The sequence below is a fragment of the Mesorhizobium ciceri biovar biserrulae WSM1271 genome (assembly GCF_000185905.1).
GTDB lineage: Bacteria > Pseudomonadota > Alphaproteobacteria > Rhizobiales > Rhizobiaceae > Mesorhizobium > Mesorhizobium ciceri.
Genome location: NC_014923.1, coordinates 793,612 through 847,140, shown reverse-complemented (window position 1 = coordinate 847,140; position 53,529 = coordinate 793,612). Strand labels below are relative to the sequence as shown.

At 64.5% G+C, this 53,529-nt stretch carries 61 protein-coding genes, 1 tRNA gene and 1 pseudogene (2 of these 63 cut by a window edge); 34 read left to right on the top strand and 29 right to left on the bottom strand.

Going from position 1 to position 53,529, the window contains the following annotated elements; translation table 11 throughout:
- Window positions 1-322: the 3' portion of a hypothetical protein gene (locus tag MESCI_RS04010; RefSeq protein WP_164919847.1), read on the top strand. It extends 77 nt beyond the left edge of the window; 322 of the gene's 399 nt are visible here — the last part of the coding sequence; the start codon falls outside the window, past its left edge; the stop codon is at window positions 320-322.
- Between the two features lie 172 nt (window positions 323-494).
- On the opposite strand, the gene MESCI_RS04005 is transcribed toward MESCI_RS04010, so the two are convergent.
- A complete protein-coding gene (locus MESCI_RS04005; protein ID WP_013528668.1) occupies window positions 495-1,355 on the bottom strand; it encodes an SMP-30/gluconolactonase/LRE family protein in 861 nt (286 codons plus the stop codon).
- Between the two features lie 113 nt (window positions 1,356-1,468).
- Between MESCI_RS04005 and MESCI_RS04000 the strand changes: the two genes are divergently transcribed.
- Window positions 1,469-2,269, top strand: coding sequence for a helix-turn-helix domain-containing protein (locus MESCI_RS04000; RefSeq protein WP_013528667.1), 801 nt, complete (start codon window positions 1,469-1,471; stop codon window positions 2,267-2,269).
- Between the two features lie 21 nt (window positions 2,270-2,290).
- On the opposite strand, the gene MESCI_RS03995 is transcribed toward MESCI_RS04000, so the two are convergent.
- From MESCI_RS03995 to MESCI_RS32210, 4 genes are read right to left on the bottom strand one after another with little or no spacing between them, the layout of a single operon-like run.
- Window positions 2,291-2,731, bottom strand: coding sequence for a hypothetical protein (locus MESCI_RS03995; RefSeq protein ID WP_164919846.1), 441 nt, complete (start codon window positions 2,729-2,731; stop codon window positions 2,291-2,293).
- 22 nt (window positions 2,732-2,753) lie between these two features.
- Window positions 2,754-3,272 (bottom strand): hypothetical protein, encoded by a 519-nt coding sequence (locus MESCI_RS03990; RefSeq protein WP_013528665.1) that lies wholly within the window; start codon window positions 3,270-3,272, stop codon window positions 2,754-2,756.
- On the bottom strand, window positions 3,265-3,609 hold the full coding sequence (locus MESCI_RS03985) for a hypothetical protein (protein ID WP_013528664.1): 345 nt from the start codon (window positions 3,607-3,609) through the stop codon (window positions 3,265-3,267). The genes MESCI_RS03990 and MESCI_RS03985 overlap by 8 nt, the downstream gene beginning before the upstream one ends.
- An 11-nt stretch (window positions 3,610-3,620) precedes the next feature.
- Window positions 3,621-3,764 carry a hypothetical protein gene (locus MESCI_RS32210; RefSeq protein WP_013528663.1) on the bottom strand — a complete coding sequence of 48 codons (144 nt, stop codon included), beginning with the start codon at window positions 3,762-3,764 and terminating at the stop codon, window positions 3,621-3,623.
- A gap of 179 nt (window positions 3,765-3,943) precedes the next feature.
- Between MESCI_RS32210 and MESCI_RS03980 the strand changes: the two genes are divergently transcribed.
- Window positions 3,944-4,915 carry a helix-turn-helix transcriptional regulator gene (locus tag MESCI_RS03980; RefSeq protein ID WP_013528662.1) on the top strand — a complete coding sequence of 324 codons (972 nt, stop codon included), beginning with the start codon at window positions 3,944-3,946 and terminating at the stop codon, window positions 4,913-4,915.
- Between the two features lie 54 nt (window positions 4,916-4,969).
- Here MESCI_RS03980 and MESCI_RS03975 read toward each other — a convergent pair whose 3' ends face one another.
- The 3 genes from MESCI_RS03975 to MESCI_RS03965 form a co-directional block, all read right to left on the bottom strand.
- Window positions 4,970-5,776 carry a C40 family peptidase gene (locus MESCI_RS03975; protein ID WP_013528661.1) on the bottom strand — a complete coding sequence of 269 codons (807 nt, stop codon included), beginning with the start codon at window positions 5,774-5,776 and terminating at the stop codon, window positions 4,970-4,972.
- 91 nt (window positions 5,777-5,867) lie between these two features.
- Entirely contained in the window at window positions 5,868-6,800 is a 933-nt protein-coding gene (locus tag MESCI_RS03970) for a CHAD domain-containing protein (RefSeq protein WP_013528660.1), read from the bottom strand.
- Window positions 6,797-7,270: a CYTH domain-containing protein gene (locus tag MESCI_RS03965; protein ID WP_013528659.1), complete on the bottom strand. Its 474-nt coding sequence runs from the start codon at window positions 7,268-7,270 to the stop codon at window positions 6,797-6,799. Before MESCI_RS03965 ends, MESCI_RS03970 begins: the two co-directional genes overlap by 4 nt.
- A gap of 90 nt (window positions 7,271-7,360) precedes the next feature.
- On the opposite strand from MESCI_RS03965, the gene MESCI_RS03960 reads away from it, so the two are divergent.
- From MESCI_RS03960 to MESCI_RS03945, 4 genes are read left to right on the top strand one after another with little or no spacing between them, the layout of a single operon-like run.
- On the top strand, window positions 7,361-8,059 hold the full coding sequence (locus MESCI_RS03960; protein ID WP_013528658.1) for a CerR family C-terminal domain-containing protein: 699 nt from the start codon (window positions 7,361-7,363) through the stop codon (window positions 8,057-8,059).
- Window positions 8,056-9,009: an HlyD family secretion protein gene (locus MESCI_RS03955; protein WP_013528657.1), complete on the top strand. Its 954-nt coding sequence runs from the start codon at window positions 8,056-8,058 to the stop codon at window positions 9,007-9,009. The genes MESCI_RS03960 and MESCI_RS03955 overlap by 4 nt, the downstream gene beginning before the upstream one ends.
- Complete coding sequence (locus MESCI_RS03950) at window positions 9,006-9,926, top strand: ABC transporter ATP-binding protein (RefSeq protein WP_013528656.1); 921 nt, start codon at window positions 9,006-9,008, stop codon at window positions 9,924-9,926. The genes MESCI_RS03955 and MESCI_RS03950 overlap by 4 nt, the downstream gene beginning before the upstream one ends.
- Window positions 9,923-11,059, top strand: coding sequence for an ABC transporter permease (locus MESCI_RS03945; protein ID WP_013528655.1), 1,137 nt, complete (start codon window positions 9,923-9,925; stop codon window positions 11,057-11,059). The genes MESCI_RS03950 and MESCI_RS03945 overlap by 4 nt, the downstream gene beginning before the upstream one ends.
- A 104-nt stretch (window positions 11,060-11,163) precedes the next feature.
- Here MESCI_RS03945 and MESCI_RS03940 read toward each other — a convergent pair whose 3' ends face one another.
- From MESCI_RS03940 to MESCI_RS03930, 3 genes are all read right to left on the bottom strand, one after another.
- Entirely contained in the window at window positions 11,164-11,763 is a 600-nt protein-coding gene (locus tag MESCI_RS03940) for a DNA-3-methyladenine glycosylase (protein WP_013528654.1), read from the bottom strand.
- A gap of 91 nt (window positions 11,764-11,854) precedes the next feature.
- Complete coding sequence (locus tag MESCI_RS03935) at window positions 11,855-12,838, bottom strand: threonine/serine dehydratase family protein (protein ID WP_013528653.1); 984 nt, start codon at window positions 12,836-12,838, stop codon at window positions 11,855-11,857.
- Window positions 12,839-13,134: 296 nt separating this feature from the next.
- Window positions 13,135-13,458: a hypothetical protein gene (locus tag MESCI_RS03930; protein ID WP_024502197.1), complete on the bottom strand. Its 324-nt coding sequence runs from the start codon at window positions 13,456-13,458 to the stop codon at window positions 13,135-13,137.
- Between the two features lie 175 nt (window positions 13,459-13,633).
- Between MESCI_RS03930 and mbfA the strand changes: the two genes are divergently transcribed.
- On the top strand, window positions 13,634-14,617 hold the full coding sequence (gene mbfA / locus MESCI_RS03925) for an iron exporter MbfA (protein ID WP_013528652.1): 984 nt from the start codon (window positions 13,634-13,636) through the stop codon (window positions 14,615-14,617).
- A 10-nt stretch (window positions 14,618-14,627) separates the two neighbouring features.
- Here mbfA and MESCI_RS03920 read toward each other — a convergent pair whose 3' ends face one another.
- From MESCI_RS03920 to MESCI_RS03910, 3 genes are all read right to left on the bottom strand, one after another.
- The gene (locus tag MESCI_RS03920; protein ID WP_013528651.1) at window positions 14,628-14,972 is read right to left on the bottom strand and encodes an antibiotic biosynthesis monooxygenase family protein; all 345 of its coding nucleotides are present in this window, start codon (window positions 14,970-14,972) and stop codon (window positions 14,628-14,630) included.
- Window positions 14,969-15,301, bottom strand: a complete 333-nt coding sequence (locus MESCI_RS03915; protein WP_013528650.1) for an NIPSNAP family protein — start codon at window positions 15,299-15,301, stop codon at window positions 14,969-14,971. The genes MESCI_RS03920 and MESCI_RS03915 overlap by 4 nt, the downstream gene beginning before the upstream one ends.
- Window positions 15,302-15,365: 64 nt before the next feature.
- Window positions 15,366-15,581, bottom strand: a complete 216-nt coding sequence (locus MESCI_RS03910) for a DUF1127 domain-containing protein (RefSeq protein WP_013528649.1) — start codon at window positions 15,579-15,581, stop codon at window positions 15,366-15,368.
- 68 nt (window positions 15,582-15,649) lie between these two features.
- Between MESCI_RS03910 and MESCI_RS03905 the strand changes: the two genes are divergently transcribed.
- The gene (locus MESCI_RS03905) at window positions 15,650-16,324 is read left to right on the top strand and encodes an ArsR/SmtB family transcription factor (RefSeq protein WP_013528648.1); all 675 of its coding nucleotides are present in this window, start codon (window positions 15,650-15,652) and stop codon (window positions 16,322-16,324) included.
- A gap of 76 nt (window positions 16,325-16,400) precedes the next feature.
- Here MESCI_RS03905 and ligD read toward each other — a convergent pair whose 3' ends face one another.
- Window positions 16,401-18,914 carry a DNA ligase D gene (gene ligD, locus MESCI_RS03900; RefSeq protein WP_013528647.1) on the bottom strand — a complete coding sequence of 838 codons (2,514 nt, stop codon included), beginning with the start codon at window positions 18,912-18,914 and terminating at the stop codon, window positions 16,401-16,403.
- A gap of 13 nt (window positions 18,915-18,927) precedes the next feature.
- Window positions 18,928-19,797, bottom strand: a complete 870-nt coding sequence (gene ku, locus MESCI_RS03895) for a non-homologous end joining protein Ku (RefSeq protein WP_013528646.1) — start codon at window positions 19,795-19,797, stop codon at window positions 18,928-18,930.
- A 377-nt stretch (window positions 19,798-20,174) separates the two neighbouring features.
- On the opposite strand from ku, the gene MESCI_RS32205 reads away from it, so the two are divergent.
- Both MESCI_RS32205 and MESCI_RS03890 read left to right on the top strand, forming a co-directional pair.
- Window positions 20,175-20,315: a hypothetical protein gene (locus tag MESCI_RS32205; RefSeq protein WP_013528645.1), complete on the top strand. Its 141-nt coding sequence runs from the start codon at window positions 20,175-20,177 to the stop codon at window positions 20,313-20,315.
- 179 nt (window positions 20,316-20,494) lie between these two features.
- A complete protein-coding gene (locus MESCI_RS03890) occupies window positions 20,495-20,956 on the top strand; it encodes a thiol-disulfide oxidoreductase DCC family protein (protein ID WP_013528644.1) in 462 nt (153 codons plus the stop codon).
- A 15-nt stretch (window positions 20,957-20,971) separates the two neighbouring features.
- Here MESCI_RS03890 and MESCI_RS03885 read toward each other — a convergent pair whose 3' ends face one another.
- Genes MESCI_RS03885 through MESCI_RS03875 form a run of 3 tightly spaced genes read right to left on the bottom strand, consistent with a single transcriptional unit; the run spans window position 20,972 to window position 24,446 of the window.
- Entirely contained in the window at window positions 20,972-21,355 is a 384-nt protein-coding gene (locus MESCI_RS03885) for a DUF1850 domain-containing protein (protein ID WP_013528643.1), read from the bottom strand.
- Complete coding sequence (locus MESCI_RS03880; protein WP_013528642.1) at window positions 21,352-23,472, bottom strand: TRAP transporter permease; 2,121 nt, start codon at window positions 23,470-23,472, stop codon at window positions 21,352-21,354. Before MESCI_RS03880 ends, MESCI_RS03885 begins: the two co-directional genes overlap by 4 nt.
- Before the next feature lie 14 nt (window positions 23,473-23,486).
- Window positions 23,487-24,446, bottom strand: coding sequence for a TAXI family TRAP transporter solute-binding subunit (locus MESCI_RS03875; protein ID WP_013528641.1), 960 nt, complete (start codon window positions 24,444-24,446; stop codon window positions 23,487-23,489).
- Window positions 24,447-24,703: 257 nt separating this feature from the next.
- On the opposite strand from MESCI_RS03875, the gene MESCI_RS03870 reads away from it, so the two are divergent.
- Window positions 24,704-25,057, top strand: coding sequence for a YciI family protein (locus MESCI_RS03870; protein WP_013528640.1), 354 nt, complete (start codon window positions 24,704-24,706; stop codon window positions 25,055-25,057).
- Window positions 25,057-26,301: an RNA polymerase sigma factor gene (locus MESCI_RS03865; RefSeq protein WP_013528639.1), complete on the top strand. Its 1,245-nt coding sequence runs from the start codon at window positions 25,057-25,059 to the stop codon at window positions 26,299-26,301. Before MESCI_RS03870 ends, MESCI_RS03865 begins: the two co-directional genes overlap by 1 nt.
- Before the next feature lie 3 nt (window positions 26,302-26,304).
- Here the strand turns inward: MESCI_RS03865 and MESCI_RS03860 are convergent, their stop codons facing one another.
- From MESCI_RS03860 to hrcA, 6 genes are all read right to left on the bottom strand, one after another.
- On the bottom strand, window positions 26,305-26,931 hold the full coding sequence (locus MESCI_RS03860) for a glutathione S-transferase family protein (RefSeq protein WP_013528638.1): 627 nt from the start codon (window positions 26,929-26,931) through the stop codon (window positions 26,305-26,307).
- Window positions 26,932-27,060: 129 nt separating this feature from the next.
- Window positions 27,061-28,041, bottom strand: a complete 981-nt coding sequence (cysK, locus tag MESCI_RS03855) for a cysteine synthase A (protein WP_013528637.1) — start codon at window positions 28,039-28,041, stop codon at window positions 27,061-27,063.
- A gap of 196 nt (window positions 28,042-28,237) precedes the next feature.
- Window positions 28,238-28,855: a LysE family translocator gene (locus MESCI_RS03850; RefSeq protein WP_013528636.1), complete on the bottom strand. Its 618-nt coding sequence runs from the start codon at window positions 28,853-28,855 to the stop codon at window positions 28,238-28,240.
- 272 nt (window positions 28,856-29,127) lie between these two features.
- Window positions 29,128-30,480, bottom strand: a complete 1,353-nt coding sequence (locus MESCI_RS03845; protein WP_013528635.1) for a PQQ-dependent sugar dehydrogenase — start codon at window positions 30,478-30,480, stop codon at window positions 29,128-29,130.
- 98 nt (window positions 30,481-30,578) lie between these two features.
- Window positions 30,579-30,776 carry a hypothetical protein gene (locus MESCI_RS03840; protein WP_013528634.1) on the bottom strand — a complete coding sequence of 66 codons (198 nt, stop codon included), beginning with the start codon at window positions 30,774-30,776 and terminating at the stop codon, window positions 30,579-30,581.
- Window positions 30,777-30,800: 24 nt separating this feature from the next.
- A complete protein-coding gene (gene hrcA, locus MESCI_RS03835) occupies window positions 30,801-31,898 on the bottom strand; it encodes a heat-inducible transcriptional repressor HrcA (RefSeq protein ID WP_013528633.1) in 1,098 nt (365 codons plus the stop codon).
- A 157-nt stretch (window positions 31,899-32,055) separates the two neighbouring features.
- On the opposite strand from hrcA, the gene rph reads away from it, so the two are divergent.
- The 6 genes from rph (at window position 32,056) to MESCI_RS03805 (ending at window position 35,963) form a co-directional block, all read left to right on the top strand.
- Entirely contained in the window at window positions 32,056-32,772 is a 717-nt protein-coding gene (rph, locus tag MESCI_RS03830; RefSeq protein WP_013528632.1) for a ribonuclease PH, read from the top strand.
- 183 nt (window positions 32,773-32,955) lie between these two features.
- A complete protein-coding gene (locus tag MESCI_RS03825) occupies window positions 32,956-33,366 on the top strand; it encodes a glyoxalase/bleomycin resistance/extradiol dioxygenase family protein (RefSeq protein WP_013528631.1) in 411 nt (136 codons plus the stop codon).
- The gene (rdgB, locus tag MESCI_RS03820; RefSeq protein WP_013528630.1) at window positions 33,366-34,013 is read left to right on the top strand and encodes an RdgB/HAM1 family non-canonical purine NTP pyrophosphatase; all 648 of its coding nucleotides are present in this window, start codon (window positions 33,366-33,368) and stop codon (window positions 34,011-34,013) included. The genes MESCI_RS03825 and rdgB overlap by 1 nt, the downstream gene beginning before the upstream one ends.
- Window positions 34,010-35,173, top strand: coding sequence for a radical SAM family heme chaperone HemW (gene hemW / locus MESCI_RS03815; RefSeq protein WP_013528629.1), 1,164 nt, complete (start codon window positions 34,010-34,012; stop codon window positions 35,171-35,173). Before rdgB ends, hemW begins: the two co-directional genes overlap by 4 nt.
- A 3-nt stretch (window positions 35,174-35,176) precedes the next feature.
- Window positions 35,177-35,500: a low molecular weight protein tyrosine phosphatase family protein gene (locus tag MESCI_RS03810; RefSeq protein WP_013528628.1), complete on the top strand. Its 324-nt coding sequence runs from the start codon at window positions 35,177-35,179 to the stop codon at window positions 35,498-35,500.
- A 25-nt stretch (window positions 35,501-35,525) separates the two neighbouring features.
- The gene (locus MESCI_RS03805) at window positions 35,526-35,963 is read left to right on the top strand and encodes an EamA family transporter (protein WP_013528627.1); all 438 of its coding nucleotides are present in this window, start codon (window positions 35,526-35,528) and stop codon (window positions 35,961-35,963) included.
- 73 nt (window positions 35,964-36,036) lie between these two features.
- On the opposite strand, the gene MESCI_RS03800 is transcribed toward MESCI_RS03805, so the two are convergent.
- Window positions 36,037-36,225 carry a hypothetical protein gene (locus MESCI_RS03800; RefSeq protein WP_013528626.1) on the bottom strand — a complete coding sequence of 63 codons (189 nt, stop codon included), beginning with the start codon at window positions 36,223-36,225 and terminating at the stop codon, window positions 36,037-36,039.
- 134 nt (window positions 36,226-36,359) lie between these two features.
- Between MESCI_RS03800 and rsmI the strand changes: the two genes are divergently transcribed.
- Both rsmI and MESCI_RS03790 read left to right on the top strand, forming a co-directional pair.
- Window positions 36,360-37,289, top strand: coding sequence for a 16S rRNA (cytidine(1402)-2'-O)-methyltransferase (rsmI, locus tag MESCI_RS03795; RefSeq protein WP_013528625.1), 930 nt, complete (start codon window positions 36,360-36,362; stop codon window positions 37,287-37,289).
- Window positions 37,282-37,659: a YraN family protein gene (locus tag MESCI_RS03790; RefSeq protein ID WP_164755714.1), complete on the top strand. Its 378-nt coding sequence runs from the start codon at window positions 37,282-37,284 to the stop codon at window positions 37,657-37,659. Before rsmI ends, MESCI_RS03790 begins: the two co-directional genes overlap by 8 nt.
- 272 nt (window positions 37,660-37,931) lie before the next feature.
- Here MESCI_RS03790 and MESCI_RS03785 read toward each other — a convergent pair whose 3' ends face one another.
- Window positions 37,932-38,738, bottom strand: a complete 807-nt coding sequence (locus tag MESCI_RS03785; protein ID WP_013528623.1) for an undecaprenyl-diphosphate phosphatase — start codon at window positions 38,736-38,738, stop codon at window positions 37,932-37,934.
- A gap of 160 nt (window positions 38,739-38,898) precedes the next feature.
- Here MESCI_RS03785 and MESCI_RS03780 point away from each other — a divergent pair, with 160 nt between their 5' ends.
- The 12 genes and pseudogenes from MESCI_RS03780 (at window position 38,899) to MESCI_RS03725 (ending at window position 50,582) form a co-directional block, all read left to right on the top strand.
- Window positions 38,899-39,591, top strand: a complete 693-nt coding sequence (locus tag MESCI_RS03780) for a glutathione S-transferase family protein (protein ID WP_013528622.1) — start codon at window positions 38,899-38,901, stop codon at window positions 39,589-39,591.
- Window positions 39,572-40,726, top strand: a complete 1,155-nt coding sequence (queG, locus tag MESCI_RS03775) for a tRNA epoxyqueuosine(34) reductase QueG (RefSeq protein ID WP_013528621.1) — start codon at window positions 39,572-39,574, stop codon at window positions 40,724-40,726. Before MESCI_RS03780 ends, queG begins: the two co-directional genes overlap by 20 nt.
- Window positions 40,723-41,622: an SDR family oxidoreductase gene (locus MESCI_RS03770; protein WP_013528620.1), complete on the top strand. Its 900-nt coding sequence runs from the start codon at window positions 40,723-40,725 to the stop codon at window positions 41,620-41,622. The genes queG and MESCI_RS03770 overlap by 4 nt, the downstream gene beginning before the upstream one ends.
- A 149-nt stretch (window positions 41,623-41,771) precedes the next feature.
- Complete coding sequence (gene mepA, locus MESCI_RS03765; RefSeq protein ID WP_013528619.1) at window positions 41,772-42,860, top strand: penicillin-insensitive murein endopeptidase; 1,089 nt, start codon at window positions 41,772-41,774, stop codon at window positions 42,858-42,860.
- Between the two features lie 174 nt (window positions 42,861-43,034).
- Entirely contained in the window at window positions 43,035-44,081 is a 1,047-nt protein-coding gene (locus tag MESCI_RS03760) for a glucokinase (protein ID WP_013528618.1), read from the top strand.
- Window positions 44,082-44,159: 78 nt separating this feature from the next.
- On the top strand, window positions 44,160-46,031 hold the full coding sequence (locus tag MESCI_RS03755) for an ABC transporter ATP-binding protein (RefSeq protein WP_013528617.1): 1,872 nt from the start codon (window positions 44,160-44,162) through the stop codon (window positions 46,029-46,031).
- Window positions 46,028-46,870: a 4-hydroxy-tetrahydrodipicolinate reductase gene (dapB, locus tag MESCI_RS03750; RefSeq protein WP_013528616.1), complete on the top strand. Its 843-nt coding sequence runs from the start codon at window positions 46,028-46,030 to the stop codon at window positions 46,868-46,870. The genes MESCI_RS03755 and dapB overlap by 4 nt, the downstream gene beginning before the upstream one ends.
- 33 nt (window positions 46,871-46,903) lie before the next feature.
- On the top strand, window positions 46,904-47,524 hold the full coding sequence (locus tag MESCI_RS03745) for a 2,3-bisphosphoglycerate-dependent phosphoglycerate mutase (protein ID WP_013528615.1): 621 nt from the start codon (window positions 46,904-46,906) through the stop codon (window positions 47,522-47,524).
- Window positions 47,525-47,597: 73 nt separating this feature from the next.
- Window positions 47,598-47,682: transfer RNA gene (locus MESCI_RS03740), tRNA-Leu, on the top strand.
- 150 nt (window positions 47,683-47,832) lie between these two features.
- Window positions 47,833-49,517 (top strand): annotated as a pseudogene (locus tag MESCI_RS03735) (FAD-dependent oxidoreductase).
- Window positions 49,514-49,822 carry a UBP-type zinc finger domain-containing protein gene (locus MESCI_RS03730; protein WP_164754754.1) on the top strand — a complete coding sequence of 103 codons (309 nt, stop codon included), beginning with the start codon at window positions 49,514-49,516 and terminating at the stop codon, window positions 49,820-49,822. Before MESCI_RS03735 ends, MESCI_RS03730 begins: the two are co-directional and overlap by 4 nt.
- A 196-nt stretch (window positions 49,823-50,018) precedes the next feature.
- Window positions 50,019-50,582, top strand: a complete 564-nt coding sequence (locus MESCI_RS03725; RefSeq protein WP_013528613.1) for a cytochrome b — start codon at window positions 50,019-50,021, stop codon at window positions 50,580-50,582.
- A gap of 120 nt (window positions 50,583-50,702) precedes the next feature.
- On the opposite strand, the gene MESCI_RS03720 is transcribed toward MESCI_RS03725, so the two are convergent.
- Together MESCI_RS03720 and MESCI_RS03715 are read right to left on the bottom strand one after the other, a co-directional pair.
- Window positions 50,703-50,882, bottom strand: a complete 180-nt coding sequence (locus MESCI_RS03720; RefSeq protein ID WP_023814179.1) for a hypothetical protein — start codon at window positions 50,880-50,882, stop codon at window positions 50,703-50,705.
- 129 nt (window positions 50,883-51,011) lie between these two features.
- On the bottom strand, window positions 51,012-53,000 hold the full coding sequence (locus MESCI_RS03715) for an adenylate cyclase (protein WP_013528611.1): 1,989 nt from the start codon (window positions 52,998-53,000) through the stop codon (window positions 51,012-51,014).
- Window positions 53,001-53,254: 254 nt separating this feature from the next.
- On the opposite strand from MESCI_RS03715, the gene cysK (MESCI_RS03710) reads away from it, so the two are divergent.
- Window positions 53,255-53,529, top strand: the 5' end (the start) of a protein-coding gene (gene cysK / locus MESCI_RS03710) for a cysteine synthase A (protein WP_013528610.1). The gene runs 814 nt beyond the window's last position; only the first 275 of its 1,089 coding nucleotides appear in the window; it begins with the start codon at window positions 53,255-53,257; the stop codon falls past the right edge of the window.

The following is a 53,529-nucleotide window of genomic DNA, read 5'->3' as shown; positions in this document are numbered from 1 at the left end:
GCAATCTTCACACCTGTCCTATATAGCCGCTGCATTGACGATCTTGTCCGGAAAGCTCGGTCAAGAAGAGGTGTTCGCACCCGCCATTTTCGAACTAGCCTCAGTGCACTCGCCTCACACGATCTTCTACGCTGCGGCTACTACATGGTATTTTTCGCGGCTTAGCAACTCGGTCCTGCTAGGGAAAAAGGCGGGTGAATGTGCAATCGTCCTCGACAAGGAGAACGACTGGCATCAGCGAATGGTAGCAGCACGCGACACCCTATCTGACGTGATGCTGAAACATCGGTCGACCCAAACCGGTGGTCACGTCGAGGTTTAGTTTCGGTGAAGAACATCCTTTGGGTCGTCGCATGACAGACGACCGCAACGGGCCAGACGTCGTTAATTAGCCGCACTGCGAGTTCGAGTTGGTGATCATCGCCGACGAACGAGCTTTCCCCTCACGGCTGCGAACGTCTCGCAGCTCTGCCCCGAGGCACCGACCATGGCTCTCAGTCGAGCTTCAGCGCCACAACCTCGCCTTCGTTCATCAACGGCACATAAAGGATCGACTTGCCATCGGTGCCGATGTCGGCGCTGCCCGGCTTGAACTGCGCCACCACCTCCGGCGCGCCGCCCGCATGATAGCGGTAGAGCGTGCCGGTCATGTAGGCGGTGGCGTAGATGGTGCCGCCGATGGCTACGACGCCGTCGAGATCGGCGAATTTCTGGGCACCCGGCAAGGGCGAAACCACCTTGCTGGCGATGTCGACCGACAGCAGGCCGCCAAGCTCCGTCGTGCGGAAGTCGGGCTTGATGCCCTTGCCCCAGGAGGCGACGATCAATCGGCCGCCATCGGCGAAGATGCCGTTGGGCGAAGCCAATGCCCCGTCCTTGACGAACAGCTCCGGCCGGTCGCCATCGATGCGGTAGATGGCGTCGGCCAGCATGTCGGTGACATAGACCTTGCCGGATTGGTCCGATGTCACGTCGTTGAGGAAGACCGCGTTCGGCACCGAGATGCTGGCGACCAGCTTGCCGCTGGCGAGGTCGACGACGCGGACTTTCGTGATGTCGGCGACATAGAGCTTGCCGCCCGAGATCGCCATACCCTTGGGTGCGTCCATGCCGTCGGTCCAGTGCTGGGTGACCGTCTTGCCGTCCAGCGACAGTACGGAGAGATAACCGTTGCCGTCGGCCTCGCCGGGATTGCCTGATATGTTGGAAACGATGATGCGATTGTCAGCGGCGTCGAACAGGGCCGATTCCGGCTGTTCGAGCCCGGTGGCGCGCCAGAGTTCGCCTGCCTCCGCGGCGGGCACTACGGCAATGCCGATGACGGCGATAAAGGTTGAGGTGATGAGGGTGTTCATGACTGCTCTCCTGAGATGACGAGGCAGAGCTATGGCTTTCGATACTTTCCGGAAAGGCCTGACACCGCTAGTATCGAATATCGATACGAAACTAGCGGCAAGAGGTGCATCCGATGAACGGTCTGATCTTCCAGGCGCTGAAGCGGACGTTGAAGGCGAAGGGCGTCACCTATCGCGCGCTTGCCGAACGCATGGGCGTTTCCGAACCGACGGTGAAGCGTATCTTCCATGAGCGCAATTGCAAGCTCGACCGGCTGATGGAGATTTGCGCTGCGGCCGGTGTCGAACTGGAAAACGTGCTCGGCTCGATGAACCGGGGGCCTGGGCCGGTCAACCACATCGCGCCGGAGGTCGAGCGCAAGCTCGCCGGCCGGCCGGCGCTGCTGTTCATCTTCGTCATGCTGTCAGAAAAGTTCACGCCCGAAGGCATCATGCGCTCGCAAGGCCTGAGCGAGGCTTCGATGTTCCTCTATCTGCGCGATCTCGAGGAACTCGGCCTGATCGCGCTCGGACGGGGTCTTTCGGCGAGACTGCTGGTCGAGACGCCGATCCAGTGGAACTTCGAAGGGCCGCTCAGGCCGCTGTTCGAGATGACCAACAAGAATTTCATCGGCTGGGCCATCACCCATATCGACAAGGAAGCGACCTTCGTCAGCTTCTCCAGGCGGATGCGGCCGGAGACGGCTGAAATGGTGCGGCGCGAGGCGGAGGATCTCGCCGACCGCGCCAAACTGCTCGCCCATCACGACCAGCACACGACGCCGGAGGATGGCCTGATCGGCTACAAATGGACGTTTGCCTTTGGCGCGACGCCATTTCCGGCAATCATGCCGATCGGGCCGCACGCGCGAGATGCCGGGGCGAGGCCTGATACGCCCGCCGCCGCGAAAGGACGGCGGCCGCTGCCGGCCTGACCAGGCACCGCGTCAATCGTCTCAGCACGATTGCATCTGGTGGCTGAGCTTGCCGCGCACGACCCTGGCAGTGCCGACCGCCACCATTTTTGCCGCTGTCTTGCCCCCCGGACCCGCCATGCGACCGGCGACGCCGACTGCGCCATTGACGGCGCCGATCGTCTTCATCTGCCCGACCGTCTCGTTCATACGCTCCCGGCAGTCCTGCATTTTCCTGGTCGTCTCGACTGCAGCCAGGGCCTCGCCAAGACCTGCCGGCGAGTCCGGGCCTGCCGCCAACTCCGCCAATTGCGCATGCTGGTCTGGCGTGATCGGCGGGCTGGCGGCCGTCTGGCTGCAGCCGGAGGCCAGCAGGCAGATCAGCATCGCGATCGGGCTGCCTCGCCCGGCACGTGCCGTGGCTGGAAAAATATCGCGATGTTCGGCCTCGAGGCTCCCGCCCGGAGTTGCCTTTCCGGCCACCCGTTTCCTGTTGCCCAACATCCTATTGCCCCACCGCCGGGCCGAGGATGAGGCTGCGGATTTTTGGCGTCAGCGGCCTGACGACGTCGGCGAAGGGATCGCCCTCAGTCCGCAAAATCATCAAGTCTTCGACCTCTTCGTCGATGGCGTCGATGGTCTCTGTCTTCTGTGCCTCGGTCAGCTCCCTCATGCCGGATATGGCATTTCTGAGCTTGGCGAAAATGGCATCGAGTTCTGCGACCGGCATCGTCGCCAGGAACCCGCGCATGGTCTCTCCAAGCGCGACCTTCCAGCTGTCGGCGGTGAAACCGGCGCTGCCGATCAAGCCCTTGTCCGCGGCATCGCGCTCGTACCAGTCGGCGGCGATCTCCTCGTCATAGGCGAACTGACCGAATTCGGGCTGCAGGGCCTCGATCAGGCCGACGACCGCCGACGCATCCCGCGCTGTCAGCGCCAAGGCAGGCGGGCTGTCGAAGATCATGCCGGCAAGTGCGAGCGCGCCGGCCAGCCGGCGCATGGCTGCGAAACGCCGCTCAGCCATAACAATCCTCCGCAATGCCGGCCCGGGCACTGCTCGTTGCCTGGGACTGCAGAACCGAGCCGCCGATCGAGGCGGCCTGGCCGGCAATGACCCCACCATTGCCAGCCAGACCGCCAAGACCCCCCGCCATCGACAGCACACCGCCGAGCAGAGCCGCATTGGTCTGCGCCTTCGCCGCCTTCTTGGCCGCATCGGCGCATGCCGTTTCCGTCGTCGGTTCGTTCCGGGCCTTCTTGCTGCCGGCCGCGCTCGCGATCGATGCCGGCCTGTCGTCGACCTGGCCCGTTTGGCAGCCCGCAAGGGCAATGGTCAGGGCCAGGAAAATGCTCTTTTTCATGGTGCTGCTCATCATCGGGCAGCGCGCGGCGGCAGCTTGGCCTCGCGATGATCGGTCACTGCGTTGCCCAAGGCGATCGACAGCAGATAGATGCGCGGATTGAACCCTGCCGCAGTCAGTGCCGACAGCGTCTTGAACAGTTGCAAATGAAACATCGTGCCCCCCTTTGGATTGCCGCCAATGCGGTTCCGGTTCCGGAATCGCGCCGCAAACTAGGGGCATAAAAGGGGGGCAGCTTGGACAGAACGGCACTGAAAGCGGCCAAAACGGCCCGGGATTGACGTTTTGCAGGCTCCGGCGCATATGACCGCGCTCTTGGGCATGGGGGGTGTCGATGACTGCGACGATGGGGACGTCAGCCTCATTCAGGCTGGCGACGGAGATGTTTCCGGAGCGGGATCGCGTCGAGATCACGCGTGAGGTTTACGGCCGCACGGTTCTGAGGGTGGACCTCGATCCGCTGGCGCCGGCGCAGATCGACATGCGGGTGCGCGCGTTGCCAGGCCTCGGCATCGCCACCGGCAGCTCATCGGAATTCCGGGTGCATCGTACGTCGTCGCTGATCGACAATGACGACTTCGTTCTTCTGGCGGCCCTCGACGGGGGCAGTGTGATGAAGCATCGCGGCCGCGAGGAGGCGGTCGGCAACGGCCAGGCGCTGATGATGAGCGGTGAAGAGGTTGGCCTCAACCTGATCGGCGCCGGCGGGTTTCGCTTCGTCAATCTGAGTTTTTCGCGCAAGCAGCTTTCGCCTCTGATCGGCGATCCGGCCGCGGTTCTTATGCGGCCCTTGCCGACCCAAAGCGGGGCGATGCGGCTGTTGCTCGACTATATCAGCTCGATCCAGGAGGTCGGAGACGAGTTGACTGCGGAGGCCTGCCACCTTGCGGCGGCACATGTTTTCGACCTTGCCGCACTCGCCATGGGCGCGACCAGGGATGCGGCCCAGATCGCACGCGGCCGCGGCGTCAGCGTTGCCCGCTTGCGCGCCATCAAGGCCGATATCGTCGCGCATGGTGGCCATGTCGACCTGTCGGCGCAAGACGTCGCCGCCCGCCACGGACTGTCGGCCCGCTACGTCCGCAAGCTGTTCGAGAGCGATGGCACATCCTTGATTGATTTCATGATGACCCAACGGCTGGCGCGCGCCCATCGCATGCTCGGCGATCCGCGCCATGCCGGACGCAGCATCACCGCGATCGCCTACGAGGCCGGCTTCAACGACCTTTCCTATTTCAACCGGGCGTTCCGTCGCCGTTATGACGCCACACCCTCGGACGTGCGGGCCGCGGCTTGCAAGCACTGACGCCCGGCTGCCGGCCAGCGGTCCTGTGCAGCGGCTGGACTCATTTGATCGCGTTTATTCGGCGGCCTTGGCCCCGGGATCGGCAAGCTTGTCGTCCCAGGTCACCGCCCGGTAGTCGAAACCATATTCCAGCGTCGGCTTGACGATGCGGAAATAGGGCGACAGGTCGAAATCGCGCGGCGTGTAGAGCGAATGGTGGCGGATGTGCAGGATTTCCTTGCGCGAATAGTTCGACTGCGCCGAGGCGCGGCCGGGCGCACGGGTGATCTCGGGCAGGATCGGATAGCGGATCTGGCCATAGGCCTCGGCAATCAGCGTCGAGCAGATCGCCCGTGTCGGATCGCCGGAACCGAAGGCCAGCATGCGGCGGCGCCAGCGCACCGGCACCGGCGGTGTCGGGAAGAAAAAACGCAGCATGTCGAAAATGTTCTTGAGGTCGTATTTCAGGCCGAGCTTGCCGATCATGAAGGCGACGACCTTGTCGCGATCCTCCGGCGCCAGCCCACTCGCCCGGCAGATGCGGGTGTTGTAGGTGCGGTAGCGCGACAATGGAACGGCGACGCAGCCTTCGCCGATCGTGACCTCGATCAGGCGCGGCCGCTCCGAGCCGTCCGCCGGCGCGGGCAAGGCATCGCCGATATAGAAGGCCGCATGCGACCAGGTCGACTGGGTCAGGTACTTGATCGCCGCCGAGATCTTCTGGTTGCCCTCGATCAGCAGGATGTCGCCGGGCTCAAGCGTGCGACGCAGCGTTTCGGCATCGGATGGGGTGTAGGGCTCGTAGCCGGACGATTCTTCCTGCAGCCGGCCGGCAAGCCAGCGGCCAAGTCGATCCAGAAGCGTGTCGCCGGGCTCGGTCATACTCCATGGCGATTAGCATGGGCGGGTAATGAGGGCTAGCGCACGCCTTTCTTCCCCCCGTCCGGACCGAGAGGAAGAGCGCCAAGTCATCCTACGATGCCGCGGCCTCTTCCGGCGGCGCAGCCAGATCGTCGCGCGCCTTGCGGGCCAGTTTGCGTGTCGAGCGTTTGGGACTGTCGCCGAACAGCTCGGCCGCCTCGGCAATGCAGCTCTTCTTCAGCTGCTTTTCCGACCGCTTCAAAAGCTTGGCCAGAAGTTTCGTGTCCTCGGGCGGCCCGAGCAGCTGGTCGTCGGCCTCGAGCAGGGCGCGCATCACCAGCACATCGTGCAGGTCGCCCAGCCGCTCGCCCAGTTCGTCGACCGCCTTGCGCCTTGCCTTGATCGGTGTCGGCCACAGCCTGCCGAGCAGCGACAGATGCATGCCGTGGGTCTTGGCCGCCTTGCGCAGATCGTGGAAATCATCGGCCGCTCCCCGCGATCCGGCCTTGTCGAGCGCCTTCCTGGCGCGGCGCAGCGTGACGCGGGCGCCTTCGGCAAGCACGTCGGCCGCCTGTTCCGGCTGGTCGGGCAAGGCCAGAGTGCCGATGCGGTGCAGGCCCTCCTCGCAGGCGGCGGTCGCCGCGCCGATCGCCGCTTCGAGCCCTGTACCTTCGTGCAATTCATGCTGGCGCGCGATCAGCCTGTCGCGAACCGCGCCCAGCCCATCGTCGGCGCTCTCCTTGGGAAAGCTTGCCGCCAGGCGGTCGATGGTCTCGATCAGCGCTGTCGCCTCGCGCGGGCCGGCAAGCAGGGCCGCCACGTTGCGGTAGCACTGGTTTTCTGTCTCACAGAATGTTTCGTCACCGGAACGAACAAGCCGCAACAACGCGCGAGCGCTCTTCAGCCGCTTGCGGCATTTGTGCAGCGCCTGTTCCGGCCGGCTCCGTGCGGCGTCAAGATGATGCAGCGCCTTGCCGATCTCCTCGGCAAGGATTCTCCTGACCTCGCCGGTCAGCGGCAGGCGCGGATCGATGCGAAAGCTCATGCGGCGATCTCCGGAATCCCACCAAGGGCGAGCGACGCGTTGTAGAATTTCTGCTCGCCGGTGACTTCACGGCCGAGCCAGTCGGGCAGCATTTCGTCCGGCACGTCCTCCGGCGTCTCAAGTTCGGCGACCACAAGTCCCGCAAGCGGTCCGCCAAAGACATCGACTTCGTAGAGATAGCCACGGTGCCTAACATGGTGACGTGTCTTCTCGATGACACGTCCGATGGCGAAGTCCAGCATCTCCACCGCCTCCGACAGCGGGATCGGGTATTCGAATTCGTCGCGCTCGCGCGCTTTGCTGCCGAATTTGAGCGTCAGCTTGGCGGAAGTGCCGTCGCTGATGCGGATGCGCACTGTGCGCCCGGGGCCGGCAGCGAGATAGAACTGGAGAATGCGGATATTGGCCTCGGCCAACTCCCGCCATGCGGTGCTGGTGACCAGGAATTTTCGTTCGACTTCCTTGCCCATGGCCGCGCACTAAAGCGTTTGCCGCCGTCGATGGCAAGACAATGACGAACAGAAGTTGACTTTAATCAATCGATTGATTAAAGTGCGCTCATGATCAAACTACCTGAGCCCAAAGTTCTTCGTCGCGAGCCCGCCGAGATGACGCGCGCGGCGCTTGTCCAGGCGGCACTGAAGCTGTTCGGACGGCAGGGCTTCGACGGCACCTCGACGCGCGAGATCGCCGCCGAGGCGCAAGCCAATATCGGCTCGATCGCTTATCATTTCGGCGGCAAGGAGGGTCTTCGCACGGCCGCCGCCGACTTTATCGTCGAGACCATCCAGACGGTCGCCGGACCGGCGCTCGGCAATGCACAGGCGCCCGCGCCGGTCGGTCCGGAGGCAGCGCAGGCGCAGCTCTTCGCGGCGCTGGAGCGAATGGTCGGCTTTGTCGTGGCCAGTCCGCAGGCCGGTGAGATCGTGCAGTTCATCCTGCGCGAACTTTCCCATCCAACGGCAGCCCTCGATCGTATCTATGACGGTGTCTTCGAGCCAAGCCATCGCCGGCTGTGCCAGCTGTGGGAACAGGCAACTGGCGAGCCCGCCGAAAGCGAGGCCACAAGGCTCACCGTGTTCACGCTGATCGGCCAGGTCATCTATTTCCGCATCGGCCGTGAGGCGGTGATGCGCCGCATGGGCTGGCCCGATATCGGCGCCGCGGAGGCCGCCAAGGTGGTGGCGGTCACATCGGGCAATCTCAAGGCCATATTCGCCGCCAGAAAAGGGGCAAAGACAAAGGGGCAAAGACCATGAGCTTTCTGTGTTCGCTGCCGCTCGCCGCGCAGCTCTTCTCGGCCTGTGCCCCGGCAGCACCGCTGGCCGTCGGCTATGTCGAAGGCGACTACGTGCTGCTGGCGCCGATCGAGGTGGCGCAGGTAGAGACCGTCACGGTCAAGCGCGGCGACCGTGTCATGCCCGGCACGACCGTTGTGACGCTGGAAAGCGCCGATGCAAAGATCGCTGTGGCGCAGGCGCAGGCAAGCCTTGCACAGGCGCAGGCACAACTCGCCGACCTGCAGATCGGCAAGCGGCCGGAAGAGATCGCCGTGCTGAAGGCCGAGGTCGATATGGCCAGCGCCCAGGCCGCCGACGCCAAGCGCAAATACGACCGCGCCGCCGATCTGTTCAAGCGCGGCGCCGGCACGCAAGCGGATTTCGACACCGCGTCGGCCACGCTCGAAACGGCCAATGCGCAGGTCGGCCAGGCCAAATCCAATCTCGCCGTCGGCGGCCTGCCGGCGCGCCCCGAGACGATCAAGGCCGCCGACAATCAGGTCAAGCAGGCGCAGGCCGCGTTGGAGCAGGCGCAGTGGCGGCTGTCGAAACGGGTGCTGGCCGCCCCTTCGCCCGGCCGCGTCAACGACGTCATCCGCAATCCGGGCGATACATCAGGTCCGACCGCGCCTGTGATTTCGATCCTGCCCGACGGCGCGGTCAAGCTCAGCGTCTATATCCCGGAGAGCGCCTTCTCCTCGGTCAAGGTCGGCACCTTGCTCGGCGTCCATTGCGACGGCTGCGGCCCGGATGTTAAGGCGCGCGTCAGCTACGTCTCGCCAGATCCCGAGTTCACCCCGCCGGTGATCTATTCGCTTGAGAACCGGCAGAAGCTGGTCTACCTCGTCGAGGCGCGGCCGGAGGGCGATGCCGGCCCGCTGCAGCCCGGCCAGATCGTCGATGTCGATCTGGCGGACAGCGCAAGATGAACGCCATCGACGTCCACGGCCTGGTCAAGCGCTTTGGCGACAAGACCGTCGTCGACCATGTGACGATGTCGGTTGCCGAGGGCGAGATCGTCGGCTTTCTCGGCCCCAACGGTTCGGGCAAAACGACCACTATCCGCATCATGTGCGGCCTGCTGACGCCGGACGAGGGCGAAGGCACGGTGCTCGGTTTCAACATCCGCACCGACAGCCTGCGCATCAAGCGCGAAGTCGGCTACATGACGCAGAAATTCTCGTTCTACGAGGATCTGACGATCGGCGAGAATCTCGAATTCGTGGCGCGGCTCTACCGGCTGAAGCCGGTCGAGGAGCATGTCGCGAGCACGTTGGAGGACCTCGGCCTGACGTCGCGCCGCAACCAGCTGGCCGGCACCTTGTCGGGCGGCTGGAAGCAGCGGCTGGCGCTGGCCGCCTGCATCATGCACAAGCCGAAATTGCTGCTGCTCGACGAGCCTACGGCCGGTGTCGACCCGAAGGCGAGGCGCGAGTTCTGGGACGAGATCCATCGCCTCGCCAGCGGCGGGCTGACCGTGCTGGTCTCCACCCACTATATGGACGAAGCCGAGCGCTGCCACCGCATCAGCTACATCTCCTATGGCAAGATGCTGGCCACCGGCACTGTCGCCGAAGTGGTGAAAAATGCCGGGCTGACCACCTTCGTCCTGCAGGGTCCGCGCCTCGATCAGGTCGCCGAAGCGCTTCAGGGCCGCCCCGGCGTCGATCAGGTGGCGCCGTTCGGCGCGACGCTGCATGTCGTCGGCTCCGACAAGAAGAAGCTCGAAGCCGCGCTTGCCGATGTCGAGAGAGAGCACAAGGGCGTGAAAGTTTCGCCCGGCGAAACCAGCCTCGAGGACGTCTTCATCCAGTTCATGTCCGGCTCGAAGGACAACATGGCATGAACAGCGTCTTTTCCTTCGCCCGGCTTGGCGCCTTGCTGATCAAGGAATTCATCCAGATGCGGCGCGACCGCATCACCTTCGCCATGATGCTCGGCGTGCCGCTGATACAATTGGTGCTTTTCGGCTACGCCATCAACAACGACCCGAAAAGCCTGCCGGCAGCACTCGTGGCGACGAGCAACGATCCCTATACGCGCGCCATTGTCGCGGCGCTGCAGACCACCGGTTACTATCGTTTCGACCATGTCGCGCAAAGTGCCGCCGAGGCCGAGTTCCTGATATCGCGCGGCGACGTTGCCTTCGTCGTCACCATCCCGGCCGACTTCGCCAGGAGGGTGGAGAGCGGCAACAGCCCGCAGATACTCATCGAGGCCGACGCCACCGACCCGGCGGTGGCAAGCGGCGCCATCTCGACGCTCGGCACAGTCGCCAGCCAGGCGCTGCTGAGGGCGCAAGGCACGCAGGAAGCCGCCGCCGAGGCCGCCAAGGGTCAGCTCGATGTCGTCGTACACCGGCGCTACAATCCCGAAGGCATCTCGCAATACAACATCGTGCCCGGCCTGCTGGGCGTCATCCTGCAGATGACCATGGTGATGATGACTTCGATCGCGCTGACACGCGAGACCGAGCGCGGAACGATGGAGAACCTGTTGGCGATGCCGTCCAGCCCGCTCGAGATCATGATGGGCAAGGTGCTGCCCTATCTGGCGGTCGGCGGCGTGCAGGTGGTGGTGGTGCTGGCGGCGGCGAAACTTCTGTTCGCCATCCCCTTCACCGGATCGATGTCGCTGCTCCTGACGGCCGTGCTGATCTTCGTGCTGGCGCTGGTGCTGCTCGGCTACACGATTTCGACCATCGCCCGCACGCAGATGCAGGCGCTCCAACTCACCTTCTTCTTCTTCCTGCCGTCGATCATGCTGTCCGGCTTCATGTTCCCGTATCGCGGCATGCCGGACTGGGCACAAATCTTCGGCGAGATCTTCCCGCTGACGCATTTCCTACGCATCACCCGCGCGGTGATGCTGAAGGGGGCCGAACTGCCGGCGGTGGCAACGGAGATTGGCTGGCTGGTGGTGTTCGTGGCTTTGTTTGCCGGCGTAGCATTGGTACGATTCAGGCGGACGCTGGATTAGACGCCGCACGACCTCCAGTCTTGCTACCAGCCTTTGCTCCTTGCTCCGCCGTGGATGACGAAGGGAGAAATGCTTTCGCCAATCTCCATGGTTTGTAACTGCCACTAACCGTTGAGCGATTTGGGGCCGCTGACGAAGGCGCTCCCCTTGACGTAAAACCGCAGCGGGCGATCGGCATCCTTTGTAATGCCGATCCGGATGCCTTGGGCGATGTCGCCGGCTTGATGCTCGTCGGTTGCCAGCCATAGCGGGCCTTTGCGGCAGAGATCGAGCCCGTCGAGCGAACGATCGATCCGCAACGCCTGGGCCAGCCTTCCCGGTCCTCGCGCCAGGTCGCGCAAGCGCTCGATGCCGCGATTGAGCCGCATGATCGCGATGCCTTCGAGCGGCTCGAGCGCCCTGATGAGCACGCCGGTTCCGACCCCCGGCATCTCGCTCGAGACGTTGAGCATGTAGGAGATGCCGTAGGCGAGATAGACATAAGCGTGCCCAGCCTCGAGAAACAGCGAACGGTTGCGCGGCGTCTGGCCCCGGTAGCCGTGCCCGGCGGCATCGCCGGTCACATAGGCCTCGGTCTCGACGATGCGGCCGCTGGCGATGCCTTCGGGCAGTTCGCGCACCACGATCTTGCCGATGAGAGTGCGGGCAAGGGATGCCGTATCGTCGGGCAGCTCAGAACGCGTGAGCGGGCGGTAGATGACCATGTTCAGCCCGCCGACGATTTGGAGGCGGGCGAGGAGTGATCCAAGGCGAAACCTGCCTCAGATCCATGTCGGACCCTTTGGACATCCCGTCTCAAGCCGCCGCCATGATCCCGGCATAAGTGCCGAAATCGACATTGCCGCCGGACAGCACCACGGCAACGCATTTGCCGGACAGTTCGATCTCGCCCGACGACAGCGCCGCCAACGCCACGCAGCCGCCGGGCTCGACCACCAGCTTGAGATAGGCCATGGCGTCGCGCATCGCCTGTGCCGTCGCCTTGTCGGAGACGGCGATGCCGCCTGCCAGGTTCCTGCGGTTGATCTCGAAGGTGATCAGGCCGGGCTCCGCGGTCAGGATCGCGTCGCAAATCGACGCGTGGCCGGGTTCGTTTGACACCCTGGCGCCGGCGGCCAGCGAACGGCGGGTGTCGTCGAAATGCTCTGGCTCCACCGCCCAGACCGCAGTGTTGGGCGAGGCGTCCTTGACGGCAACCGAAATGCCGCTGGCCAGGCCGCCGCCGCCGCAGGGAATGACGACCGCGTCGAGGTCGACGCCAAGCGCTTTTGCCTGGCGCATCAATTCGAGGCCGATCGTGCCTTGGCCCGCAATGATGGCCGGGTCGTCGAAGGGTGGCACCAGCACCATGCCTCTTTCCACGTAAGGGCGAACCACGCTCATGCGGTCGTCGCGAAAGCGGTCGAACGGCACCACCTCCGCCCCCATCTTGCGGACGTTAGCGATCTTCATCGCCGGCGCGTCTGAAGGCATGGCGATGACCGCCTTGACGCCGAACATCGCGGCCGAAGCGGCGACACCCTGCGCATGATTGCCCGACGAGAAGGCGACGACGCCCTGGCTGCGTTCTTCGTCGCTCAGCGACGACAGCTTGTTGTAGGCACCACGGAACTTGAACGAGCCGGTACGCTGCAGCGTCTCCGGCTTGAACAGGATGCGGCCGCCGAAGCGCTTGTTCAGCTCCTGCGATTCGATCAACGGGGTTTCGACGATCAGGCCGGCGAGACGCGCGGCGGCGGCGTGGATGTCGGCGATGCCGGGAGGGGTGGTGGCGGTCATGTGAGGTCCAGTGGACAGGGGTCTTTCCATGATGCCCGCAAAGGGAGGTGGCGCACCATGGGAAAAATGTGACCGTTACAAGGTTTAGCGAGGCGGTCGCCAACGCCTCGGCTGCACGCCTCCCTCTGGCCTGCCGGACATCTCCCCATGGGTGAGGAGATCGGCTGGGTATCCGCTTTCGTCAATTTCCAACGTTGAAGAAGGGGCACACCTAATGAAGCTGACAATCTCCCCCACGTGGGGGAGATGTCCGGTAGGACAGAGGGGGGCGCCGTCCCGCCGCCGTCTCACGAGTTTCACCCCAACAGCGTCCTCTGCCTCTTGCTCCCGCCCAGCTTGCGCCAGTTGTTGAAGCGGTGGCTGGCGGCGGCAAAGGATATCTTCATCTGCTGGGCGACCGAATAGCGCGACTTGCCCTCGTCGAACATGCGGTAGCAGCACTCGACGCCTTCCTCGGTCAGTTTGCCGTCCGGCGCCTTGTTGTGCGGATTGGCGGGGTCGAATTTCTCGACCTGCTGCTCGACCAGGCCTTTCAGGCGCTGCAGATCGGCCTCGATGCTGGCGATGAGATCGAGAACGGGCTTTGGGTCATAGGGATGCGGAGGCTGTTTTGCCGTCATCTGCGGGTTCCTTGTTCTGGCTGGGTTGAATTATATAGGTGAACATTCACTGATAATGAAGGGGTCGGCCCGGCATGCGCGCTTCAACAATTCTTGACCGCGACCCAAGCGCGCAATTGACCGGAGGCACCTTGAGCCCTAGTTTAGAACTATTCTAAACTAGGGTGAATTCCTCATGCTTTCCCGTGTTTTCGGCTTCGGCCGCCGCCCCTTCGAATCGCTTTCCGAACAGGAGATCCTGGCGCTGGCCATTTCGTCCGAGGAGGATGACGGTCGCATCTATCGGGCTTATGCCGACGGCCTGACGGAAAACTTCCCCCAATCGGCAAAAGTGTTCGAGGAGATGGCCGAGGAAGAGGATGGCCATCGCGATTCGCTGATCGAGCTTTTCCGCAAGCGTTTCGGCGAGCGCATTCCGCTGATCCGGCGCGAACATGTGAAGGGCTATTACGAGCGCAAGCCCGACTGGCTGGTCCGGCCGCTCGGCATCGAGCACGTGCGCAGCCAGGCCGAGGCGATGGAGCGGCAAGCCTACCTTTTCTATGTCGAGGCTGCCAAGCGCACGGCGGATGCCTCGACGCGAAAACTGCTCGACGATCTGGCGGTGGCCGAACTGGGCCATGAGACACTGGCGCAGCGGCTGGAGCAGAAACATGTGCCGGGCGAAGTGAAGGATGAAGAGACCGCCGCCGAGCAGCGCCAGTTCATCCTCACCTATGTGCAACCAGGGCTGGCCGGGCTGATGGACGGATCGGTGTCCACACTGGCGCCGATCTTTGCTGCGGCCTTTGCCACGCATGACACCTGGCAGACGCTGCTGGTCGGGCTTGCCGCCTCGATCGGCGCCGGCATTTCGATGGGCTTCACCGAAGTCGCTTCAGACGACGGCAAGCTGTCGGGCCGCGGCTCGCCGCTCAAGCGCGGTCTGACCGTCGGCATCATGACGACGCTGGGCGGTCTCGGGCATGCACTCCCCTATCTCATTCCGCATTTCTGGACGGCGACTGGGGTTGCCGCGGTGGTGGTGTTCTTCGAATTGTGGGCGATCGCTTTTGTCCAGAACCGCTACATGCAGACGCCCTTCCTGCGCGCCGCCTTCCAGGTGGTGCTGGGCGGCGCCCTGGTGTTCGCGGCCGGCGTGCTGATCGGGAATGCGTGAGTAGCCTCACTCACCCATTCACCGCCCGACTGTCGGCCGGCGCCTCGTCCCTTTCCGTCAGCCCATAGTCCCTCACGACATGGGCGATGCGCAATCGGTAGCCGGCAAAGATGCCGCCGCGACCGGCCTTCTGCGCCTGCCGGTGTTCCTCGGTGTTGCGCCAGTCCTTCACGGCTTCCTCATCTCGCCAGAACGACAGCGACAGGATGCGGTTCGGATCGGCCAGACTCTGAAAACGCTCGATAGAGAGAAAGCCGTCAATGCCGTCGAGCAGCGGACGCAGGTCCGCGGCGATGCTCAGATAGGCATCGCGCCGACCCTCCGCCGGCTCGACCTCGAAGATGACGGCAATCACGGCAGCACCAGTTTCGCGTGCGGGCCTGAGGCCAGTTTCAGGAACATGCGATCCTCCTTCAGGATGAATCTCTCGCGTTTCGCGAACTCGTAGTTTGCCTTGCCGGCGGGATCGGCGGCAAGCCGGGCGCGATAGGCTTCGTAGGCGGCCAGGCTTTCGATGTTATAGGCCGCATAGGCGGTCGTCGCCGAGCCCTCATGCGGCGCGTAATAGCCGATCAGATCGGCGCCGCAGCGCGGAATGGCCTGGCCCCAGTTGCGCGCATACTCCTCGAAGGCGGCCTTGCCGAACGGGTCGATCTCGTAGCGGATGAAGCAGGTGATGGTCATTGTGGTCTCCTCGGGGCTGCGTCAATAGGTTGAACGGCATCGAAACGTCGTGCCGACTGGTCTGCTAGGGCTGCCAGAAGGACTTCGCGCATTCGCGGCGCACCTCTTGCCGCGTCAGGCCAAGGTCGCGCAGCTGATGGTCGTCGATCTCGGCAAGGTCGAGACGCTGCAGATGGCGGCCATACCAGCGGGCCAGCAGCCGCGAACGCAACCAGCTGACGAACGGGAAGAACCGACGGCTGTGGAGCGGGGTTGAGGGGAAAGCGGTTCGTGCGGCCATCGTCGTCTCCTTGATCTCACCGGAGAATAGTGATTATCTGACAAGAACGCTTCGATGAGGAACGAACTATGCGCGAAGGACCCGACATCGCCCGCATCGCCAGCCTGGTCGGCGACCCGGCACGGGCAAACATGCTAAATGCCCTGATGGGCGGCACGGCGCTGACGGCAAGCGAGCTGGCGCTCGAGGCCGGCGTCTCGCTGCCGACCGCCAGCTCGCACCTGGGCAAACTGATGGAAGGTGGGCTGCTCACGGTGGCGAGCCAGGGCCGGCATCGCTATTACGGCCTCGCCGGACCGCAGGTGGCGGGCATGATCGAAGCCATCACAGGCGTCGCGGAAGCCGTCGGTCCAAAGCGTGTGCGGCCGGGTCCGCGCGATGCAGCGATGCGCGTGGCGCGCGTCTGCTACGATCACCTCGCCGGCGAGCAGGCAGTGGCGATGCTCGACCGGCTCGTCGCCAAGAACGTACTGGTCCGCGACGAACAAGAGATCAGGCTCGGGCCATCGGCGGCTTCGCATTTCGCCGCGATCGGCATCGACGTCTACACCAAGCCGCGCCGGCCGGTATGCCGCGCCTGCCTCGACTGGAGCGTGCGCCGTTCGCACCTCGCCGGCACGCTGGGCGCCGCCATCCTCGACAAGATCCTTGCCGAGAAATGGGCGCGCCGCGAGAAGGACAGCCGCGCGGTGATTTTCTCGCTGCCGGGCAAGCAGGCTTTCGAGAAGGTGTTTCTGAGCTGAGAGGCCGACGCTGATTTCGTCACGCCGGCAGGCCAGAGGGGGCGCGAAGGATCGCTGCGCTGGCAAATTGCGCGAACTACCCCCGCTTCAACGTCTTCCCCTGCTTGAAAAATTCCCTCCACGGATCGGCTTTCGCCAGCTGCTTCAGCGTCGTCTTGTCGCCGATCGGGAAAGCGTTCGGCGGCAAGCCGGCCTCGATCTCTGGCCAGGTCACCGGCATCGACACGGTGGCGCCCTTCTTGGCGCGCGAGGAATAGGGCGCGACCGTCGTCGAGCCCCTGCCGTTGCGCAGATAGTCGACGAAGATCTTTCCCGTGCGCGCTTTTTTCGACAGCGTCGCCGTGTAGCGGTCGGGGGCACCCTGCTCCAACGCGCGGGCAAAGTCATGGGCGAAGCCCTTCACCGCATCCCAATCCGCCGCCGGTTTCAGCGGCACCAGCACGTGATAGCCCTTGCCGCCCGAGGTCTTGACGAAATTCGGCAGCGACAGCTCGTCGAGCTTGCCCCGGATATCGAGTGCCGCCTCGCGGACCGCCTTCACATCGACACCTTCATCGGGATCGAGATCGAAGATGATCTGGTCGGGCTTCTCGATCTCATCGATCGTGCACCCCCAGATGTGGATCTCGACCACGCCATACTGGACCAGTGCGGCAACACCATCGAAATCCCGGATGAACAGGATTTCCTCGCCGTCGGTCGGGTCCTTCATGCGCGCGATCTTGTCGCTCATGCCAGCCGAGGCATGCTTCTGGAAGAAACGCTGGCCGCCGACACCGTCCGGCGCCCGCACCAGGCTGAGCGGCCGGTTGACCACGAACTGTTCCATGCGCGGCCAAACCTGTGCGTAATGGTCGAGCAGGCCCTGCTTGGATATGTTTTCGTCCGGCCACAGCAGCTTGTCGGGATGCGAGAGTTTGACCGTGGTCGTCATCGACCCGGCGGCTTTGCCGCCTGATGCCGGCTTGGCCGTGCTCTTGCCTGTCGATGGCATGCCTGTCGCCGCTTTGGGCTTTTCCTGCACGACTTCCTCCGCCGGCTTGTCCTCGCGCAACCCCTGGAACGAGGCGTGGCGTATTATACGGTCCGAGGTCCAGCTGCGAAACTCCACTTCGCCGACAAGTTCAGGCTTGACCCAGACCAGGCCCTTGCCCTTCGGCACGGCGGTGGAGAAGGGCGATGATTTTGCCGTCAACGCATCGAGTTTTGCCTTCAGCTCATTGGCGCCCTTGCCCGAAAAACCAGTGCCGACGCGGCCGGCATAATGCAGCTTGCCGCCCTCGTGGAAGCCGACCAGGATCGAGCGCAGGCCGCGCCCGGTCTTGTCCGACGGCAGGTAGCCGCCAATGACGAACTCCTGCCGCGCCGTGCATTTCGACTTCACCCAGGTTGGGCCGCGGCCGCTGCGGTACGGTGCATCGGCACGCTTGGAGACGACGCCTTCCAGGCCCATCCGGCAGGCATGCTCAAGCATGATCTTGCCGGGTTCGGCGAAATGGTCGCTGAAGCGGACCGCCGCATTGTCGGAGTGTTCGCCGAGCAGTTCCTGCAAGGCCTGCTTGCGCTCGACCAGCGGCTCGCGCCGCAAATCCCTTCCATCGAGGCGCATCAGGTCGAACACGTAATAGATGAAACGATTGGTCCGCTTCGCCGACAGGTCTTGCTGCAGCAGCGCGAAGGACGAAACACCACTGTCGGCCAACACCACCACCTCGCCATCGAGGATGGCGTCGCTGCACTTCAGCCCGGCCAACTCCGCGACGATCTCGCCGCCGAATTTCTTCGTCCAGTCGAGGCCGGTGCGGGTCAGCAGCCGCACATCGGTGCCGGCGATCTGCGCCTGCATGCGATAGCCGTCGAACTTCACCTCATGCAGCCAGTCCTTGCCCGGCGGCGCATCGCGCTCGAGCGTGGCCAGCTGCGGCTCGATAAAGTCGAGGCGTTTGCCGGCTTTTGTCTTGACGGCGGCCGGCTTGTTGGAATGCCAGACTTTCGGCTTCTCGCCCTTCGCGGTCTTGCCCTCGCCGACCTCCTCGATGGTCAGGCCCGATTTCACCGATTCAGGCGCTTCCTTGAGGATGTCCTCGCCGGGACGCGCTGCGGCATCGTCCGACTTGATCAGCAGCCAGTTGTCGCGCTTTTCACCCGCACGCGGCTTCAGCCGCACCAGATGCCATGCCCCATGCAGCTTGTGTCCCCTGAGCTCGAAGCTGATATGGCCCTTTTTCATCGCCTTGGCCGGGTCGATCTCGGGAATCCAGGTGCCCTCGTCCCAAACGATAACCGAACCGCCGCCATATTCGCCCTTGGGAATGGTGCCTTCGAACGGCGCATAGTCGATCGGGTGATCCTCGACATGGACAGCCAGTCGCTTCTCATGCGGGTCGAGGCTCGGGCCGCGCGTCACCGCCCAACTCCACAGCACGCCATCATGCTCGAGCCGCAAGTCGTAATGCAACCGCGTCGCGGCATGCTTGTGGATGACGAAGATGCCGCCGGCCTCGCCCTGCTTGGTCCGGGCGACCTTGCCGGCCGGTTCGGCGGTTTTCTTGAAATCGCGCTTGGAGTGATATTGTTCGAGGCTGGCCATCCGTTGGGGTTCCTCACGCCGATTTGCGTTTGGGCGCGCTGGCTTTCGACTTGGCGCGTTTGGCCGCTGGCCTGGCCTTCGCCGACGAAGATGTTTTCGATGACCCGGAGTCCGACAGGCTCTTCTTCAGCGCGTCGAACAGATTGACGACATTGGAAGGTTTGGGCGCCGCCTTGGCCTTCGGCGCCTTGTGGCCGGCCTTCTTGGCGCGGATCAGCTCCAGCAGCGCGTCCTCGTATTTGTCGTCGAATTTCGAGGGATCGAACTTCGTCTTCTTCTTGTCGATGATCAACTCGGCCAGATCGGTCATCTCCTGATCGGTCTTCACGGGCTCGATGTCGCCGAAGACGGTGTCCGGTTGCCGCACCGTGTTGTCGTAGCGCAGCGTCGTCAGCACCATGCCCTTGCCGAGCGGTTCGATCACCACCGGCCGTTCGCGTCGGTAGAGCACGATACGCGCCAGCCCGGCCATCTTCTTGCCCGCCATCGCATCGCGAATGACGGCGAACGCCTCTTCCGACACCTTATCGGCCGGCGCCACATAGTAGGGCGTGTCGAGATAGATCTGCTGGATCGAAGCTTTGTCGACGAAGCCGTCGAGCGCCATCGTGTGCGAGGATTCGATCTGCACCGCCTCGATCTCGTCTTCCTCGATATGGATGAAATTGCCATCGTCGAGTTCATAACCCTTGATCTCGTCCTCCTCCTCCAACGGCTTGCCGGTTTCGGCATCGACATAGAGGCGCTTCACCGTGTTGCCGGTCTTGCGGTTGAGAATGCGAAACGAGACCCGCTCCGTATGGGTGACGACATTGGTCAGTTCGACGGCACAGGTGACCAGCGAAAGCTTCAGATAGCCTCTCCAGGCCGGACGCGGCGCCATGATATCTTCCCTTCAGAACCAGATGAAGGTGAGAACGGACAGATCGCGCTCCAGTTCCGCGCTCCCGCGCCGATCTGGATGCCAAGGGGCCGCCTGAGTGGTTCTGGCCGCCAGCACGGAAATTTCGCGGGCTCGGCAAAAGTTGAAACAGAACCGCGCGCAGGCGACATTCAAACGAAACATATGTGATGCAGAAGTCACATTGGCCGGAATGCCAACCAACTGCACGGAAAGACCCCGAATCAGCCGCATTCCAGCCACGAAGCAAGGCATTTTCGACCAGATATTAACATCACGTTCACCGACTATTCACGCCTCGACGCTATGATGACCGCAATTCGGAAGGGACATCCGAAAATCGGGACAGGGACAAGGTAATGAACTTCCTCGCGCACCTCATCGGCTATGCCGCCGCCATCCGCGAATTCGTCGCGCCGACCTACCGGCCCGAACGCTATTACATGCGCGGCCCCGGCCCGGCCTGCGCCCGTCGCGGCAACTCGCTGGGCGCGCACTGATCATGGCTTTCGAAAATCGCCACAACAGCCGGATCTGCAGGCCGGCCGCCTCTACCCGCGCCACCACCTATCGCGCCGAGCGTCCCGCTCTCGCCGACAGGCGCCGTGCGACATCGCCACGGCTTTGATACCATCGCTGGCCGGCTTAGTGTCATAGGACACGAGCAGCCGAGGCCAGCGTGACGGACCATCCTCAACCAGTTCGACCCCAGTCAACTCGTCCCTTCGAAACAGTTCTCGACTCACGCCATCCATTGATCGTTTTCGATGGCGTCTGCGTGCTCTGCTCCGGTTTCGTGCGCATGGTGGTCAGGCTCGACCGCCAAGGCCGTTTCCGCTTCGCCACCGCGCAGTCGCCCTTCGGTGAAGCGCTGTTCCGGAAGCATGGACTGCGCACCGACTCTTACGAAACCAATCTCGTCCTGATCGACGGCGTCGCCTTCACGCGGCTGGACAGTTTTGTCGCCGTCATGGCGGAACTCGGCTGGCCTTGGCGGGCGGCCAAGGCACTGTTGCTGTTGCCGCGCCCGCTGCGTGGTTGGCTCTATGATCGCATCGCCAGGAACCGCTACGCCCTGTTCGGCAGGAAGGATGCTTGCGACATTCCTTCTCCGGAGCTGCGCAAGCGGTTCCTTGGCTGAGGGTGTGGCTATGCGCTACCGCGGCTGGCTCGTGCCATCCGGCCGGCACGGCTCGAGCACGATCGGTCCGCCTGCCGTCCTCCCCAATTCCCGGCAGCCCTGAACCGTGCACAGTGTCCAGCCGTCGCTGGTTGCACCTGAAGCGGCGAGCACGACGCGCCGCTGCGGGCCGACATCAGGCGCATAGCTCCACCAACCCTCCTTCAGCACCGCGCCTTCCGGTGGCTCCATGCCGGCGCCCGAGCCCTCGATCCGGGCTTCGACCACCCGCAGGCCGGAGGACGTGACCTTCCAGTCTTCTTGCCAGCGCGTCCGTTCCACCGAATGCGTCCAGGACAGCGTGAAGGCGGCGACGGAGAGCGTTACCGTCTTGCCCGCGGCCAGGATGCACAGGCTCATGTTCTGACTGAAGCCTGCCGCGCGCGAAAACAGTGCCAGCCGATCCAGGCCAGCGCCAGCACCCAGCCGGCCTCGTCGGTGAGCGGCACCGCGGCGACCAGCAGCACGCCGGCCGCGAAGGCGACGAGCCGCTCCCACCACGCCATGCGGGTGACCAGAAAACCGACGGCGGCGGCACCCCACAGCACGATGCCCATGCACGCTTTTGCGACGATGTAGGCGACCTCGACGGGATAGCCGAACTGGGCGGCGATCGGACCTGCGTCCTGCAGCATCAGCGCCGGCGTGTAGACCGCCATGAACGGCACGACGAAGCCGGCAATGGCCAGCTTGGTCGCCTGGATGCCGATTTTCAGGCCGCTTTCCCTGGCCATCGGTGCGGCGGCGAACGCCGCCAGCGCCACCGGGGGCGTCAAATCGGCCATGATGCCGAAATAGAACACGAACATGTGGCTGACCAGCAGCGGCACGCCAAGCTCGAGCAGCGCCGGCCCGGCCAGCGACGAGGTGATGATGTAGTTGGGAATGGTGGGAATGCCCATGCCCAGCACCAGGCAGGTGACCATGGTCAGCACCAGCGACAGGAACAGATTGTCCTCGCCGATCGAGATGATCCAGCCGATGAAGGTCGAAGCGATGCCGGTCAGCGTCAGCGTGCCGATGACGATGCCGACAATGGCGCAGGCAATGCCGACCGGCAGCGCGTTCTTGGCGCCTTCGGCGAGCGAGTCGACACAGATTTGCAATGTCTCGCGGCCGCCCTTGAACGTGAAGCAGGCGACGACCAGTGCGGCGATCACCAGGCCGAGGAGGTTGACGCCGAACTTCATGAACGAAGCGGCGGCAAGCCCGAGCGCGATCCAGAAGACGATGCGGAAGGCCAGCGGCCCGATCGCTGCCGCCAACGGCGTGCCGAGGATGAGCACGATGGTCAGCGCCAGGCCCATCGTGCCGGCGAAGATCGGCGTATAGCCGGCAAACAGCAGGTAGATGAGCGCGGCCAGCGGCAGCACCAGCGGCCAGTGTTGCCGCACCGCGTCCCACGGATTGGGCAGCTCGGCCTTGGCCATGCCGTGCAGGCCCGCCTTGCCGGCTTCCAGATGCACCTGCCAGAAGCAGGCGCCGAAATAGAGCAGCGCCGGGATGATCGCCGCCTTGACCACTTCGGCATAAGGCACGTTCAGCGTCTCGGCCATGATGAAGGCGACCGCACCCATTACCGGCGGCATGATCTGGCCGCCCATCGAGGAGGTCGCCTCGACGGCGCCGGCAAAAGCCGAGCGGAAGCCGAAGCGCTTCATCAGCGGGATGGTGAACTGGCCGCTGGCCACCACATTGGCGACGCCCGAGCCGGAAATGGTGCCCATCAGCGCCGAGGACAGCACGCAGACCTGCGCCGGGCCGCCGCGCCACGAGCCGACCAGGCCAAGCGCGAAATCGTTGAACAGCGCGATCATGCCGGCGCGTTCTAGAAAGGCGGCAAAGACGACGAAGATGAAGATGTAGGCGGCCGAGACATAGATCGGCGTGCCGTAGATGCCTTCGGTGCCGTAGGCGAAGGTGTCGACGAGCTGGGCGAAATCATAGCCGCGATGGATGAGCGGCGGCGGCAAATGGTTGCCGAAAAAGCAGTAGGCGAGAAAGATGAAAGCGATGACCGCCAGCGGCAGGCCCATCAGCCGCCGCGCTGCCTCGAAGACCAGCACCACCAGCACCGCGCCGACGATGAGGTCCGGCGTGGTCAGGAAGCCGGAGCGGCGGATGAGATCGGTGTAGAACACACAATTGTAGAGGCCGGTGCCGAAGCCGAGCGCCCCGAGCGTCCAGAACGCGGCTTTCGCCGGCATGCTCTTGGCGCGCAGATTGGCGATCAGACCAAAGCCGAGCAGCAGCAGGAAGCCGACATGCATGGCCCTCACCACCTGGCTCGGAATGCTGCCATAGGCGGCGACATAGATCTGGAACACGGAAAAGGCGACGGCGATGAGAAAGGCGGCCTTGCCCGCAAGGCCGTCGCCGAAGCCCGGCGGCAGCCCTTCGACCTGTTCTTCGACGGCAGGCAGATGGAAGGTGGCGGATTTGCCGTCGGTTGATGTTCCAGACGTTGCTTCGGTCATCCGACGGACCCGCCCTACTTCAACAAGCCCTTCTCCTTGTAGTATCGCTCGGCACCGGGGTGCAGCGGCACCGGCATGCCGTCGAGCGCCTTGGCCGGGTCGATCGCCTTGGCGGCGGCATGCGCCGCGGCCAGTTGGTCGAGATGGTCGAACATCAGCTTGGTCATCTGGTAGGCGGTCTCGTCGGAGACATCGGCGCGGGTGATGAGGAAATTGCCGACGGCGGCGGTGGCGACATCCTCGCTTTGGCCTTCATAAGTGCCCTTGGGAATGACCACCGACAGATAGGGCGCGCCGATCTTGGCGACGTCCTCGGCCGGCACCGCCACGACATTGATCGGCACGGAGGTGGCGAGGTCGCGGATCGAGGCGACGCCGAGTCCGGCCGATTGCAGCGTGGCGTCGAGCTGCCGGTTCTTGATCAGCTCGACCGATTCGGCGAAGGGCAGATACTCGACCCGGCCGAGATCCTCATACTTCAACCCGGCGGCGGCGAAGATGGCGCGGGCATTGAGCTCGGTGCCGGAGGCCGGCGCGCCGACCGACAGGCTCTTGCCCTTGAGGTCGGCCAGCGTCGTGATACCGGACTCCCGGCTGGCGACGATCTGGATGTAGTTGGGATAGATGGCTGCGATGCCGCGCAACTTATCGAGCTTGCCGGGGAAACCGGCCTCGGCATTGCCTTCGGCGGCCAGCTTCACGGAATCGCCCAGCGCAAACGCGATCTCGCCCTTGCCCTGCTGCAACAGATTGAGGTTTTCGACCGAAGCCTTTGTTGCCTGCACCTGGGTGCGGGCGCCTTCGATGCCCTTGCCGTAGATTTCCGACAGTGCCACGCCGAGCGGATAATAGACGCCAGATGTGCCGCCGGTGAGCACATTGATGAATTCCTGCGCCTTGGCTGAAACAGCGCTCAGGCCAAGCGACAGCGCCACGGCGCCGGCCGCAACAAGTTTCGTCCTGAAATGGAACATCTGATTTCCTCCCTGAAATAGCAGCCGCATCACCTCCCTGACGCGAACAGAAGCGAGTTTAGACAGCGAGATGGAAATGCCAACCCGCAATCCCATGCGTTAGACGAATGGTTGAGTGCGGGATGCACAGATGGCCGCTTGCGTGAAATGTCTTCGGAGCCGAAAGATTTTTCCAATGCCTGTCGAAATCGGCCAGGGCCGCGCGACATACGTCCGGCTCGCAAACGAAGCAGCCTTCGAAACAACGGGAGAAGACCATGCGATACATGCTTTTGATCTACGTCAATGAAGCCGCGATGGCGGCCGCGCCGACCGATAAGACCTACGAGATCAGCGCTGCCTATGGCGCGTATACCGATGCGTTGAAGAAATCCGGCGCCTGGCTGGCCGGCGACCGGCTGAAGCCGACCCAGGCCGCCACTTCGGTGCGGATGGTCAATGGCAAGACCAACGTGCTCGATGGCCCCTATGCCGACACCAAGGAGCAGCTTGCGGGCTTCTACATGATCGAGGCCGAGGATGCCGATGCCGCTATCGCCTGGGCGGCGCGCTGCCCCGCGGCCAGCGCCGGCACGGTCGAGCTGCGGCCGATCTGGGAACAGACCATGTGATGGAAAGTGGCCTGGAGATCGCGCGGGCGGCAGCGGAAACCGCCGCCCGGCAAAGCTACGGCAAGCTTGTCGCCTGGCTCGCGGCCCGCACGCGCGACGTGGCCGCAGCCGAGGACGCGCTGGCCGATGCCTTTGCCGCCGCCCTCGAACGCTGGCCAAGAACCGGCGTACCCAAGAAACCGGAAGCCTGGCTGCTGGCGGTGGCAAGGCGGCGCCGCGTCGATGCGGTGCGGCGCCGGCTGACCAGCGAGGCCGGCCGCGAGCATCTCAAGCTGATTGCCGAGGAAGCGGAGGCGCGCATGACCGACGAAGACCTGCCCGACGAGCGGCTGCGGCTGATGTTCGCCTGCGCCCATCCGGCGATCGAATCGAGCGTGCGTTCGCCGCTCATCCTGCAGACGGTGCTGGGGTTCGACGCCGCGACGATCGCTTCCGCCTTCCTGGTCTCGCCGGCAACGATGGGCCAGCGCCTGGTGCGAGCCAAGTCCCGAATCCGTGAAACCGGTATTCCGTTCCGCGTGCCGGAGCAGGCCGAACTCGGCGAACGGCTGGATGCGGTGCTGGAAGCGATCTACGCCGCCTTCGCCGAAGGCTGGTCCGACCCGGCGGGCACCGAGACACGAAGGCGCAATCTGGCGACCGAAGGCATTTGGCTCGGCCGGCTGGTGGCTTCGCTGTTGCCGGAGGAGCCGGAGGCGCTGGGCCTCCTGTCGCTGATACTGTTTGCTGAGTCGCGCCGCGCCGCACGGCGCAGCGCCGCCGGCGACTTCGTGCCGCTGGCGGAACAGGATTGCCTTCTATGGGACCGCGCCCTGATCGATGAGGCGGAGGCGCTGCTTTCCAACGCCGCGGCCAAGGGCATCATCGGCCGCTACCAGCTTGAGGCGGCCGTGCAGTCCGCGCATGCGGCACGACGGCTGACCGGCCGCACCGACTGGGCGGCGATCCGCGAGCTCTACGATGCGTTGCTTTCGATCGCAGGATCGCCGGTGGTGGCGATAAACCGCGCGGTGGCGATCGCCGAGGCCGAGGGCGCAGTGGCGGGATTGGCGGCCCTCTACGTGCTGGGCGACGACAAACGGCTTGATGACTATCAGCCCTATTGGGCCGCACGCGCCGGTCTCCTGGCCAGGCTTGGTCAGGTACCGCAAGCCTGCGAAGCCTATGACCGGGCGATCGGCCTCGAGCGCGACCCGGCGGTGCGCCGCTTCCTGCAGGAAAAGCGGGCAGTGCTCAGAAATTGAGCTTCAGCCCGGCCACATCTCGTGCGAGGTGTTGAGCGTCTTCATCAGCGGATGGTCGCGCAGCCGCGCCCACAGGCGTTCAATGTTCGGCCATGCCGTCCGCGCGCTGTCGATGTCGGGATGCCAGGCCACCAGCATGACCAGATAGATGTCGGCCAGCGACATCCGGTCGCCGAGCAGCCAGTCACGGCCTTCGAGCGCGGCATCCAGAACGGCAAAGCCACGGTCCATCTCGGCCACGGCTGCCTGCTTGACCGCCTTGGTGCCTTCGGGATCGGCAGTGTAGCGGTATGCGTAGTAGAAACGCAGCACCGCCGGATAGAGCACCGACGACATGAAGGCCATCCAGCGCAGGAAATCGGCGCGGGCAGGCGCGTCTGCTGCCGGCGCCAAATTGGCATCGGGATGACGCTCGGCAAGCAGGATGCAGATCGCCGCCGATTCCGTCATCGAGCTTCCGTCCGGCAAGGTCAGCACCGGCACCTGGTTCAACGGACTGATGTCGAGGAAGGCGGGGTCGGGCCGGTCGGTCTTCGGCACGTCGATCTGCTCGAACTGTGCATTCGCCAACGCCAGCGCTGCCTCGACGACGAAGCCGCCGCTGCCAGGACGGGTATAAAGCTTGTACATAGAATTCTCCCCCGGCCGCGCAAAGCAGGCCGGGGCGATATGAACCGGAAGCGGTGCCGCGCTCAAGCCGCCGATGGCGGCCACGCGCGTTTTTTCAGCGGGCCAGCTTGGACGCGAAGGAGCGTCGGACTACGATCCCAGCCCCTCGAACAGGATTGTCGACAGATAGCGCTCGGCGAAGGACGGGATGACCACCACAAGATTTTTGCCCTTGTTCTCCGGCCGCGAGCCGACGACGATGGCCGCCTGCAGGGCGGCGCCCGAAGAGATGCCGACCGGCACGCCTTCGAGGCGGGCGACGAGGCGGGCATTGGCCACCGAATCCTCGTTCGACACCTTGACGATCTCGTCATAGATCGTCGTGTCGAGGATCTTGGGCGCAAAACCGGCGCCGATGCCCTGGATCTTGTGCGGGCCGGGCTGGCCGCCCGACAGAACCGGCGAGGAGTCGGGCTCGACGGCGACGACATGCACGGAGGGCTTGCGCTTCTTCAGCACCTGGCCGACGCCGGTGATGGTGCCGCCGGTGCCGATGCCGGCGACGAAGATATCGACCTCGCCATGCGTATCGTTCCAGATTTCCTCGGCCGTCGTCGTGCGGTGGATTTCCGGATTGGCCGGGTTCTCGAACTGCTGCGGGATGATCGCATTGGGGATCGTCGCTGCCAGTTCGTCGGCCTTGGCGATGGCGCCCTTCATACCTTTCGGACCCTCGGTCAGCACCAGCTCGGCGCCGAGCAGCGCCAGCATTTTCCGGCGCTCGACCGACATTGTTTCGGGCATCGTCAGGATCAGCTTGTAGCCCTTGGCCGCGGCGGCGAAGGCAAGCGCGATGCCGGTGTTGCCCGACGTCGGTTCGATCAGCGTTGTCTTGCCGGGAGAAATCTTGCCTGATGCCTCAAGCGCCTCGATCATCGCCACGCCGATGCGGTCCTTGACCGAGGCGATCGGATTGAAGAATTCGAGCTTGGCGATGAGATTGGCGACGATGCCCTTTTCCCTGGCGAACTTGTCGAGCCGCACCAGGGGCGTGTCGCCGATCGTATCGGTGATGGAATTGTAGACGCGGCCGCGGCCGGGCACGCGGGCTGATGTGGCGGACTTGTTCATTTGTTTCGCTCCCAGAACTTCAGGCGAGTAAGGATTTCAGGCAGTGGAATTGCAGCCGGCAAGATAGGGCCTTCGGTCGCGCAAGATAGACTGTCGGCTGAAAATATCCGAGTGGGACCTGTGTCTAAAACCGTGCCGTCCCGGAAAAGCATTTCTCGCAAAGGCCCGTTTGCGAAATGCTTTGGCGGAAAGCTCTCTATTGCCGAGCGGCAATCGCTGCAGCAGCACCGACCATGAAGCCGGCCGCCGTGCGGTTCAGCGCCTTGAGCGCGCGGGGCGATTTCAGAAACCAGCGCGCCTTGGCCGCCAGCGCCAGATACGGCACCAGCACCACCAACAGCACGACAACGGTCAGCGCGACGAGGATGCCGTAATCCGCCAGCGTGATGGTTTTCAGGTCGACGATGGTCGGCGTGATCGCGAGATAGAAGATCATCGTCTTCGGATTGCCGAGGGTAACGGTCAGGCCGGCGGCAAAGCTCGACAGCAAGCCGCCCTTGCCTTTTCCGGCCTCGACGGTCTCGGGCGTGATGCCGCTGTTCCAGAAGCGCCAGCCGAGAAAGGCGAGATAGGCGACGCCGAGCCATTTGATGGCCAGGAAAACCATGCCGAAGGATTGTGCGACGAAGGCGAGGCCAAGCACCACGGCGGTCAGATAGGTGATGTCGCCAACCATCAGGCCAAACGACATCGCCAGCGACGAGCGGAAGCCTGAGCCGAGCGCACGGGCGACCAGCGCGGTGATGCCGGGACCAGGAATCGCGGCGGCGATGCCGAGGGCCGCACTATAGGCGAGGAATCCGGTAAGGGTCATGGCACTGGTCTCGGATCAGAGCGTTTTATTGCATGGGACAGGCCAAGATTGAATTCCCTGGGGCCGGATTCTATTGCACCAGATATCGAGGGCTCGCCTTACGAAGCCCCCTCATCCGGCCGCTTCGCGGCCACCTTCTCCCCGAGGGGAGAAGAGACGGGCGCCAGCGTCTGCTGACTCCTCTCCCCTCGGGGAGAGGTCGGATTGTCCCGAATTGCTCTTCGCAATTCGGTTGGCAATCCGGGTGAGGGGGCCTGCGTTACCTGAGCAGATCAGGACGGACCGTCGCCATGGGTGACACGCCAGATGGTGCCGTTGCCGTCCTCGCTGACGATCAGCGCACCGTCGCTCGCAATCGCCACGCCGACCGGCCGGCCCCAGACCTCACCGTTGGAAACGACGAAGCCGGTGATGAAATCCTCATACGCGCCGGTCGGCTTGCCGTCCTTGAACAGCAACCGCACCACCTTGTAGCCGGTCCTGTTGCCGCGGTTCCATGACCCGTGCAGAGCGACGAAAGCATCGCCTTTATATTCGGCTGGAAAGCTCTTCCCCTCGTAGAAGGCGATGGTGAGCGGCGCCGAATGCGCCTGCATCAGCACATCGGGAACGGTCGTTTTGCCGGCAAGATCGGGGCGCTCACCCTTGTGGCGCGGATCCTCATTGTTGCCGATATAGTACCAGGGCCAGCCATAGAAAGCACCCTCCTTGACCACGGTCGCGTATTCGGGCGGCACATTGTCGCCAAGCGCATCGCGTTCGTTGACGACGCACCACAGCGCGCCGGTCGCCGGCTGCACAGTCATACCCGAGCAGTTGCGCAAGCCGGCGGCAAAGATGCGGCCGTTCTTGCCATCGGGATCGAAGGCCAGCACGTCGGCGCGGCCGTCTTCAGAACCCCAGGCTGCACCCAGCGGCTGCGATTTCGCCCAGGCATCGAGTCCGCCTCTCGGCTCCCGGCCCATGTCCTCGGCGACATTCGATCCCGAGCCGACCGAAAGGTAAAGCGTCTTGCCGTCCGGCGAGAAGGCGATATCGCGGGTCCAGTGATGACTGGCGGGGATGTTGCCGACGATGGTTTCCGGGTCGCCGGAGGCCTTCAGGTCGCCATTGCGGTAGGCAAAGCGCACGATGCTGTCGCTGTTGGCGACATAGACCCATTGCGGGTCAGCGCCCGGCGGATAGAAGGCAATGCCATAGGGCCGGTTGAGATTGCCGGCAAAGATGCGGTCCTGCGCCGGCTTCGCACGGCCTTCGGCGAGGCGATAGATGCGGACCTGGTTGGCTTTGCTGTCGGCGACGAACAGGTCGCCATTCGGTGCGACGCGTACGACGCGTGGATTGTCGATGCCCGATGCAACCAGCTCGGCCGAGAAACCCGGCGGCAGTTGCAGCTTCGCGTCTGCCGGCATGTCCGCGATGCCGGCGCTGTTCGAGGTCGACCGGGTGGCATTGGGCTTGGGCAGATCATCCGGTCTGATCAGCCGGCGGGTGCCCGGCTTGTCCGCTCGCCAGTCGCCGAAGGCAGCCGCGCCTTTCAGCACCGGTTCGTCCGCCTGCTGGGCGAATGAAGCGGTCGAGAGAAACAGTGCGGCGGAAAGTGCGGGGCCGGCAAAACGCATCATTCGGTCCTCCAGTGTTCGGGCGTGAAAACAGGAACGACCGGTTTCGTCGATCGTTCCACGGCACACGATGAGGTGAAGGAAGCTTGCGGTTTTCCGGTTCAGGTCCCGGCGGCGTAGAAATCGTCGTCGAGGCGTTTTTCCAACTCGACGAGGTCAGCCGGCAGCGGCAGGCCCATGGCGCGCATTTCCCGTAGCTTTTCGCGCAGCTGCTCCTGGATCTCGTGCTGGTCTTCCGGCTGGTTGACCATCTCCTCCAGCAGCAGGCTGATCCGGGCCTTGAATTCTTCGAGCGCCATCGTCGTCTCCTCGGTTGGATCAGCTCAGCGCAGCATGCGTGAAATCAGCTGCGCCGTATAGTCGACCATTGGGACGATGCGCGCGTAATTCAGCCGGGTCGGGCCGATGACGCCGAGCGCGCCGACGACGCGGGCATCCTTGTCGCGATAGGGGGCGACGACCAGCGACGAGCCCGACAGCGAAAACAGCTTGTTTTCCGAGCCGATGAAGATGCGCACACCCGAGCCCTGCTCGGCGAGGTCAAGCAGCTGGATAAGCCCGTCCTGCGTCTCCATGTCCTCGAACAGATGGCGCAGCAGCTCGATGTCGGCCTGGGCGGTAACGTTTTCAAGCAGATTGGCACGCCCGCGCACGATGAGCCGTGCCGGCAGGCCGCTGTCGGCGCCGGCCCACACCGCCAGCCCCTTCTCCACCAGGTCCTGCGACAGCGTGTCGAGCGCGGCCCTGGTTTCTTCCTTAATGCGAGCGATCTCGATCCGCGCCTCGGCCAGCGTGCGGCCGCGTATATGGGCGTTGAGGAAATTCGAGGCCTCGTGCAGTTGCGAGACGGTGATCCCGGCGGGCAGGTCGACGACGCGGTTTTCGACGTCGCCATTCTGCGACACCAGCACCGCCAGCGCCTTCGTCGGCTCAAGCTGGATGAATTCGATGTGCTTCAGCGCCACCTCGTTCTTGGCGGCCAGCACCAGGCCGGCGCCGCGCGACATGCCCGACAGCATCTGGCTGGCCTCGGTCAGCATGTGCTCCAGCGTCGCACCGGAGCCGGACGCCCGCACCTGTGCCTCGATGGCGCGGCGCTCCTCGTCGGAAAGGTCGCCAAGCTCCATGAAGGCATCGACGAAGAAACGCAGGCCGGCCTGTGTCGGCAGCCGGCCGGCCGAAATGTGCGGCGCGTAGATCAGGCCGAGATGCTCGAGGTCGCTCATCACGTTGCGGATGGTCGCCGGCGACAGCGAGGACGGCAGGATACGCGACAGGCTGCGCGATCCCACCGGTTCACCGTCCCTGAGATAGGAATCGACGATGCGCCGGAAGATGTCGCGGGAACGCATGTCGAGCGCCTGGAATACTGGCGACTGAAGCGCGGGCGACTGCGAAGCGGGATCGACTGCCTTGGTCATACGGCCAAAAACCTCCGGCCCAAGGATATAGACTTACACTGCACCCGCGCAACCCGGTGTCTGTGTCCGATCGTCAGGCCATTTTCCTTTGCGCCACGCGTCCCATGCGGTTACAAGCCGGCCAAGATTCCGAAAAATGACAAGAAAGCAGCCCTGAATGCGCCCTTCCAAACGCCAATTCGACGAAATGCGTGCCATCTCCTTCGAGCGTGGCGTCTCCAAGCATGCCGAAGGCTCATGCCTGGTGAAGTTCGGCGACACGCATGTCCTGTGCACGGCCAGCCTCGAGGAAAAAGTGCCGGGTTGGATGCGCAACTCCGGCAAGGGCTGGGTGACGGCGGAATACGGCATGCTGCCGCGCTCGACCGGCGAGCGCATGCGCCGTGAGGCTTCGGCCGGCAAGCAGGGCGGCCGCACGCTGGAAATCCAGCGGCTGATCGGCCGCTCCTTGCGCGCCGTGGTCGATTTGCAGGCGCTGGGCGAACAGCAGATCACCGTCGACTGCGACGTCATCCAGGCCGATGGCGGCACCCGCACCGCCTCGATCACCGGCGGCTGGGTGGCGCTGTATGACTGCCTGCGCTGGATGGAAGCGCGCCAGATGGCCAGCGTCGCCAAGGTGCTGAAGGATCATGTCGCTGCGATCTCCTGCGGCATCCATGACGGCCAGCCGGTCATCGACCTCGACTATATCGAGGATTCCGCGGCCGGCACCGACGCCAATTTCGTCATGACGGGCAAGGGCGGCATCGTCGAGATCCAGGGCACCGCCGAGGGCGAGCCTTTCTCCGAGGAGCAGTTCGCGGACCTGATGGGCCTGGCCAAGAAAGGCATCCAGCGGTTGGTGAGTTTGCAGCAGATGGCAGTGGCTTAGTTTTTAGATGTCGAGCCTGAGCGCCCCCCTCTGGCCTGCCGGCCATCTCCCCCTCAAGTGGGGAGATCGGATGTCGTCTAGGGCTTCGCCAATCTCCGGCGTTGTAGGGTGCGCGGCAATGCAGAAGCTGCCAATCTCCCCACCTGAGGGGGAGATGGCCGGCAGGCCAGAGGGGGGCGCCTCGTGACACCCTCCGCGATCCTGGAATCGGCCCTCTACGTCACAGACCTGCCCGCCGCCGAAACCTTCTACACCGACATCCTCGGCCTCAATCTCCTCGGCAAGGTCGACGGCCGCCACCTGTTCTTCCGCTGCGGCCCCGGCGTGCTGCTCGTCTTCAACGCCGAGGCAACCAAAATCCCGCCGGCGCCCGGCGCGAGACTGCCGGTGCCGCCGCATGGCGCGGTCGGCCAAGGTCATCTCTGCTTTGCGGCGACCGCCGATGAAATCGCCGGCTGGAAAGCGCATATCGAGGCAAAGAAGATCGCCATCGAGAGCGAATTCGAGTGGCCGCAGGGCGGCCGTTCGATCTATATACGCGACCCCTCGGGCAATTCGATCGAATTCGCCGAGCCACGAATCTGGGGCCTTTGATGCATTCTCTCGATGGCAAGAAGATCGTCGTCGCCAGCCATAATGAGGGCAAGCTGCGCGAATTCGCCGACCTGATGGGACCGTTCGGCTTCGAAGCGAAGTCGGCCAGGGAGTATGGCCTGCCGGAGCCGGACGAGACCGGCACCACCTTCGAGGAGAACGCCTACATCAAGGCGCTCGCCGCCGCCAAGGCGACCGGCCTGCCGGCGCTATCGGACGATTCCGGCCTGTGCGTCGACGCGCTTGACGGCGCGCCCGGCGTCTACACCGCCAACTGGGCCGAAACCCCGGACGGTTCGCGTGACTTCGGCATGGCCATGCAACGCACCGAAGTGGCGCTGCAGGAGGTCGGCGCCGCCTTGCCGGAGCAGCGCAAGGGACGCTTTGTCGCCGTCATCTGCCTGGCGTTTCCCGACGGCGAGGCGGAATATTATCGCGGCGAGGCCGAGGGCACGCTGGTCTGGCCACCGCGCGGCGAGCTCGGCTTCGGCTACGATCCTGTGTTCCTGCCCGATGGCTTCGAAAAAACCTTCGGCGAAATGAGCGCCGAGGAAAAGCATGGCTGGAAGCCCGGCCAGCCGACGGCGCTGTCGCACCGCGCCCGCGCCTTCCAGAAATTCGCCAAGGCGAGATTGGGCTCGGCATGAGCATGCTGCTCGACCGGACGCCCGGCTTCGGCGTCTATGTCCACTGGCCGTTCTGCGCGGCCAAATGCCCCTATTGCGACTTCAACAGCCATGTCCGCCACCAGCCGGTCGACCAGGAGCGCTTTGCCGCCGCCTTCGAGGCCGAACTGGCGACGATGCGCGAGCGCACCGGGCCGCGCGAGGTGACCAGCGTTTTTCTAGGCGGCGGCACGCCCTCGCTGATGAAGCCGGAAACCGTGGCCAGGGTTCTGGACGCCGTGGCGAAGAACTGGACTGTGCCTGCCGGCATCGAGGTGACGCTGGAGGCCAATCCGTCCTCGGTCGAGGCCGAGCGCTTTCGCGGCTACCGGGCAGCCGGCGTCAATCGCGTGTCGCTCGGCGTGCAGGCGCTGAACGACAAGGATTTGCGCTTCCTCGGCCGGCTGCACAATGTCGAAGAGGCCCTGCACGCCATCGGCCTCGCGCGGGAAATATTCCCAAGGCTGTCCTTCGACCTGATCTACGCCCGCCCCGGCCAGACGCCGGAGGCTTGGGCATCGGAGCTGGAACAGGCGATCGGCCATGCCGCCGACCATCTGTCGCTCTACCAGCTGACCATCGAGGAAGGCACGCCCTTTCACGCGCTGCATGCGGCGAAGAAATTCATCATTCCCGACAACGACCATGCCGCCGACCTCTATGCGCTGACGCAGGAGATCACCACGGCACACGGCCTGCCGGCCTACGAGATTTCCAACCACGCCAGGCCGGGCGCCGAGAGCCGGCACAACCTGACCTACTGGCGCTATGGCGAATATGTCGGCGTCGGGCCGGGCGCGCATGGCCGCTTCGTCGAGAACGGCCGGCGCACGGTGACAATCGCCGAGCGGATGCCGGAAACCTGGGCCAATCTGGTCGAGGCCAAGGGCCATGGCGTCACCGGCGGCGAGATCCTGACGCGTTCGGAAGAGGCCGACGAATTCCTGCTGATGGGCCTGCGGCTGGCCGAAGGCATCGACCTCGCCCGCTACGAGGCGTTCTCCGGGCGCGGCCTGTCGAGCGCGCGGTTGTCGATGCTGCAGGGCGAAGGGCTGGTGGCGCCGATCGGCAATGCGCGCCTGCGCGCCACGGCCGCCGGCATGATCGTGCTCGACGCGGTGGTCGCCGATCTGGCGCGCTAACCCTTGAAGAACGTCCTTTTCGTCTGCAGCCAGAACCGCTTGCGCAGCCCGACCGCCGAACAGGTGTTTTCAACGCGCCGCGATATCGAGGTGGCCTCGGCCGGAACCAACCACGATGCCGACACGCCGCTGACGCATGAGCTGGTCGCTTGGGCCGACATCATCTTCGTCATGGAAAAGGCGCACCGCACCAAGCTGCAGAAGAAATTCAGGGCCAGCCTGAAGAAGGCGCGTGTGATCTGCCTCGACATACCTGACGATTATGAATTCATGGATCTGGAGTTGATTGGCCTTCTGAAGGCACGCGTTTCACGGTATCTCGGTTAAGACGCAATCCGCGAAGGCCACCCGCATGAACCTGACCGTATCCTCCTGGCAATTCTGGGCGCTGCTCTCGGCTGCATTCGCTGCCCTGACGGCGATCTTCGCCAAGGTCGGCATCGAGAACATCAATTCCGATTTCGCCACCTTCATCCGCACGATCATCATCCTGATCGTGCTCGGTGCCATCCTGCTCGCCAGCGGCCAGTTCCAGTCGCCGGCTACGATCTCGGGAAAGACTTGGGCTTTCCTCGCCCTGTCCGGTCTGGCGACCGGCGCTTCATGGCTCTGCTATTTTCGCGCCCTGAAGATCGGCAATGCGGCGCAGGTGGCGCCGATCGACAAGCTAAGCGTCGTGCTTGTGGCGGTGTTTGGCGCGGCCTTTCTCGGCGAGCGGTTGTCCGGAGCGAACTGGCTTGGCGTCGCCCTTATCGCGGCGGGTGCTGTGCTGGTCGCCTATCGAGGGTAGTTGCGCGCCATGGCGTGCGTTCTTCGTTTCAAGACGGGTGATGAAGATATCGAAGCGATTGGGCATCGTCCGGTCAGTGCTCCGTCGTGCTGTCGGGTTTGTTGTCGGAAAGGCTGACGTTCGTCGGCAAGGTGCTGGCGACGCGCTCTTCGGTCAGGCTGTGCTCGGTCTTGGCAGACGGGCGCTTGTCCCTGGGGGTGGCAACGCGGTTGCGGCCGGCGTAGTAGGGTTCGAAAGCGTCTTGTATCTTGAGGCTGTCCATCCTGTCCTCCTCCGGAATCAGGGGGCTAATCTGCCAACGCCGGTTTGGTTCCCCACTGTGGCAAAGGAAAGGCGAATTCCCTACATCGGCATCAGCTTTTGCAAGCCCGCGTCAGCCGTGCCAAACAGGGCTGAATGGAGAAGTCGTCAGTGACCGCAGAGACGGGCAAGCGCAGCTATGTGGTCGGGCAGACCGAGATCGCGGCCCGGCCGCTGGAGCCGGCGCTCTATCTGGTGGCGACGCCGATCGGCAATCTCGCCGACATCACGCTGCGCGCGCTGGAGACGCTGGCCGCCGCCGACATCGTCGCTTGCGAAGACACACGGGTGTCGCGCGTGCTGCTCGACCGTTATGGCATCCGCCGCCGCACCACAGCCTATCATGAGCATAATGCCGGCGAGGCCGGGCCGAAGCTGATCGCGGCGCTGCAGGCCGGACAGAGCGTGGCGCTGATCTCCGATGCCGGCACGCCGCTGGTGTCCGATCCCGGCTACCGGCTGGTCGGCGAGGCGCTCGACCACGGCATTCGCGTCGTGCCTATCCCCGGCCCATCGGCGCCGCTCGCGGCGTTGACCGCATCCGGCCTGCCCTCCGATGCCTTCATGTTCGCCGGATTTTTACCGGTGAAGACCGGGCAGCGGCTGACGCGGCTGGAGGCACTGAAAGCCGTGCCGGCGACATTGATTTTCTTCGAATCGCCGCGCCGGCTGGCCGAATCCCTCGGTGCCATGGTCGAAGCGCTGGGCGGCGAGCGAAAAGCCGCGATCGGCCGCGAGTTGACCAAGACCTTCGAAGAAATGCGCACCGGCACGCTTCAGGCGCTGGCCGACCACTATGCTGCGGCCGATACGCCGAAGGGCGAGATCGTCGTCTGCGTTGGTCCGGCCGAGGCCAGGGTCGACGAACCCGCCGACATCGACCGTCTGCTTCTGTCGCTTGCCGCCGAAATGCCGGCCTCCAAGGCGGCGGCGGAAGCCGCGAAGATGACTGGCGGCCAGAAACAGGCGCTCTATCGGCGATTGCTGGAGCTCAAGGATGCTTCGGGAGAAAGCGACGGTGGCTGAACGCCCGAGCGCCAGCCGCCAAAAAGCCTATCGGCGCGGCCATCGCAGCGAATGGCTGGCGGCGGCAGCGCTGATGCTGAAGGGCTACCGGATCCTGGCGCGCCGCCACCGCACGCGCTTCGGCGAGATCGACCTGATCGCGCGGCGCGGCGACCTAGTGCTGTTCGTCGAGGTCAAGGCGCGCCGGTCGCTGATGGAAGCCATGGAGGCGATCGGTCACGAATCGGAGCGTCGCATAGAAGGCGCGGCCGACATCTGGCTCTCGCGCCAAGCGGACTACGGCAGGCTGTCGATGCGCTTCGACATGGTCGCCGTGCTGCCCTGGCGCTGGCCGGTGCATGTCGAGAATGCATTTTACGGGAGGAGTTAGAGGGGGCGCCCTCCTTCATTCGTCATCCACGGGCGGAGCAGGAGCGAAGCTCCGTCGCGGAGACCCGAGGATCCATGCCGCGACCTTTAAGCGCCTCTACGGTGCAGAAAGTGAAAGACTTCGCAGACGATAGCGAGCCTAGTGATGGCTATTTTCTACCGCTGCGCTCTTCGGTCCACGTCGCGGCATGGATCCTCGGGTCTGTGCCGCGTCGCTACGCTCCTTGCTCCGCCCGTGGGACGAAGCGTGAGGGCCGCTACGCGGAACACTCCTCACCCCCAGATCATCAACGCCACCAACCCGACACCGCCCACCACCAGCCGCCACCAGCCGAACAGCGAGTAACCCTTGCGCGAGACGTAATCGAGCAGGAAGCGCACGACGATGAGCGCCGTGACGAAGGCGGCGACGAAGCCGACGGCGATGATCGGCAGGTCGGCGCTGCTCAGCACGTTGCGGTTCTTGAACAGGTCGAAGGCGAAGGCGCCGACCATGGTCGGGATTGCAAGGAAGAAGGAAAATTCAGCGGCCGCGCGCTTGTCGACGCCCAAAAGCAGGGCGCCGACGATGGTCGAGCCCGAACGCGATGTGCCGGGAATGAGCGACAGGCACTGGAAAAGCCCGATCTGCAGGTAAAGCCGGGTCGGGAAGCGCTCGACGTCGCGATAAACCGGCTTGAGGTTCATGCGGTCGACCACCAGCAGCACGACGCCGCCGATGATCAGCATGATGCAGATCAGCCTTGGCGATTCGAACAGCACCGTCTTGATGAAATCATGCGCCAGCGCGCCGATGAATGCCGCCGGCAGGAAGGCGATGAGGATGCCGATGACGAAATGCCTGGTCAGTCGGTCGTGCGGCAGTTCGAGCAGCATTTTCCAGAGGCGGCGGAAATAAACGCTGAGGATCGCCAGGATGGCGCCGAGCTGGATCAGGATCTCGAAGGCCTTGCCGGTCGAGTGGAAGCCGAGGAAATGGCCAGCGAGCAGGATATGGCCGGTCGAGGACACCGGGATGAACTCGGTCAGCCCCTCCAGCAGGCCGAGCAGCAGGGCTTCGACGATGGTCTGGCTTTCCATGGCTACCTCGGCATTGGCGTGACGGCTGACAGAAGGGCTTGCTTGTCATGGCGTTGAAGTCCCCCTATAGGTCGCAACACCCTGACGGCCCGCTAACCGGGCGGCCAAGACTTACCGGTGCGCCCTGCGATTCGCCAGTGCGCTTTATCATCGCGGAACCATGCTGACGCTTTTCCACCACCCCATGTTCGCCACCTGTCGCTTCGTCCGCCTCGCTTTCGGCGAGTATGGCGAGGAGCTGGCCCTGATCGAGGAAAAGCCGTGGACCCGGCGCAAGGAGTTCCTGGCGCTGAACCCGGCCGGCACGCTGCCGATCCTGCTGGCCGAAGGCGACGTGCCGATCGTCGGCGCGACGGTCATATCGGAATATCTCGATGAAACGCGCGGCGTGCTGAAGCGCGACAAGCGGCTGTTCGCCGAGGACCCGATGCAGCGCGCCGAAATCCGCCGGCTCATCGACTGGTATCTCAACAAGGCTGAAAGCGAAGTCACCCGCCATCTGGTGCGTGAGCGCGTGCTGAAGCCGGTCATGCCGGAAACGGCGGGCGGCGGCTCGCCCGACTCGGGCGCGATCCGTGCGGCGCGCGCCAACATCCGCCAGCACATGAAATACACCAACTGGCTGGCCGGCACCCGCCATTGGCTGGCCGGCTCGAGGGTCACCTATGCCGATCTCGCGGCCGCGGCGACGCTGTCGGTGCTCGATTATCTCGGCGAGATAGACTGGCGCGAGCACAGCGCTGCTCGCGAATGGTACACGCGGGTCAAGTCGCGGCCTTCCTTTCGGCCGCTTTTGACCGACCGGGTGCGCGGCCTGTCACCGGTGTCGCATTATGCGGACCTCGACTTCTGACGCCGCAAAACTGCGCGCGCTGATCGACGCGGAGGCGCAGCGCGCCGGCTTCGATGCCGTCGCCGTCACCTCCCCCGATGCGATCCCGCTAGCGCCGGCGCGCCTGGCCGAATTCGTCGCCGACGGCTTTCACGGCTCGATGGACTGGATCGCCGAGACGCTGCAACGCCGCAGTGAACCAACGGCCCTCTGGCCGCAGGTACGCTCGATCGTCGTGCTGGCGATGAACTACGGCCCCGACCATGATCTTCGCGAAATGCTGGCCAAGCGCGACCGCGGCGCGATCTCGGTCTATGCGCAAAACCGCGACTATCACGATGTGATGAAAGGCCGGCTGAAGGAGATCGCCGGCAAGCTCGTTGCCCGCGCCGGCGGTGACGTGAAGGTGTTCGTCGACACCGCACCTGTCATGGAAAAGCCGCTGGCCGAAGCCGCCGGGCTTGGCTGGCAAGGCAAACACACCAATCTGGTCAGCCGCGAGCACGGCTCCTGGCTGTTCCTCGGCACCATCTTCACCACCGCCGAACTCGTGCCCGACCGCGCCGAAATCGACCATTGCGGCTCCTGCCGCGCCTGCCTCGACGCGTGCCCGACCGATGCTTTTCCGGCGCCCTACCGGCTCGATGCGCGGCGCTGCATTTCCTATCTCACCATCGAGAACAAGGGGCCGATTCCGCACGAATTCCGCGAAAAGATCGGCAACCGCATCTATGGCTGCGATGACTGTTTAGCCGCCTGCCCGTGGAACAAATTCGCCCGGGCGGCTTCGGAAGCAAAACTCGCCGCGCGCGATGATCTGCGCGAACCACCGCTCGCCGACCTTTTGGGTCTCGATGACGCGGCCTTCCGCGCTTTCTTCTCCGGTTCGCCGATAAAACGCATCGGCCGCGATCGGTTCATCCGCAACGTGCTGATCGCCGCCGGCAATTCCGGCGAAGCGTCGCTGTCCGGCGCGGTGCTTGCGCTGCTCGGCGATCCGTCGCCGCTGGTGCGGGGCGCGGCAATTTGGGCGCTGGCGCGGCTGGTGCCCGATGCCGAATATTCAGAAAGGGCAGCCCTCGGCCTGAAAACCGAGAGCGACGAAGCCGTGCGCGACGAATGGCGTCTGGCGCGGCCAACCAGGGCGAATGCATGAGCGAAAAGCAGATATTCATCTTCGGCGCCGGCTATTCGGGCAGGGCTTTTGCTCGGGCCAACAAAGGCGCCGCGACGATCTTCGGCACGACACGCTCGCCGGAAAAATTCGAGACGCTACGGCAGGCCGGCATCGCCCCGCTGTTGTTCGACGGTGCGCTGACGGATGAGATTGGCGATGCATTGCGGAAAACAACGCATCTGCTGATCTCGGTCGCCCCGGAGGAGGCCGGCGATCCCGTGCTGGGTGCCGCCCGAGAGGCAATCGCTCAAATGCCTTTGCTGGAATGGATCGGCTATCTCTCTACGGTCGGGGTTTACGGCAATTATGACGGCGCATGGGTCGATGAAACGGCTGAATGCCGGCCGGTGTCGAAGCGTTCGATGATGCGGGTGGCGGCAGAGCAGGACTGGCTGGAGCTGGGCCGCGAGATTCGCCGGCCGGTGGCGATCCTGCGACTCTCCGGCATTTACGGGCCGGGCCGCAATGCCCTGGTCAATCTGGAAAACGGCAGCGCAAGGCGGCTGGTCAAGCCCGACCAAGTGTTCAACCGCATTCATTGCGACGACATAGCAGGCTCCCTGTGGCAGCTCATCCAAGGCAATAAAGGCGGCATCTTCAACGTCACCGACGATCTGCCGGCGGCGCCGCAGGACGTCGTCGCCTATGCCGCATCATTGATGGGCATCGAACCGCCGCCCGAGATTCCTTTCGACGCCGCCCAACTTTCGCCCATGGCGCGGTCCTTCTATGGCGAGAACAAGCGCGTCGGCAACGCGGCGATCAAGGCGGCGGGCTATTCCCTGCGCTTTCCGGACTACCGCGCCGCCTTCGACCATATGTGGGCGAGCGACGACTGGCGCGACGGCGAGGCGCGCAGCCCGATGAAGCGCTAAAAGCAATTCCAGGAAAAGTGTGACACGGTTCTCCGTCCGGGATTGCGTCAAAACAGAGACAGAGCGGTTCACCGTTTCGGTGAACCGCTCTGTCGATCGAAGCGTTCCGCGTTGCATGCTATGATTCGGCCTGGTGGGGATCCGGTTTCATGAAAACACCGATACAGCCATCTCTCGGCAAAAAATTCAGGCTGGCGGCCGCTCTCGGCCTGTTCGTCCTTGCCGGTCTAGCCGTACGGCCGGCCGCGGCCGAGGAACGGGCAAAAGACCTGTTCGGCGCCAAGAAACTGCCAGCCGCGAGCGCGGCGCAATCGATCGGCTTCTATTCCAAGGGCTGTTTTGCCGGCGGCGTCGCCATTCCCATGGACGGTCCGACCTGGGAGGTGATGCGGCCGTCCCGCAACCGTCGCTGGGGCCATCCGGCTATGATCGCGGTGATCGAGAAATTGTCGCGCGACGCGGCAGCCGATGGTTGGCCGGGCCTGCTGATCGGCGACATTTCGCAGCCGCGCGGCGGCCCGATGCTGACCGGGCATGCCTCGCACCAGATCGGGCTCGACGCCGACATCTGGCTGACGCCGATGCCCAGCCGCCCGCTGTCGATGGCGCAGCGCGAATCGATGAGCGCCACCTTGATGGTCGATGAGAAGACCCATTTGGTGAAGGACGCGCTGTGGACGCCGGCGCACACAAGGCTTCTGAAGCGGGCGGCGAGCTACAGCCAGGTCGAGCGCATCCTGGTCAATCCGGGCATCAAGAAGAAACTCTGCGACACCGTCAGGGGCGACCGCGGCTGGCTGCGCAAGATCCGGCCGTTTTGGGGCCACGACTATCATTTTCACATGCGCATCGGCTGTCAGCCGGGATCCCCCGGCTGCAAGGCGCAGGAAGCGACGCCGGACGATGACGGCTGCGGCGAGCCATTGGCCTGGTGGTTCACGCAGGAGCCGTGGCGGCCCAACAAGAACCCGGATGCCCCCAAGGCACGCGACCTGATGACGATGGCGAACCTGCCGAGCGAATGCCGCGCCGTGCTCGACGCGCCGGGGCCGGTTTCCGCCGAGGCGGCGACCTATCACGGCGGCGGCGTGCCGGTCGCGGCTGCCGCACCCGAACCCGAAGCGCCGTCATTGCCCGCCACGCCGGCCGCCGCCGGCTTGCCAAGCACGGTGAACGCCTTCACGGCGACGCCCGAGATCGGCGTGCCGCTGCCGCGACCGCGGCCGCCAGGAAACTGACGGTCACGGCCCAATCGGTTCGGCGCCTTATTTTTGCGAAACCGTGTCGGTTTGGCCGCACAGCCGGTCTCAGCGCGCCGCCGGGGTCGAAAACCGTTTCCCTTTTCAAACCCATGCGCTAGTCAACGGAAGAACGGCTAGATGCCGTCGGTGGCGCCGGAGACGGACGAGAGCATGCCAGGCACAGGCGACGACGATACTTTGTTGCGGTTTCCGATCCTTATCGGCGACATCGGCGGCACCAATGCGCGCTTTTCGATCGTGCTCGACGCCAATTCCGAGGCAGGCGAGCCGACCATCGTCCAGACGGCGAACTACAACACCATCGACGAGGCGATCCAGGCGGCCGTGCTCGATCGCTCGTCGGTGCGTCCCAATTCGGCGGTGCTGGCGGTGGCCGGTCCGGTCGACGGCGACGAGATCGAACTGACCAACTGCCCCTGGATCGTCAAGCCGAGAAAAATGTTCGCCAGCCTCGGCCTGAGCGACATCGTCGTGCTCAACGATTTCGAGGCGCAGGCGCTGGCCGTCGTCGCGCTCGGCGAGGAGCACATGGAAAAGATCGGCGGCGGCACGCCGGAGCCCAATGCCGGCCGCGTCGTGCTCGGCCCCGGAACCGGGCTCGGCGTCGCCGGGCTGGTCCATGCGCTGCACCACTGGATACCGGTGCCCGGCGAGGGCGGCCATATGGACATCGGTCCGCGCTCGGCCCGCGATTTCGAGGTTTTTCCGCATATCGAGAAGCTGGAGGGCCGCATTTCGGGTGAGCAGATCCTGTGCGGACGCGGTCTGGTCAATGTCTATCGGGCGGTTGCCAAGGCGGACGGCAAGCCGTCGCCCTTCACCACGCCGGCCGAGATCACTGCCGCGGCACTTGCGAAAACCGATCCGGTTGCCGAGGAAGCGCTGGAGACCTTCGTCACCTGCCTTGGGCGCACCGCAGGCGACCTTGCTCTGGTGTTCATGAGCCGCGGCGGCGTGTTTCTCACCGGTGGCATCGCGCAGAAGATCGTGCCGGCGCTGAAAGCCGGCAATTTCCGTGTCGCTTTCGAGGACAAGGCGCCGCACAGCGCGATGATGCGCACCATGCCGGTCTATGTCATCACCCATCCGCTGGCCGCACTTCTGGGCCTTGCCGCCTATGCCAGGAACCCCTCGCTGTTCGGCGTCCAGACTTCGGGCCGGCGCTGGCGCGACGAAGTTAGTCACCCCGAGGCATAGGCAAGCTGGCTGCTTGGCGTTAAGAGGGGTGCCAAATTGCCCGGCCGCGGGAAGCGGAAATCTACGAAGCGCTCCAATTTGACATTTCAGCCCCCCAATTTGTCGAAACCCCGTGCGGGAGAGATCGTGGCGGTCGTCCGCCGTATCCTCCAGGAAAATGGCCGCGACTATCGGGGCGCGTATGTTTTCACCATCCTCTGCCTGCTGACCGTGTCGGCGACGACGGCGCTTGCCGCCTGGATCATGAGCCCGGTCGTCAACCAGATCTTCTACGAACGACGCGGCGACCTGATCCCATGGATCTGCGCCGCACTGCTCGGTGCCTTCATCCTGCGCGGCCTTGCCGGCTACGGCCAGGCGGTGACGATGGCCAGGATCGGCAACAATCTGGTGGCGCGCTATCAGCAGCGCATCTTCAACCATCTGATGAAGCTTGGCGTCTCCTTCTTCAACGACACAAGGTCCGGGCGGCTGGCCGCGCAGGTCAACGAGAACGTCAACGGCATTCGCGACCTGTTGTCGATGACGGTGACCTCGACCGCGCGTGATGCCGTCTCGCTGGTCGGCCTGGTCGGCGTGATGATCTACCAGGATCCGATACTCTCCTTGAGTTCGCTGCTGATCGGGCCGCCGCTGATCTGGACCGTCACCTATCTGATGCGCCGGGTGCGCCGCATCACGCGCGAATCGGTGCAGATCAACTCTCGGCTGATCGGCGCCATGCAGGAAGCCACGCAAGGCATCGCCATCGTCAAGGCCTTCACCATGGAGGACGAGCTGTCGCGCCGGATCAGCCAGCTAGCCGAGGATGCCGAGCAGCGGTCGAACAAGATCGCTCGCGTCTCCGAGCGGCTGACGCCGGTTTCCGAACTGCTGGCCGGCATCGCCTTCGCCAGCGTCATCGCCTATTCCGGCTACCGGGCCACCGTTCTCGGCCAGCCGCCGGGCGCGGTGTTTTCCTTCATCACGGCGCTGACGCTCGCCTATGATCCGGCCCGCCGGCTGGCGCGCATGCAGGTCGGCATGGAGCGCGCGCTGGTCAATGCACGCATGATCTACGAGCTTCTCGACATCGAGCCGCAGCAGAGCGACGCCCAAGGCGCCGCCGAGGCGAAATTCACCTCCGGCGAAGTGCGTTTCAACAACGTCTCCTTCCGCTATGTCGAGGAGGCTCCGGTGCTGCAGGATCTGAGTTTCGTCGCCGCGGCCGGCAAGGTGACGGCAATCGTCGGCGCTTCGGGCGCCGGCAAGACGACATTGGTGGCGCTGCTGCAGCGCTTCTACGATGTCGAGGCGGGGTCGATCGAGATCGACGGCCAGGACATCTCGAAGGTCACCAAACAGTCGCTGCGCGGTTCCATCGCCTATGTCTCGCAGCAGCCCTATCTGTTCGAAGGCACCATCCGCGACAATATCCGCTACGGCCGGCTGAGCGCCACCGATGCCGAGATCGAACAGGCCGCGGGCCAAGCCGCGGCCGACGACTTCATTCGCCAGCAGCCGCAGGGCTACGACACGCCGGTCGGCGAGAACGGCGTGACGCTGTCCGGCGGCCAGCGCCAGCGCGTCTCGATCGCGCGGGCCATCGTGCGGCAGGCACCGATCCTTTTGCTCGACGAAGCGACATCGGCGCTCGACAACGAGGCCGAGGCTCGCGTCCAGCAGGCGCTGACAAAGGTCATGGAAGGCCGCACCACCATCGTCATCGCGCACCGGCTGTCGACGGTGGTCAATGCCGACCACATCATCGTCATGGAACAGGGCCGGCTGGTCGAGGAAGGCACGCACGCCTCGCTGATGGCCGATCCGCACAGCGTCTATGCCCGCTTCCACCGCATCCAGGGCGTCAAGGGTCTGGGGCTTGTCGACGACAGCGCGCCGATCCGGACTTCGGCGCAACGCCTGTCACAAGGCATCGACACGCAGAGCATCGCCGGGAGCACGACATGAGCGCCACGCCCGCAACCGACGGACCGGCAAATGATATGGGCCTGGTGGTGGTGGGCGCCGCCGGCCGCATGGGCCAGACGCTGATCCGTGCCATCCACTCTATATCAGGCGCGCGGGTCATCGGCGCGGTCGAGCGGGCGGATTCGCCGCATCTGGGCAAGGATGCCGGCGAGCTGGCCGGCATCGGCATCATCAACGTGCCGATCAGCGACGATCCGCTGCCGGTGTTCGCCAAGGCCGACGGTGTGCTCGATTTCACCACGCCTGCTTCGACGGTCGAATTCGCCGGCTACGCGGCGCAGGCGCGCATCGTCCATGTCATCGGCACGACCGGCTGTTCGACCGATGACAATGCCAGGATCGCGGCGGCGGCGCGCCATGCGACGATCGTCAAATCGGGCAATATGAGCCTCGGCGTCAATCTTCTGGCGGTGCTGGTCGAGCAGGCGGCGCGCGCGCTCGATGCCGACGATTTCGACATCGAGATCCTCGAAATGCACCACAAGCACAAGGTCGACGCGCCTTCGGGCACGGCGCTGCTGCTGGGTGAAGCCGCCGCCGCCGGGCGTGGTATCGAGCTCTCAGGCAACGACGTGCGCGTCCGCGACGGCCACACCGGGGTGCGCAAGACGGGCTCGATCGGCTTTGCCACGTTGCGCGGGGGCTCTGTCGTCGGCGACCACAGCGTGATGCTGGCCGGCACCGGCGAGCGCATCACCCTGTCGCACCACGCCGAGGACCGCGCCATCTTCGCTCGGGGCGCCGTCAAGGCGGCGCTTTGGGCGCGCGGCAAGAAGCCGGGACTGTATTCGATGCGGGACGTGCTCGGCCTCAGCTGAGCCGGCCTGATCCATAAACCTGAAGGAGCAAACATGTCGCGAACCCTCGTGCTCGTGCGCCACGGCCAGAGCGAATGGAATTTGAAGAACCTGTTCACCGGCTGGCGCGACGTCGACCTGACCGAACAGGGCCACGCCGAGGCCAAGGCCGCCGGGCAAAAGCTCAAGGCGCGCGGCCTGAAATTCGACATCGCCTTCACCTCCGCGCTGATCCGGGCGCAAAAGACATGCCAGCACATCCTCGACGCGGTTGGCCAGGGCGACCTGAAGACCATCCGCGACCAGGCGCTCAACGAGCGCGACTATGGCGACCTCTCCGGCCTCAACAAGGACGACGCCCGCAAGAAATGGGGCGAGGAGCAGGTGCATGTCTGGCGCCGCTCCTACGACGTGCCGCCGCCTGCCGGCGAAAGCCTGAAGGACACCGGCGCCCGCGTCTGGCCCTATTACCTGCACGATTTGCAGCCGCATGTGCTGCGCGGCGGCACCGTGCTGGTCGCCGCGCACGGCAACTCCCTGCGCGCTCTGATCATGGCGCTCGACGGCAAGTCGGGCGAGGAGATCGTCAAGCTGGAACTCGGCACCGGCGTGCCGGTCATCTACCAGCTCAACGCCGATTCCACCGTCGCTTCCAAGGAAGTGCTGGACGACTGAGCCGGCGAACGGAGCACCTGCGAAAAAAGCGCGTTGACAGCAATCGCTTGCCCGCTTACATGAGCCCGCACCAGCCCAGATGGCGGAATTGGTAGACGCGCACGGTTCAGGTCCGTGTTCCGCAAGGAGTGGAGGTTCGAGTCCTCTTCTGGGCACCAAATTCCCGTTTCGAACCACTTGACGGTTCAGAAACTTAGAGAAAAAAGCCCGGTTCGTCCGGGCTTTTTCTTTTCAGCCAACCTCCCCTTCCGGCCAGTCCCCTCACAAACCGCTTCAAACTCCGCGGCCGCTTCGCTACGCTCAAAACCATGGCTCAATCCACCAACCCGATCTTCGGTGCCCGCCGCGACCAGGCGTTCCCCACGCTGGCCGAGGTGGACATCGATCGCATGCGCCGGTTCGGCGAGGCCAGCACCTATGCGGCCGGCGAGAACATCGTCACGGCAGGCGATGTGGCGCCCGGCCTGATCGTCGTGCTGTCGGGTAGCGTGGACATCACCCAGGACGGCGGGCTCGGCCGGCGCGAGACGATCGTCACGCACGGCCCGGGCAGCTTTGTCGGTGAGCTGGCGCAGCTTTCGGCCCGTCCCTCGCTGGTGAATGCGCAGGCCGCCGAGCCGGTGGAGGCGTTCGTCATCGCCTCGCAGCGGCTGCGCGACCTGATGGTGCAGGAGGCCAATCTCGGCGAGCGCATCATGCGGGCGCTGATCCTGCGCCGCGTCGGGCTTTTGGAGAGCGCCACCAGCGGGCCGATCATCATCGGACCCCAGGACAATGCCGACGTGTTGCGGCTGCAGGGTTTTCTGGCGCGCAGCGGCCAGCCGCACCGCGTGCTCGATTCCGACAGCGATCCCTGCGCCAAAACGCTGGTAGAACGCTTCGAGGTCGATCCGCACCACCTGCCGATCGTGCTCTGTCCAAACGGCAGGCTGCTGATGAACCCCGGCGAAAAGGACCTCGCCCGCTGCGTCGGCCTGTTGCGCCCGATCGATGCCGATACGGTGTATGACGTGGCCATCGTCGGCGCCGGCCCGGCAGGGCTGGCGGCGGCGGTCTATGCGGCATCCGAAGGGCTGTCGACGATCGTGCTCGATTGCCGTGCCTTCGGCGGACAGGCCGGCGCCTCCTCGCGCTCGAGAACTATCTCGGTTTCCCGACCGGCATCACCGGCATGGCGCTGATGGCGCGCGCCTACAACCAGGCGCAGAAGTTCGGCGTTGAAATGGTCATCCCGGACGAGGCGAAACTTTTGAGCGCGGCCACCGACACGTCAGGCGCCCGCTATCTGCTCGATGTCGGTGACGGCGAGACCGTGCGCACGCGCAGTGTGGTGATCGCCAGCGGCGCGCGCTATCGCCGTCTCGACATCGCCAATCTGGCGCGGTTCGAGGGGACGTCCGTGCACTATTGGGCGTCGCCCATCGAAGGCCGGCTTTGCGCGGGCCAGGAAGTGGCGCTGGTCGGCGCCGGCAATTCGGCCGGGCAAGCGGCTGTCTACTTGGCCAGTCATGCGCGGAAGGTGGCGCTGCTGGCGCGCGGCGGCAGCCTCGATGCCAGCATGTCGCGCTACCTGGTCGAGCGTATCCGGGCGCAGCCGAACATCGAGGTGCTGACCGGGACCGAAATCGAGGCGCTGGACGGCGAAGAGGGCAATCTTGCCACCGTGCGCTGGCGCAACCGCGCCAGCGGCGCGGAAACGACGCGCCCGATCCGCCATCTCTTTCTCTTCATCGGCGCCGATCCGAACACCGATTGGCTGGCCAACTGCGATGTCGCGCTGGACGCAAGGGGTTTCGTGCGCACCGGATCGGACATAGGATCGGCGCAGATGGAGACGAGCCGCAGCGGCGTGTTCGCCATAGGCGATGTCCGCGCCGGTTCGGTCAAACGGGTCGCGGCGGCTGTCGGCGAAGGCGCCCAGGTGGTCGCGGCTCTGCATGCCTACCTCGCGCGCGGCAACGCCGACACATTTCGAATGGCCGGGAGACCATGATGGATGAATGCAGACATACGCGCGACATCGGGAAGGTCACGCCGAGCGCGCTCGGCTGCGAGGAATGCCTGAAGAGCGGGTCGAAATGGGTGCATCTGCGGCTGTGCCGTACCTGCGGCCATGTCGGCTGCTGCGACGACTCGCCCAACCGCCACGCCACCAAGCATTTCCACGCCACCAAGCATCCGATCATCGAGGGCTACGATCCACCCGAAGGCTGGGCATGGTGCTATGTCGACGAGGTGTTTGTCGACCTCGGCGACGATGTGACCCCGCAGAACGGTCCGATCCCGCGCTTTGTTTGAGCGCCCTGGAGACGCCGAAGAAGAGCCCGGTTCGCCCGGGCTTTTCTTTGTCCAGCATTACGCGCTCGATGCCCGACTGTCCGCAAACTGACAGCTTACCCGTTCCAGTGTCCTGCCAGCTCACGATCATCCGAGCCCGACAAAGCTTTGACATGATCGCGGCTAGTTTAGAAGTATTCAAAACTGGAAGGCTCGCATGCACCCCACCTATACAAGCGCACAAAAAGCCATTCACTGGGCGGTGTTTCTGCTGGTCATCGGCCTTTATGGCTTGACCTATGTGGAAGAACTTTTTCCGCGCGGCGATCCCGGCCGCGCGCTCGTCTGGTGGTTCCATATTTCGTTCGGGCTGCTGTTGGTTGCGCTGGTCGTCATCCGCGTCGGCCTGCGCCTGATACTGGGAACGCCAGGGCTGCAGACGGAAATGTCGGAGCTTGAACGATGGGCGGCCAAGATCGCGCATCTGCTGCTCTATGCGCTGCTGGTGACCATTCCGGCTCTCGGCATCCTGCTGACTTGGTATAGGGGCGACGCCTTGAGCTTCTTCGGCCTCTTCACCATCCCGGCCCCGGTATCGCCCGACCGCGACACGGCCCGGTTCATCAGGGAACTGCACAGCCTGTGCGCCAATTCGATCCTCATCCTCGCCGGAGTGCACGCGGCCGCGGCGCTATGGCATCATTTCATCCGCAAGGACGACGTGCTCAAGCGAATGCTGCCGGAAAGCACGCTCTCCTGGAGCAAGTCCGGGAAAGTGTGAAGTGGTTTCCCAGGAAAAGCGCATAGCGCCTTCCCTCGTTGATCGGGAGGGCCTTTCCTTCGACCTTCTTTTTCTTCAGAAGGCGCTCTCCCCGAGAGGGCTAACGCCGACCGATAGCGCCTACCGCACGGAGCCGGTGACGGTCGGGTCGATCATGCTGGGAACCGACTTGCGTTCGTTTCCGGCAAGCGCCGCTATGATCAGCAGGCTGGCAACCACCGGGACAAACAGGATGGCAACGCGAGCCTGCACGTAAAATATGGCGCGCCATTCATTGCGCTTGTCGGGGCTGTTGCTCATCATACTCACTTTGTCGGCCCCCCGGGCCGTGACATAGAAGCTAACGGTTAAACAACTCCTTCCGACTTCGTTAACCCGGCGGATTTGAGGCGAAATTCCCACGCGATCCCCAAGATGGCGATCCAGGCTTCAGTTGAGCCCGATGCGGCTGGCGCCCTGCCGGAATAGCGCTACGGCATCCGGTTCGAAGCGGAAGGTGCCGATGAAATCGTCGGCGCAATAGTCCGGCCTTGTCTTGCGGATGGCGGCGGCGAAGCCGCGCGCCTCGTCGAGCCGTCCGGCCAGCGCCAGGCAGTGCGCGGCGATCGCCAGTATGATGGCGTGGGCGTTGGGCCGCGCCGCCGCCTTCAGCGCCCATTCGGCCGCCTCCTCAAACTGGCCGAGCCGGACATGCGCCATGGCGCGTGCGCCCAGCATGCCGAACAGCAGCGGGTCGAACGGGCTGAGATGGCGCGAATGATCGGAAGAGCCTATCGCCGCTCGCGGGTCGCCCGACTGCGAATGCACGAAGGACAAAGCGTAGTGGCCGAGCGCGAAGTTGGGGCTGAGATCGACCGCCCGCTCGAGTTCGAGCAGCGAGCCGTCCTGCTCGCCGCGCAGCCACAGCGCCCGGCCCATCGCCCAATGGGCGGCCGGATTGTGGTCGTCGACCAGCAGGCTGTGGCCGGCGCTCTCGAAGGCCAGCGCGCTTTCGCGGTCGCGATCGCCCCAGCGCTGGAAGGCGTTCTGCCAGTGGGTGAAGGACAGGCCGGCATAGGCACGGGCGAAGGTCGGGTCGAGCTGCAAGGCCTGGGCAAAGAAATGCCGCGCCTGCTCGTTTTCGGCCTGGGTGAAGCGGTACATGTGCCAGAGGCCGCGATGGTACGCCTCCCAGGCGTTGAGCGAGCTGGGCGCCTTCAGCATGGCGCGGTTGCGCTCGACCGTTTCGATCTCGGCCGAGATCGAGGAGACGATGCTGTTGCCGATGTCGTCGAGCACGGAAAAGATGTCATCGGGCCTGCGCTCGAAGGTCTCGGCCCAGACGATCCTGGCGCTGCGCACCTCGATCAGCTCGACGCTGACGATGAGGCGGCCGGACGGGCTGCGCACCGTGCCGGTGGCGACATAGTCGACATTCAGCCGGCGGCCGGCATCCTCGGGCGCGATGTTCTGCTCTGCCAGCGCAAACACCGATCCGCGCGCGATGACGAAGAAATCCCTGAGCTTGGCCAGGCGGGTGATGATGTCGTGGGTGAAACCGTCGGCCAATCCGCCGCGCGTGCCGCCGCTCTCCTCGACAAACGGCATCACCGCCAGCGAAGCGTGGCTGGGCTCGACCGGGCCGGGTGCGGTGGGCATGGTAGCCACCAGTGGCGATAGCGTGGACAGGCAGGCCGTTCGAAGCGAGGTGCCCGACTGTCGGTCACGGATCGCCCGCCAGGCCGCGCGAAGCGGTGCGAAATCGAGCTCCTCCGACCGAAACAATCGTTCCGCCGCGGCCAGATGCTCTTCGGCCGCGCCGACCTCGCCGCGCCCGGCCAGATTGGACAGCAACGCCAGATGTCCGCACGTGTCGAACGGCGCCAGTTCCACCCATGTGTCGAGATGGGCGATCGCCTCGTCACTATAAGCCGGCAGGCTCGCGACAAGGCGTTCCAGCACGGCGGCATGGCAAGCGCTGAAGCGGCGGCGCTGCGCGATCAGCCAGCTGTTGAAATGCGGGCTGCGCTCGAGCTCCAGCCCGTCGAGGAAATCGCCGGCAAACAGTCCGGCCAGCACGCGCAAGCGCTCGACGTCAAGCGTGCCGATCCCTTGCGCGGCGGCGCGGCTGACCTCCAGCACATCGACCAGGCAATCGTCGAGATCGAGTGCGACCGTATCGCCTTGGGTGGAGACCCGGCGCCGGGCCGGCATGTCAAGCGCGCCGCGCAGCTTGCTCAGGCACCAGCGCAGTTCGCCCCTTGGGTCGTTCGGCACATCCCACAACAACTCGCACAGGCGACTGCGGCTGACCGGATGCGGCGCCAGCGCCAGATAGGCGAGCAGCGCGCGCAGCTTGCGTGACGCGGGCAGGGCAACCGGAGCGCCGTCGCGGGAGATCATCAGCGGTCCGAGCAGGCGCACGGAAAGGACCGGCATGTCGCCGTCCGGCCTCGATCGAGTGGATTCCACGTGCGTTTCCACGCCTGCTCCCACGCTGGCCTGTCGGCCTCTCCTGTATCACCAAACACGACACGGCGCATCCGGCAGCGGATCTCAGCGCCGGATACGGCCATTGCCGCTGTGCGGCATGTCAGTCCTAGCGCGGCAAGGTCACCAAACCTCGCCGCCCAACCCGCCGGTTTGTAACCGGCCCGTGAAGACAAAACGCGATGACAATCAAGGAGACCAAGATGTTGCAGCAGCAGAAGATCAGAACCACGGCCGGGCGCGGCCGCCTGTTCGACAGCATTCTCGACACCGTCGGCGACACGCCGGTGGTTCGCATCAACAATCTCGGACCGTCCCACGCGACGATCTACGTCAAGGCCGAGTATTTCAATCCCGGCGCCTCGGTGAAGGACCGGCTGGCGCTCAACATCATCGAGGAGGGCGAGCGCAGCGGGGCGCTGAAGCCGGGCCAGACGGTGGTCGAGGCGACCAGCGGCAACACCGGCATTGGCCTCGC

Bases quoted from the DNA above. Each gene is read 5' to 3' on its own strand.
- MESCI_RS04005 (WP_013528668.1), bottom strand. From the start codon at position 1,355: ATGAACACCCTCATCACCTCAACCTTTATCGCCGTCATCGGCATTGCC.
- MESCI_RS04000 (WP_013528667.1), top strand. From the start codon at position 1,469: ATGAACGGTCTGATCTTCCAGGCGCTGAAGCGGACGTTGAAGGCGAAG.
- MESCI_RS03990 (WP_013528665.1), bottom strand. From the start codon at position 3,272: ATGGCTGAGCGGCGTTTCGCAGCCATGCGCCGGCTGGCCGGCGCGCTC.
- MESCI_RS03985 (WP_013528664.1), bottom strand. From the start codon at position 3,609: ATGAAAAAGAGCATTTTCCTGGCCCTGACCATTGCCCTTGCGGGCTGC.
- MESCI_RS32210 (WP_013528663.1), bottom strand. From the start codon at position 3,764: ATGTTTCATTTGCAACTGTTCAAGACGCTGTCGGCACTGACTGCGGCA.
- MESCI_RS03980 (WP_013528662.1), top strand. From the start codon at position 3,944: ATGACTGCGACGATGGGGACGTCAGCCTCATTCAGGCTGGCGACGGAG.
- MESCI_RS03975 (WP_013528661.1), bottom strand. From the start codon at position 5,776: ATGACCGAGCCCGGCGACACGCTTCTGGATCGACTTGGCCGCTGGCTT.
- MESCI_RS03970 (WP_013528660.1), bottom strand. From the start codon at position 6,800: ATGAGCTTTCGCATCGATCCGCGCCTGCCGCTGACCGGCGAGGTCAGG.
- MESCI_RS03965 (WP_013528659.1), bottom strand. From the start codon at position 7,270: ATGGGCAAGGAAGTCGAACGAAAATTCCTGGTCACCAGCACCGCATGG.
- MESCI_RS03960 (WP_013528658.1), top strand. From the start codon at position 7,361: ATGATCAAACTACCTGAGCCCAAAGTTCTTCGTCGCGAGCCCGCCGAG.
- MESCI_RS03955 (WP_013528657.1), top strand. From the start codon at position 8,056: ATGAGCTTTCTGTGTTCGCTGCCGCTCGCCGCGCAGCTCTTCTCGGCC.
- MESCI_RS03950 (WP_013528656.1), top strand. From the start codon at position 9,006: ATGAACGCCATCGACGTCCACGGCCTGGTCAAGCGCTTTGGCGACAAG.
- MESCI_RS03945 (WP_013528655.1), top strand. From the start codon at position 9,923: ATGAACAGCGTCTTTTCCTTCGCCCGGCTTGGCGCCTTGCTGATCAAG.
- MESCI_RS03940 (WP_013528654.1), bottom strand. From the start codon at position 11,763: ATGGTCATCTACCGCCCGCTCACGCGTTCTGAGCTGCCCGACGATACG.
- MESCI_RS03935 (WP_013528653.1), bottom strand. From the start codon at position 12,838: ATGACCGCCACCACCCCTCCCGGCATCGCCGACATCCACGCCGCCGCC.
- MESCI_RS03930 (WP_024502197.1), bottom strand. From the start codon at position 13,458: ATGACGGCAAAACAGCCTCCGCATCCCTATGACCCAAAGCCCGTTCTC.
- mbfA (WP_013528652.1), top strand. From the start codon at position 13,634: ATGCTTTCCCGTGTTTTCGGCTTCGGCCGCCGCCCCTTCGAATCGCTT.
- MESCI_RS03915 (WP_013528650.1), bottom strand. From the start codon at position 15,301: ATGACCATCACCTGCTTCATCCGCTACGAGATCGACCCGTTCGGCAAG.
- MESCI_RS03910 (WP_013528649.1), bottom strand. From the start codon at position 15,581: ATGGCCGCACGAACCGCTTTCCCCTCAACCCCGCTCCACAGCCGTCGG.
- MESCI_RS03905 (WP_013528648.1), top strand. From the start codon at position 15,650: ATGCGCGAAGGACCCGACATCGCCCGCATCGCCAGCCTGGTCGGCGAC.
- ligD (WP_013528647.1), bottom strand. From the start codon at position 18,914: ATGGCCAGCCTCGAACAATATCACTCCAAGCGCGATTTCAAGAAAACC.
- ku (WP_013528646.1), bottom strand. From the start codon at position 19,797: ATGGCGCCGCGTCCGGCCTGGAGAGGCTATCTGAAGCTTTCGCTGGTC.
- MESCI_RS32205 (WP_013528645.1), top strand. From the start codon at position 20,175: ATGAACTTCCTCGCGCACCTCATCGGCTATGCCGCCGCCATCCGCGAA.
- MESCI_RS03885 (WP_013528643.1), bottom strand. From the start codon at position 21,355: ATGAGCCTGTGCATCCTGGCCGCGGGCAAGACGGTAACGCTCTCCGTC.
- MESCI_RS03880 (WP_013528642.1), bottom strand. From the start codon at position 23,472: ATGACCGAAGCAACGTCTGGAACATCAACCGACGGCAAATCCGCCACC.
- MESCI_RS03875 (WP_013528641.1), bottom strand. From the start codon at position 24,446: ATGTTCCATTTCAGGACGAAACTTGTTGCGGCCGGCGCCGTGGCGCTG.
- MESCI_RS03870 (WP_013528640.1), top strand. From the start codon at position 24,704: ATGCGATACATGCTTTTGATCTACGTCAATGAAGCCGCGATGGCGGCC.
- MESCI_RS03865 (WP_013528639.1), top strand. From the start codon at position 25,057: ATGGAAAGTGGCCTGGAGATCGCGCGGGCGGCAGCGGAAACCGCCGCC.
- MESCI_RS03860 (WP_013528638.1), bottom strand. From the start codon at position 26,931: ATGTACAAGCTTTATACCCGTCCTGGCAGCGGCGGCTTCGTCGTCGAG.
- cysK (WP_013528637.1), bottom strand. From the start codon at position 28,041: ATGAACAAGTCCGCCACATCAGCCCGCGTGCCCGGCCGCGGCCGCGTC.
- MESCI_RS03850 (WP_013528636.1), bottom strand. From the start codon at position 28,855: ATGACCCTTACCGGATTCCTCGCCTATAGTGCGGCCCTCGGCATCGCC.
- MESCI_RS03845 (WP_013528635.1), bottom strand. From the start codon at position 30,480: ATGATGCGTTTTGCCGGCCCCGCACTTTCCGCCGCACTGTTTCTCTCG.
- MESCI_RS03840 (WP_013528634.1), bottom strand. From the start codon at position 30,776: ATGGCGCTCGAAGAATTCAAGGCCCGGATCAGCCTGCTGCTGGAGGAG.
- hrcA (WP_013528633.1), bottom strand. From the start codon at position 31,898: ATGACCAAGGCAGTCGATCCCGCTTCGCAGTCGCCCGCGCTTCAGTCG.
- rph (WP_013528632.1), top strand. From the start codon at position 32,056: ATGCGCCCTTCCAAACGCCAATTCGACGAAATGCGTGCCATCTCCTTC.
- rdgB (WP_013528630.1), top strand. From the start codon at position 33,366: ATGCATTCTCTCGATGGCAAGAAGATCGTCGTCGCCAGCCATAATGAG.
- hemW (WP_013528629.1), top strand. From the start codon at position 34,010: ATGAGCATGCTGCTCGACCGGACGCCCGGCTTCGGCGTCTATGTCCAC.
- MESCI_RS03805 (WP_013528627.1), top strand. From the start codon at position 35,526: ATGAACCTGACCGTATCCTCCTGGCAATTCTGGGCGCTGCTCTCGGCT.
- MESCI_RS03800 (WP_013528626.1), bottom strand. From the start codon at position 36,225: ATGGACAGCCTCAAGATACAAGACGCTTTCGAACCCTACTACGCCGGC.
- rsmI (WP_013528625.1), top strand. From the start codon at position 36,360: ATGGAGAAGTCGTCAGTGACCGCAGAGACGGGCAAGCGCAGCTATGTG.
- MESCI_RS03785 (WP_013528623.1), bottom strand. From the start codon at position 38,738: ATGGAAAGCCAGACCATCGTCGAAGCCCTGCTGCTCGGCCTGCTGGAG.
- MESCI_RS03780 (WP_013528622.1), top strand. From the start codon at position 38,899: ATGCTGACGCTTTTCCACCACCCCATGTTCGCCACCTGTCGCTTCGTC.
- queG (WP_013528621.1), top strand. From the start codon at position 39,572: ATGCGGACCTCGACTTCTGACGCCGCAAAACTGCGCGCGCTGATCGAC.
- MESCI_RS03770 (WP_013528620.1), top strand. From the start codon at position 40,723: ATGAGCGAAAAGCAGATATTCATCTTCGGCGCCGGCTATTCGGGCAGG.
- mepA (WP_013528619.1), top strand. From the start codon at position 41,772: ATGAAAACACCGATACAGCCATCTCTCGGCAAAAAATTCAGGCTGGCG.
- MESCI_RS03760 (WP_013528618.1), top strand. From the start codon at position 43,035: ATGCCAGGCACAGGCGACGACGATACTTTGTTGCGGTTTCCGATCCTT.
- dapB (WP_013528616.1), top strand. From the start codon at position 46,028: ATGAGCGCCACGCCCGCAACCGACGGACCGGCAAATGATATGGGCCTG.
- MESCI_RS03745 (WP_013528615.1), top strand. From the start codon at position 46,904: ATGTCGCGAACCCTCGTGCTCGTGCGCCACGGCCAGAGCGAATGGAAT.
- MESCI_RS03730 (WP_164754754.1), top strand. From the start codon at position 49,514: ATGATGGATGAATGCAGACATACGCGCGACATCGGGAAGGTCACGCCG.
- MESCI_RS03725 (WP_013528613.1), top strand. From the start codon at position 50,019: ATGCACCCCACCTATACAAGCGCACAAAAAGCCATTCACTGGGCGGTG.
- MESCI_RS03720 (WP_023814179.1), bottom strand. From the start codon at position 50,882: ATGAGCAACAGCCCCGACAAGCGCAATGAATGGCGCGCCATATTTTAC.
- MESCI_RS03715 (WP_013528611.1), bottom strand. From the start codon at position 53,000: ATGCCGGTCCTTTCCGTGCGCCTGCTCGGACCGCTGATGATCTCCCGC.